The sequence below is a fragment of the Burkholderia sp. AU38729 genome (assembly GCF_020419725.1).
Lineage (GTDB): Bacteria > Pseudomonadota > Gammaproteobacteria > Burkholderiales > Burkholderiaceae > Burkholderia.
The window spans coordinates 341,741-399,411 of the sequence record NZ_JAIZQO010000006.1; the positions used below are offsets into that span (position 1 = coordinate 341,741).

Annotated in this window: 46 protein-coding genes (2 of these 46 running past the window's edge); 24 read left to right on the forward strand and 22 right to left on the reverse strand. The window is 65.2% G+C overall.

Features of this window, described 5'->3' with window-relative positions:
- Both LGM56_RS18385 and LGM56_RS18390 read left to right on the forward strand, forming a co-directional pair.
- A protein-coding gene (locus tag LGM56_RS18385; RefSeq protein ID WP_226206213.1) for a porin crosses the window boundary here: on the forward strand, positions 1-59 show its 3' end. It extends 1,069 nt beyond the left edge of the window; the window shows 59 of its 1,128 coding nt (coding positions 1,070-1,128); its start codon lies beyond the left edge, outside the window; its stop codon occupies positions 57-59.
- Positions 60-549: 490 nt separating this feature from the next.
- Positions 550-2,172 (forward strand): long-chain-fatty-acid--CoA ligase, encoded by a 1,623-nt coding sequence (locus tag LGM56_RS18390; protein WP_226206214.1) that lies wholly within the window; start codon positions 550-552, stop codon positions 2,170-2,172.
- A 229-nt stretch (positions 2,173-2,401) separates the two neighbouring features.
- Here the strand turns inward: LGM56_RS18390 and LGM56_RS18395 are convergent, their stop codons facing one another.
- The 3 genes from LGM56_RS18395 to LGM56_RS18405 all read right to left on the reverse strand — a co-directional run bounded on the left by LGM56_RS18395 (position 2,402) and on the right by LGM56_RS18405 (position 9,198).
- Complete coding sequence (locus LGM56_RS18395) at positions 2,402-3,586, reverse strand: acetyl-CoA C-acyltransferase (protein WP_226206215.1); 1,185 nt, start codon at positions 3,584-3,586, stop codon at positions 2,402-2,404.
- A 54-nt stretch (positions 3,587-3,640) separates the two neighbouring features.
- Positions 3,641-5,464 (reverse strand): acyl-CoA dehydrogenase, encoded by a 1,824-nt coding sequence (locus tag LGM56_RS18400; protein ID WP_226206216.1) that lies wholly within the window; start codon positions 5,462-5,464, stop codon positions 3,641-3,643.
- 542 nt (positions 5,465-6,006) lie between these two features.
- Complete coding sequence (locus LGM56_RS18405; RefSeq protein ID WP_226206218.1) at positions 6,007-9,198, reverse strand: cytochrome P450; 3,192 nt, start codon at positions 9,196-9,198, stop codon at positions 6,007-6,009.
- A gap of 163 nt (positions 9,199-9,361) precedes the next feature.
- On the opposite strand from LGM56_RS18405, the gene LGM56_RS18410 reads away from it, so the two are divergent.
- A complete protein-coding gene (locus LGM56_RS18410; protein WP_226206220.1) occupies positions 9,362-9,919 on the forward strand; it encodes a TetR family transcriptional regulator in 558 nt (185 codons plus the stop codon).
- Positions 9,920-9,983: 64 nt separating this feature from the next.
- Here LGM56_RS18410 and LGM56_RS18415 read toward each other — a convergent pair whose 3' ends face one another.
- On the reverse strand, positions 9,984-10,376 hold the full coding sequence (locus LGM56_RS18415; RefSeq protein ID WP_226206222.1) for a hypothetical protein: 393 nt from the start codon (positions 10,374-10,376) through the stop codon (positions 9,984-9,986).
- Between the two features lie 28 nt (positions 10,377-10,404).
- Positions 10,405-10,842: a hypothetical protein gene (locus LGM56_RS18420; RefSeq protein ID WP_226206225.1), complete on the reverse strand. Its 438-nt coding sequence runs from the start codon at positions 10,840-10,842 to the stop codon at positions 10,405-10,407.
- A gap of 334 nt (positions 10,843-11,176) precedes the next feature.
- Between LGM56_RS18420 and LGM56_RS18425 the strand changes: the two genes are divergently transcribed.
- Both LGM56_RS18425 and LGM56_RS18430 read left to right on the forward strand, forming a co-directional pair.
- Positions 11,177-11,566 (forward strand): BON domain-containing protein, encoded by a 390-nt coding sequence (locus tag LGM56_RS18425; protein WP_226206227.1) that lies wholly within the window; start codon positions 11,177-11,179, stop codon positions 11,564-11,566.
- Between the two features lie 96 nt (positions 11,567-11,662).
- Positions 11,663-12,115 (forward strand): DUF3331 domain-containing protein, encoded by a 453-nt coding sequence (locus LGM56_RS18430; protein WP_226206229.1) that lies wholly within the window; start codon positions 11,663-11,665, stop codon positions 12,113-12,115.
- Here LGM56_RS18430 and LGM56_RS18435 read toward each other — a convergent pair.
- The 3 genes from LGM56_RS18435 to LGM56_RS18445 all read right to left on the reverse strand — a co-directional run bounded on the left by LGM56_RS18435 (position 12,096) and on the right by LGM56_RS18445 (position 13,386).
- Complete coding sequence (locus tag LGM56_RS18435) at positions 12,096-12,545, reverse strand: universal stress protein (protein WP_413226786.1); 450 nt, start codon at positions 12,543-12,545, stop codon at positions 12,096-12,098. The genes LGM56_RS18430 and LGM56_RS18435 overlap by 20 nt on opposite strands.
- A gap of 123 nt (positions 12,546-12,668) precedes the next feature.
- Positions 12,669-13,109 (reverse strand): sigma factor-like helix-turn-helix DNA-binding protein, encoded by a 441-nt coding sequence (locus LGM56_RS18440; protein WP_226206231.1) that lies wholly within the window; start codon positions 13,107-13,109, stop codon positions 12,669-12,671.
- A 40-nt stretch (positions 13,110-13,149) separates the two neighbouring features.
- Positions 13,150-13,386, reverse strand: a complete 237-nt coding sequence (locus LGM56_RS18445; RefSeq protein WP_226206232.1) for a DUF4148 domain-containing protein — start codon at positions 13,384-13,386, stop codon at positions 13,150-13,152.
- Between the two features lie 538 nt (positions 13,387-13,924).
- On the opposite strand from LGM56_RS18445, the gene LGM56_RS18450 reads away from it, so the two are divergent.
- From LGM56_RS18450 to LGM56_RS18475, 6 genes are all read left to right on the forward strand, one after another.
- Positions 13,925-18,982: a trifunctional serine/threonine-protein kinase/ATP-binding protein/sensor histidine kinase gene (locus LGM56_RS18450; RefSeq protein ID WP_226206235.1), complete on the forward strand. Its 5,058-nt coding sequence runs from the start codon at positions 13,925-13,927 to the stop codon at positions 18,980-18,982.
- Positions 18,983-19,097: 115 nt separating this feature from the next.
- Positions 19,098-19,742 carry a response regulator transcription factor gene (locus LGM56_RS18455; RefSeq protein ID WP_226206237.1) on the forward strand — a complete coding sequence of 215 codons (645 nt, stop codon included), beginning with the start codon at positions 19,098-19,100 and terminating at the stop codon, positions 19,740-19,742.
- 158 nt (positions 19,743-19,900) lie between these two features.
- Positions 19,901-20,284, forward strand: a complete 384-nt coding sequence (locus tag LGM56_RS18460; protein WP_046546642.1) for a response regulator transcription factor — start codon at positions 19,901-19,903, stop codon at positions 20,282-20,284.
- A gap of 135 nt (positions 20,285-20,419) precedes the next feature.
- Positions 20,420-21,490, forward strand: a complete 1,071-nt coding sequence (locus LGM56_RS18465; RefSeq protein WP_226206239.1) for a sensor histidine kinase — start codon at positions 20,420-20,422, stop codon at positions 21,488-21,490.
- 271 nt (positions 21,491-21,761) lie between these two features.
- Entirely contained in the window at positions 21,762-22,610 is an 849-nt protein-coding gene (locus LGM56_RS18470; RefSeq protein ID WP_226206241.1) for an SDR family NAD(P)-dependent oxidoreductase, read from the forward strand.
- 22 nt (positions 22,611-22,632) lie between these two features.
- Complete coding sequence (locus tag LGM56_RS18475) at positions 22,633-23,817, forward strand: MFS transporter (protein ID WP_226206243.1); 1,185 nt, start codon at positions 22,633-22,635, stop codon at positions 23,815-23,817.
- A gap of 118 nt (positions 23,818-23,935) precedes the next feature.
- Here the strand turns inward: LGM56_RS18475 and LGM56_RS18480 are convergent, their stop codons facing one another.
- Positions 23,936-24,382, reverse strand: coding sequence for a cupin domain-containing protein (locus LGM56_RS18480; RefSeq protein WP_226206245.1), 447 nt, complete (start codon positions 24,380-24,382; stop codon positions 23,936-23,938).
- Between the two features lie 324 nt (positions 24,383-24,706).
- On the opposite strand from LGM56_RS18480, the gene LGM56_RS18485 reads away from it, so the two are divergent.
- From LGM56_RS18485 to LGM56_RS18500, 4 genes are all read left to right on the forward strand, one after another.
- Positions 24,707-24,952 carry a DUF4148 domain-containing protein gene (locus LGM56_RS18485; protein WP_226206247.1) on the forward strand — a complete coding sequence of 82 codons (246 nt, stop codon included), beginning with the start codon at positions 24,707-24,709 and terminating at the stop codon, positions 24,950-24,952.
- A 218-nt stretch (positions 24,953-25,170) separates the two neighbouring features.
- Positions 25,171-25,719, forward strand: coding sequence for an RNA polymerase sigma factor (locus tag LGM56_RS18490; RefSeq protein WP_226206249.1), 549 nt, complete (start codon positions 25,171-25,173; stop codon positions 25,717-25,719).
- A gap of 353 nt (positions 25,720-26,072) precedes the next feature.
- Positions 26,073-26,792, forward strand: coding sequence for a response regulator transcription factor (locus LGM56_RS18495; protein ID WP_039353478.1), 720 nt, complete (start codon positions 26,073-26,075; stop codon positions 26,790-26,792).
- Positions 26,792-28,297, forward strand: coding sequence for a sensor histidine kinase (locus tag LGM56_RS18500; protein ID WP_226206251.1), 1,506 nt, complete (start codon positions 26,792-26,794; stop codon positions 28,295-28,297). The genes LGM56_RS18495 and LGM56_RS18500 overlap by 1 nt, the downstream gene beginning before the upstream one ends.
- Positions 28,298-28,320: 23 nt before the next feature.
- On the opposite strand, the gene LGM56_RS18505 is transcribed toward LGM56_RS18500, so the two are convergent.
- The gene (locus LGM56_RS18505; RefSeq protein WP_226206253.1) at positions 28,321-29,421 is read right to left on the reverse strand and encodes an AraC family transcriptional regulator; all 1,101 of its coding nucleotides are present in this window, start codon (positions 29,419-29,421) and stop codon (positions 28,321-28,323) included.
- Positions 29,422-29,789: 368 nt separating this feature from the next.
- Here LGM56_RS18505 and LGM56_RS18510 point away from each other — a divergent pair, with 368 nt between their 5' ends.
- Both LGM56_RS18510 and LGM56_RS18515 read left to right on the forward strand, forming a co-directional pair.
- A complete protein-coding gene (locus tag LGM56_RS18510) occupies positions 29,790-31,424 on the forward strand; it encodes an AMP-binding protein (RefSeq protein WP_226206255.1) in 1,635 nt (544 codons plus the stop codon).
- Positions 31,424-32,584: an AraC family transcriptional regulator gene (locus tag LGM56_RS18515; RefSeq protein ID WP_124579343.1), complete on the forward strand. Its 1,161-nt coding sequence runs from the start codon at positions 31,424-31,426 to the stop codon at positions 32,582-32,584. The genes LGM56_RS18510 and LGM56_RS18515 overlap by 1 nt, the downstream gene beginning before the upstream one ends.
- A gap of 93 nt (positions 32,585-32,677) precedes the next feature.
- On the opposite strand, the gene LGM56_RS18520 is transcribed toward LGM56_RS18515, so the two are convergent.
- From LGM56_RS18520 to LGM56_RS18575, 12 genes are all read right to left on the reverse strand, one after another.
- A complete protein-coding gene (locus tag LGM56_RS18520) occupies positions 32,678-33,328 on the reverse strand; it encodes a membrane integrity-associated transporter subunit PqiC (protein WP_226206256.1) in 651 nt (216 codons plus the stop codon).
- Positions 33,325-34,995: an intermembrane transport protein PqiB gene (locus tag LGM56_RS18525; protein ID WP_226206257.1), complete on the reverse strand. Its 1,671-nt coding sequence runs from the start codon at positions 34,993-34,995 to the stop codon at positions 33,325-33,327. Before LGM56_RS18525 ends, LGM56_RS18520 begins: the two co-directional genes overlap by 4 nt.
- The gene (locus LGM56_RS18530) at positions 34,992-35,639 is read right to left on the reverse strand and encodes a paraquat-inducible protein A (RefSeq protein WP_226206258.1); all 648 of its coding nucleotides are present in this window, start codon (positions 35,637-35,639) and stop codon (positions 34,992-34,994) included. The genes LGM56_RS18525 and LGM56_RS18530 overlap by 4 nt, the downstream gene beginning before the upstream one ends.
- Positions 35,636-36,262, reverse strand: coding sequence for a paraquat-inducible protein A (locus LGM56_RS18535; protein ID WP_226206259.1), 627 nt, complete (start codon positions 36,260-36,262; stop codon positions 35,636-35,638). Before LGM56_RS18535 ends, LGM56_RS18530 begins: the two co-directional genes overlap by 4 nt.
- Positions 36,263-36,407: 145 nt before the next feature.
- Positions 36,408-37,982, reverse strand: a complete 1,575-nt coding sequence (locus LGM56_RS18540) for a Na+/H+ antiporter (protein WP_226206260.1) — start codon at positions 37,980-37,982, stop codon at positions 36,408-36,410.
- 146 nt (positions 37,983-38,128) lie between these two features.
- Positions 38,129-38,641 carry a DUF3331 domain-containing protein gene (locus LGM56_RS18545; RefSeq protein WP_226206261.1) on the reverse strand — a complete coding sequence of 171 codons (513 nt, stop codon included), beginning with the start codon at positions 38,639-38,641 and terminating at the stop codon, positions 38,129-38,131.
- A 123-nt stretch (positions 38,642-38,764) separates the two neighbouring features.
- The gene (locus LGM56_RS18550) at positions 38,765-38,971 is read right to left on the reverse strand and encodes a hypothetical protein (protein ID WP_089498499.1); all 207 of its coding nucleotides are present in this window, start codon (positions 38,969-38,971) and stop codon (positions 38,765-38,767) included.
- Between the two features lie 50 nt (positions 38,972-39,021).
- Complete coding sequence (locus tag LGM56_RS18555; protein ID WP_089463835.1) at positions 39,022-39,711, reverse strand: response regulator; 690 nt, start codon at positions 39,709-39,711, stop codon at positions 39,022-39,024.
- A 112-nt stretch (positions 39,712-39,823) separates the two neighbouring features.
- Positions 39,824-41,266: an efflux transporter outer membrane subunit gene (locus tag LGM56_RS18560; protein WP_089429472.1), complete on the reverse strand. Its 1,443-nt coding sequence runs from the start codon at positions 41,264-41,266 to the stop codon at positions 39,824-39,826.
- Positions 41,267-41,270: 4 nt separating this feature from the next.
- Positions 41,271-44,414, reverse strand: coding sequence for a multidrug efflux RND transporter permease subunit (locus tag LGM56_RS18565; RefSeq protein ID WP_226206263.1), 3,144 nt, complete (start codon positions 44,412-44,414; stop codon positions 41,271-41,273).
- 20 nt (positions 44,415-44,434) lie between these two features.
- A complete protein-coding gene (locus tag LGM56_RS18570; RefSeq protein WP_226206266.1) occupies positions 44,435-45,592 on the reverse strand; it encodes an efflux RND transporter periplasmic adaptor subunit in 1,158 nt (385 codons plus the stop codon).
- Positions 45,593-46,030: 438 nt separating this feature from the next.
- Positions 46,031-47,170 carry an ATP-binding protein gene (locus LGM56_RS18575; protein WP_226206268.1) on the reverse strand — a complete coding sequence of 380 codons (1,140 nt, stop codon included), beginning with the start codon at positions 47,168-47,170 and terminating at the stop codon, positions 46,031-46,033.
- A 560-nt stretch (positions 47,171-47,730) separates the two neighbouring features.
- On the opposite strand from LGM56_RS18575, the gene LGM56_RS18580 reads away from it, so the two are divergent.
- The 7 genes from LGM56_RS18580 to LGM56_RS18610 form a co-directional block, all read left to right on the forward strand.
- The gene (locus tag LGM56_RS18580; protein WP_226206270.1) at positions 47,731-48,645 is read left to right on the forward strand and encodes an alpha/beta hydrolase family protein; all 915 of its coding nucleotides are present in this window, start codon (positions 47,731-47,733) and stop codon (positions 48,643-48,645) included.
- Between the two features lie 472 nt (positions 48,646-49,117).
- Positions 49,118-50,941 (forward strand): DUF262 domain-containing protein, encoded by a 1,824-nt coding sequence (locus LGM56_RS18585; RefSeq protein WP_226206272.1) that lies wholly within the window; start codon positions 49,118-49,120, stop codon positions 50,939-50,941.
- 651 nt (positions 50,942-51,592) lie between these two features.
- A complete protein-coding gene (locus tag LGM56_RS18590) occupies positions 51,593-53,383 on the forward strand; it encodes an acyl-CoA dehydrogenase (RefSeq protein ID WP_226206275.1) in 1,791 nt (596 codons plus the stop codon).
- A gap of 81 nt (positions 53,384-53,464) precedes the next feature.
- Complete coding sequence (locus LGM56_RS18595; protein WP_413226787.1) at positions 53,465-55,093, forward strand: electron transfer flavoprotein-ubiquinone oxidoreductase; 1,629 nt, start codon at positions 53,465-53,467, stop codon at positions 55,091-55,093.
- Positions 55,094-55,141: 48 nt separating this feature from the next.
- Positions 55,142-56,335, forward strand: coding sequence for a beta-ketothiolase BktB (gene bktB / locus LGM56_RS18600; RefSeq protein WP_046546666.1), 1,194 nt, complete (start codon positions 55,142-55,144; stop codon positions 56,333-56,335).
- Positions 56,336-56,373: 38 nt separating this feature from the next.
- On the forward strand, positions 56,374-57,228 hold the full coding sequence (locus LGM56_RS18605; protein ID WP_175842525.1) for a 3-hydroxybutyryl-CoA dehydrogenase: 855 nt from the start codon (positions 56,374-56,376) through the stop codon (positions 57,226-57,228).
- 267 nt (positions 57,229-57,495) lie between these two features.
- A protein-coding gene (locus LGM56_RS18610) for a collagenase (protein ID WP_413226788.1) crosses the window boundary here: on the forward strand, positions 57,496-57,671 show its start. The gene runs 1,762 nt beyond the window's last position; only the first 176 of its 1,938 coding nucleotides appear in the window; its start codon is at positions 57,496-57,498; its stop codon lies off the right edge, out of view.

Sequence of the window (57,671 nt, forward strand, 5' to 3'; positions counted from 1 at the left end):
TCCCGACCTCGAAGGTCAGCCAGACTGCGGCAACGGTTGGCCTGCGTCACCGCTTCTAAGCGTCACGGCGGTCGTTCCGCATGGGCGGAACAAACGGGCACGATTCGCGTTTTAATGGACGCCTCGCGCAACCTCGACGAACTTCAACACCGACGATCCGTGTTTCGGTTCGAGTATGGCGTCGACAGATCCCGCGTCGCAGCCTCGTGCAACTACCAAGTTGCCGCAAGTTTCCCTGTATGGTCAAATGACCATATCATTTGACCAGTTTTGGTGTAGCCCCCTGATTCGGAAGTCGCGTCTCGGGGGGCAAGAATTTGCCTGCCAAGCAGGGTGCGATGAAGGCGAAACAAACGGATGGTGGCCGTCGCCCGTCAACTGTCTGCCGACAACGTGATCCACGGCGCCGCTGACTGTCGGCCGACCACGCAGCCCTATCGTTGCGACGAGGGATGTGTCTCGCGTGTTCGAGGCGTCCCGGCATATTCACGCGCGTGATGAGGAGATTGGCGTCGCGCAATTATTCAAACGGGACAGAGGAGATTGGGTATGGAAAAGATCTGGCTTGATGCCTATCCGCCGGGGGTTCCGGCAGAGCTTGATTCAAGCGCGTATCGAAACATCACTGCGTTGATCGAACAAAGCTTCAGCAGGTTTCACGCGAAGCCGGCGTTTGCGTGCGATGGCAAGCAGATCACCTATGGTGAGCTCGACGTGATGTCCCGAGCACTGGCCGCGTGGCTGCAGTCACGCGGCCTCGAGCGGGGTGCGCGGGTCGCCATCATGATGCCGAATGTGTTGCAGTACCCGATCTCGATTTGTGCGGTGTTGCGCGCCGGCTACGTTGTCGTCAACGTCAACCCGCTCTATACGCCCCGCGAGCTGCAACACCAACTGAATGACAGCGGCGCGGAGGCGATCGTCATTCTTGACGGCTGCACGGCAACGCTGGATGCCATCCTTGCGCACACGCAGGTGAAGCATGCGCTGGTTGTCGCGCAGGGCAACGCTTCCGGCGCGGAACGGAAGCCGAGCCCGTATACGACATTTGACGACGCGATCGAGGAGGGACGTCGGGGCACATTCGTACCGGCTTCCCAGTCGCCGGACGATATCGCTTTTCTCCAATATACGGGCGGGACAACCGGGGTGTCGAAAGGCGCGACGCTGTTGCATCGGAACATCGTCGCGAATGTAGTGCAGTCGGACGTCTGGCTCAAACCGGCTCGCGATTTGCGCCCTGACGTGACGCAGCTCATCACGGTGGCTGCACTTCCGCTCTATCACATCTTTGCGCTCAATGTTTGCTGCCTGTTGACGATTCACATGGGTGCGCTTTCCGTACTGGTGCCGAATCCGCGGGACATCGGCGGGATGATCGAGTCGCTCGCCGGATACAAGGTCACGAATTTTCCGGGCGTCAACACGCTCTTCAACGCGATGCTCCATCATCCTGAATTCCCGCGTCTCGATTTCTCCAATCTGCTGCTGGCCAGCGGTGGCGGGATGGCCACGCAGGAAGCCGTCGCCAGGCGCTGGAAGGAGATGACCGGCGCGCCGATCATCGACGGATACGGGCTGTCCGAGACATCACCTTGCGTCGCGGTCAATCCCGTGACCGGGAGTGAGTTCAACGGCACCATCGGCCTGCCGTTGCCTTCCACGGAAGTGTCGATCCGGGACGACGACGGCAACGAATTGCCGCCCGGCGCAGCCGGAGAGCTGTGCATTCGTGGCCCGCAGGTGATGGCGGGTTACTGGCAGCGGCCGGACGAGACCGCGAAGGTGATGACCGCGGACGGCTTCTTCAGATCGGGTGATATTGCGTCGATCTCGGAAGCGGGCTTCGTGCGAATCGTCGACCGCAAGAAGGACATGATTCTCGTGTCCGGTTTCAACGTCTACCCGAACGAGATCGAAGAGGTCGTCGCCAACCACCCCGGCGTATACGAGGTCGCGGCGATCGGCGTGCCCGACGAGCATTCCGGAGAGGCCGTCAAGCTGTTCGTGGTCAGGAAGGATCCGGCGTTGACGTTCGAAGACCTGATGGCGTTCTGTAAAGGCCAGCTGACGGGTTACAAGCGCCCGAAAAGCATCGAGTTTCGCGACAGCCTGCCAAAGAGCAACGTCGGGAAGATCCTCCGGCGCGAGTTGCGGGTGTTGAACAATTGACGTGGTGACCGAGGTGATGCCGGGAGATTGAGTGGCCGGCATCACCCGTCTCCTAACCGGCACGTGAATGGCAGCGCGGAAAAAATCCGGCGCGCGTCGGCGCCTGGTGCGATGGCGCATCAGGCGCGCTGGCGACACAAGGTCCGCTCAAGCATCCGCGGAAACGTAGGCAAGGCCCGCAAGAGCGGGGCTGCCGCCCCATTCGTGCTGCGGGTAAAGGCGCGTTTCGTCAGACGACTTCGAACAAGCCGGCTGCCCCCATGCCGCCCCCCACGCACATCGATACGACGACGTAGCGCGCGCCGCGTCGTTTGCCTTCGATCAGTGCGTGTCCAACCAGGCGGGCGCCCGTCATCCCGTACGGATGGCCGATCGAAATGCTGCCGCCGTTGACGTTGTATCGGGTCGGATCGATTCCCAGCTTGTCGCGGCAGTACAGCACCTGGCAGGCAAATGCCTCGTTGAGCTCCCACAGTCCGATGTCGTCGACTGTCAGGCCATGAAGCTTCAGGAGCTTGGGGATCGCGTAGAGGGGGCCGATGCCCATCTCCTCGGGCGCATTGCCGACGACGGTCATGCCGCGATAGATGCCGAGGGGCGTTGCGCCGATCTGTTCGGCGGTCTTGCCGTTCATCAGCACGCAGGCGCTTGCACCGTCCGACAGCTGGCTGGCGTTCCCGGCGGTCACCACGCCACCGTCAATCACCGGTGCGAGCGCGGCGAGCGATTCGAGCGTCGTGCCGGGACGATTCCCCTCATCCTGCGAGAGCGTGACCTCCCTCCGCCACGTTTCGCCGGTCGCCTTGTCGACGACCAGCATCTGTGTCGTGATCGGGACGATTTCGTCCGAGAAGCGGCCTTCCTTTTGTGCGGCGGCAGTGCGCAGCTGGGAATCGAGCGCGTACTGATCCTGCACGTCCCGCGCGATCCCGTATTTGCGGGAAACGAACTCGGCGGTCTCGAGCATCGGCATGTAGGCGGCGGGCTGCGCGGCCAGCACGTTGGGATCCTGGTCGGCGCGCGTCCACTCGAAGTAGCGCGTCTGTACCGCCGAGATGTTTTCCTGGCCGCCCGCGACCACCACCTGCATCCCGTCGCACATGATCTGTTTGGCGGCCGTGGCGATCGCCATCAGGCCCGACGCACATTGCCGGTCAAGCGTTTGCGCGCCGACCGAAGCAGGCAGCCCGGCCGCCAGCACACCTTGTCGGGCGACATTGTTGCCGGCGGTACCCGCGTTGAGCACCGAACCGATGACGGCGTCCTCGATGCGATCCGGTTCGATCCCGGCGCGCAGCACGGCATGCCGGATCGCGTGACCGAGCAGGGTGGGCGAGTGCGTGAGGTTGAATGCGCCACGATAGGCCTTGCCGATCGGCGTGCGCGCGGTAGAAACGATGACGGCATCAATCATATGACATCCTCATGAATTAAACGAAAGCAACGAAATGGAGGCTGCGCGCACGGGTCAGAACCAATGCTCCGGCATCGTCAGGGGCGTGGTTTCCACGGGATTGAGCACCGCCAGCCACGCGGCCACCTTGGGCATTTCCCACCCGAAGAAGTAGTCGCACGCGGCGAGCTTGCCGCGATGGAAGTCGCTGCCGGTGGGGCCGCTCTCGAGCGTGTTGGCCACGAGCGCCTGATCGAGCCAAAGCCAGCCGACGACGACATGGCCAAATGCTTCGAGGTAGGCCGCCGCATTCGCCAGCTGGAGCTCCGGGTCGTCGAGCCGGTGCAGCGCGTGGGTGACGAGTCGGACGCGCTCCCACGCGCATTCGAGCGTGTCGGCATGGCCATGGAGCGGACGGATCGACCGTGCCTTGAACACCGTCGCGGCGATTTTCCGGTCGAGCGCCTTCATCGCGGCGCCGCCGTTTGCACGCGTCTTTCGACCCAGCAGGTCGAGCGCCTGGATACCGAATGTGCCTTCATGTATCGGGTTGAGCCGATTGTCGCGATAGAACTGTTCGACGTTGTATTCGCGCGTGTAACCGTAGCCGCCATGAACCTGAATGGCGAGATCGTTGGCGACGAGACCCCATTGGGACGACCAGCTCTTGACGACGGGCGTGAGCAGGTCAAGCAGGCCATGCGCGTCCTCGCGGTCGCAGGCGTCTTCCTGCGAATGGATATCGTCGCTCAGTCGAGCCGCATACAGGCACAACGCGAGTGCCCCCGACACATAGGCCTTTTGCGCGAGCAGCATGCGCCGGACATCGGCATGACGAATGATGGGGACCTGTCCCGACGCGGGCGATCGGTCTCCGCGTGTCCGGCCCTGCAGGCGCGTCTTCGCGTAGTCCAGCGAGTGAAGGTAGCCGGTATAGCCGATCGCGGCGGCGCCGAGGCCGACCGAGATACGCGCCTCGTTCATCATGTGGAACATGTAGGCCAGGCCTTTGCCGGGCTCGCCGACGATCTCGCCGATGGCGCCCGCTTCGCTTTCCGGGCGGTAGCGACCCTCACCAAAGTTCAGCAGGCAATTGACGGTGCCGCGGTACCCCATCTTGTGATTGATGCCGGCGAGTACGACATCGTTTCGCTCGCCAGGCAGCCCGTCGGCGTCGATCAACTTGCGCGGGACGGTGAAGAGCGATATCCCTTGAATGCCAGGAGGAAGCTGGCCGTTTTCATCGGGAATCTTGGCCAGTACCAGGTGGACGATGTTCTCGGCAATCTCGTGATCGCCGCCGGAGATCCACATCTTGTTGCCGAACAGGCGGTAGCGGCCGTCCCGGCTCGGAACCGCGCGCGTGCGGATATCGGCAAGACTCGACCCGGCTTGCGGCTCCGACAGGCACATCGTGCCAAAACATCGCCCTTCCGCCATGGCCTTGACGTAGGGCTCGACCCGGTCGCGCTCGCCGTGGGCCATCAGCAAATTGGCGTTGGCGATCGTGAGAAAGGCGTAGCCCGCGGTTCCCGGATTGGCTGCCAGCAAATACGCCATGCCGGCCCGCTCCACGGTGCTCGGCAGGCTCATGCCGTTCCACTCGTTCGGGAACGACGCGCTGATCAGGCCGGCGGCCGCAAATGCGCGCAATGCGACCCCCACTTCCGGGTTGATGGTGACGCGTTCTCCGTCGAATGCGGGTTCGTTGCTGTCGTTCTTCTTGTTGTGCGGTTTGAAGAGATCCGTGGCAAGCGATTCGTACACATCCAGCACGGAGGTGTAGTCGAAGCGGTCCTGCCCGGCAAATCGTGGCCGATGGGTAAGCGATTCGACCTGCAGCCAGTCGAAAAGAATGAACTCCACGTCGCGGCGGGAAAGGGTGAGTTCGCTAGTCATGGCATCGAATGAGTGTGTATCTGGTGTCTTGGCGCGATTTCGAATCGCTTCAATAAATTCCGGAATGCGAAATTATGGGTTCGAAGCGATCGAGATGGGAGACGCTGGAGGACATCATGGGGTGATCGGCATCGTCCATTCCGCCACGACATCGGGGTGATCGATCACGCATATCCGGAGGCGGCATGCATGGAGCGATTCACGTGGTTTCCAGGGGGACGGCATATCCATACCAATGTTGATCAAATGACCAAGTCATGTGGCCGATGAAATTAGCATGGTGTTCATCGACGGTCGATCGTGGTTAACCCGTCGCTTTCCGAACCGTCCGTCGTTGAAAGAGGTGCGGTCGATTCGACGCAGTCATGCGGTGTGTGATCCATCCCTGGTTCCGGTCGGAACTCGACCGGAACCAGGGTGAAGGACGCAAGGAAAACAGGGCACGGGCCGGGATCGAAGCACGTGTCGCATCCGTTCCGGAAAGCGGTGGCGGGGCAGCTCAGATGTCTGAAGCAACCGGACGTGGCAGGATCACGTCACCGTCATGCAAACACGTCGGCAACATATCTGCCATGCTCCCGCTCCATCGTGTCGATCCACGCGCTGGCGATTTCATCGTTCGCTCCCGTTGCCTCCTGATAAATGCGGGCAAGCGTGGCGCGTACGGCAGGCGCCATATTCTTTCCATCCCCGCAGACGAAGACGGTGGCGCCTTGCGCAAACAGTGCGGCGATCTTCTCGCGCTCCAGCCAGACTTTGTCCTGAACGAACCGGGCACCTTCCTCCGGTCGGTTCGAGTAAGCCGGCATCACTTCGACCACACCGCATCGAGCCCATTCGTCGAGTTCGTCGCGATAAAGAAAGTCGACGTCGGGGTCATCGATGCCGAAGAAGAGCAACGACTTGCCGACGTTTTCCCCCTGCTGCTTCTGTAGTGCACGCTCTTGCAGGAAGCCGCGGAATGGGGCGATACCGGAACCGGCACAGATCAGGATCATCGGAAGGCCGGTCTCGGCGGGTGGCCGAAAGTGTGCATTCGATGGCCTGACTGCAACGGACAGGCTGTCCCCGGTGTCGAGTCGCGCGAGAAACGACGACGCCACCCCTTCATGGCGACCATGGCCGGAGAGCGCCGGTGCATCGACCACGGCTACCGTCAGCGTGACATGGTCTGCTTTCCAAAGCGGGGAAGACGAGATCGAATACTGGCGTGCTTTCAGCGCGGGCAGCATATCGAGGAACTTTTCGAGCGACAGATCGACGGATCCGAAGCGTTCGAGCAGATCCATGACGGTGGTCCGTTTCCCCAGGATCTCGCCTTCGAAATCGTCGGCGCTCAGGCGCTCGAGCTCGACCTTCTCGGGAGGACAACGCGTGGCGGCGGCCAGGGTGGATACTTGTGATCGCGTAGCAGGAACGGCGAGTTCGACGTAGCTCGAGAACAGGTCACCGCAGCTGATTGGCTGGCCGAGCGGAAGGCGCGGATTACTTGACGTTCCTTCGATCACCACCTGCGTGTCCCAGCTCACGCGAAACCGGCGCAAGACGCGATCGACGTTGTTTTTCGAGTTGCGCGGCAGAACGGCCAGGTAATCTCCCGATTGATAAGTCATCGCTTCCGGCAGTTTCAGTTCGATATGCTTTTTGGAGCGGCTGCCGGCCACGCTGATATCGACCAGTTCCCTGTTGTCGACGATGGACGCATGCGCCATGTCACCGAAATTCAACAATTTTTCGCGGGTATTCTCGGCGAAACTGACCTTCAACGCGGTATCGCCATGTTGCACGGTCGAGATTTCCTTCCCAGCGCTGATGGCAAAGCGACTCCACATTTCGGTGTACCAACGGTCGAATTCACCAAAGAAGTCGCCGCCGGAATCGAGTTCGCCCCTGAAGTGCACTCTCGTGGCGCCGGCCTTCTCGAGCGCTTCATCGACTCGCTTGGGAATCGCCTGGTAGGTCCGAGCCCATTGCTTGTTGCCGCACCCGAGCACCGAAAAATGGACACCGTCCAGCGCACCTTCGCCGAGTGCTTCGACATACGGGACGAATGATCTGGCGTTGTCCGGAGGTTGTCCTTCGTAGGAAGCGGTGACGATCACGATGGCTGGATGTCCGTCGAGTTTTCCCGTGAAATCGTCGAGGGGCGCGCACGTCGCGTGAAATCCGTGACGACTCGCGTCCCCTGCAATGCGTCTTGCAAAGGATTCGGCGGAGCCCGTATTTCCCCCGAAGAGGACGAGCATGGTCGACACGTCTTCGCCGGAAGGGGCCGACTGAACCGGAGCGACACTCGGGCTTTGAGCGCTCGAGCGGGCGCGAACGGCCGTATCGGGCACTTTGAGCGCACCCCGGGCCCGCGGTTTCACGTTGATCCGTAAGCCGGTCGGCTTCAGCGTAAGCGTTTCGGCGACCTCCAGCTCGTAGTCCGGATCGGCGAACGAGAAATCGAATCGCTGAAGCAGCATGATCAGGACGAGATGCGCTTCCTGCATTGCAAAAGGGCGGCCGATACAGGCACGGGCACCATTGCCGAAGGGCTTCCATGAATTGGGCGGGAGTTGCTCCGCATTCTCCGGGGCAAATCGCTCCGGGCGAAACGCCTCGACGTCCTCGCCCCAGACGCTCACATCCCGATGCAACATGGGCGTCAGGATCATGATGATGTCGTCGGGAGAAACAGCATATTTCCCGCCGAACGTGGTGTCGGCGAGCGGCGACACGGCGAATGCCGGCGCGGTCGGCCAGATTCGCAACGTCTCCATGAGGATGTGTTCGATGTAACGCAGTCGTGCGAGATGCTCGATCCGCGGCGTCTCGCTGCCCACCACCTCGTCGACCATGTCCCGTGCCTTTTGCAGGATGTCCGGGTTCTTGAGGAGGAAATAGGTGGCAAAGGACAGGAGCCCGCTGGTCGTTTCATGTCCGGCGATGAGAAAGGTAATCATCTGGAAGACGATGTTCTCGTCATCGAGTTTTTCTCCCGTCACCGGATCGACGCCGTTCAGCATTCGGTCGAGCAGGTCCATCGACTCTTCGTTGACGTGCGGGTTTTTCCGCCGGTCTTCGATCATTTTGGTCGCGAGCGATCGCATGACTTCGATGTCCGCGTCGAACTTTCGACTGCGATTGACCATCAGCTTCGACACCAGTTTGGGTCGCAACTCGCGCTTTCCGGCCTCGCTGAGGGTGTTGACCATGGCATCGACAAACGGATGCTGATCTTCACGGTAGAAGCTGTTGAAACGACAATCGAACGCACACAGGGCAATCGTATCGAGCGTCAGTCGCGTCATGTGATCGGACACATCGACCGGCGTCTCCGGGCCGAATCGCTCCCAATGGAGAAACATTTGATCGGCGATGTCGACCATCTTGTCGAACATCGACCAGATACTGAGCGGGCCGAACGCCTGCATCAGCACACGATGCGCCTTGGCCCAGTTCGGTTCGTCACCGAATGCCGTAAACAACCCGTCGCCGATCGCCGGTCTGAGTTCGAGTAGCGACTGGTGCACGCACTTCTGAAATCGGCTTTCATCGCACACTTCATTCACGAGTGTTTGGCCGCTGACAACGTAGTAACCTTGGCCGAACACCTCGAACCAATAGACCGGCCCGTAAGTGCGCGCGAGATCCATCATCTTGGCAAGTGGAGACGGCCCGAGGACCTCCATCAGATGACCGATGACGGGTTTCAGGGGCGGCTGGGGGACGAGGGATGAGGATTTCATTTCAATAGCCTTTCAGAGGTATATCGACGCATCACATCTCAATCTATTGAACGAATGTAAAATAGACAAAACCACGTGTCCAGAGCTTTTTATGCCACCTGATGTAAGCCCTAATACCGCCGATCCTCGCTTTCAACGGAGTTACGACGCGCTCGTTCGCGCGATGACCGAACTGCTCGACGACGCGCCGCTGAACACGCTCAGCATTGCTCAGCTCGTGCAGCGCGCGGGCGTCGCGCGTCCCACGTTCTATCAGCACTTTCCCGACCTTCAATCGGCCGCCCAGCGGGCAGCGCTGGTGAGGCTCGACAACGCGTTTGCGTTCGTCGAGGAGCAAGGCAAGCTGATCAACCCGCCGAATGCCACGTTCAGCCGGTCAATGGAGGTGGAAACCGCGCTGATTCTCGAGCATCTGAATGCGCATCAGTCGTTCTATCTGACCGTATTCAACGACGCGGCGACATCGGCGTTTTTCGATGAACTGGTGACATTCGTTTCCGGCCGGATTCTTCCGCCTTATGAAGGCGTCCGTACGGAGGCAGAGCAGGATTGCCTGACGGTGCTAGGCGGGGGATTGGTCTGGACGGCGGTGCACTGGCTTCGCCAGGGCGCCATGCGCGAAACGCCGGAGGCCATGGCGAAGCGCATGGCCAGCACCGCGGCGACGATCCTCGATGCGTTCGGTTTGACGCTCGGGTTTGCGCAGGCGGATTCGGAGTAACGAGAGGGGAAGCGCGACGCCGAGGTGGACCATGCGGCGTGTCATCGTCATGGTCGTCGAGCGATCAAGTTGAGGTCGCGGGTTTCATGAAATAGACATGGAACGCCTGCAGCGCGCACGCAATCCACTCGCGCTCATCCTCCGACACATCGTCGAACGGCACACCGATCTTGTCCTTCGTGTAGTGATCGCCCAGTGCGCCGCGAATGTGGCGGTTCGCGCCCTCGGCGTCGAGCAGGGTACGTTCTATCCGGACTGCCCCTTCTCGTGCGTACAGCGTGAAGCGAAAGCGCAGGCTCGCGACACCGGTCAGGATTCGTTTCAGGTCAAACTGCAGCCGATCTGGAAAGACCGTGAAATAGATGAAGTCCTCGCGGTCTTCCGGCGTACCGAAAGCGTTGATCGCGCGCCCTTCGGGCTGACCATGGCGCGTCCGGCATGACGCACCGAACGGCACCGTGCAGACGCACGATCCGCGAACGCCGCTACTTCGGGAGCCAGCCTTTCAGGCTTTCCGTCAACATGTTCACGCAATCGGCGCGGGTTTCGCCGGTCTCGATGAAGCTGTAGTCGCTCAACGCTATCCAGATCACGCGTGCGTCCATGCCTTCGCCGTCGAACGCCAACAGTTGATTGTTCTTGACGATCGGCGTCCAGATCCAGGGCTTCATGTCGCACTCCAGCGCCGCCAGCAGCGTGCCGTCGGGACTGTAGAAATGGGGCCGCCCGTCCGCGGTAATCGCCAGCAACTGGCGCCCGTGCAGGAGCTTCGGCGGCTGCTTGTAAGCGTGATGGACGTGTGCGTATTCGCAGGGGATGACCAGCCGTCCGCTTTCGTGCACGACACCCTGCAGGATGCCCGGATTGTCCGGCGAAGGCTCGCCCTTCCTTGACTGACGCCGCACGTGGGCGGCGGCACGCACTCAATGGTGACGCTCACGCGTTTTCCGGTTGGCGGGGGCGCGCATCGGGCGGCGTGATGCGCCGCGACGCGTGCAGCCATTTCCACAGCCTATACGAACGTATGCGGCCATCTATCCCGACGGGTTGTGCCGCTAGCTGCAGATGCTATGGATGCCGTTGACGCCGCCCCTTATTCTGGTTCCACCGGTACACGAATCGCATCGGTGACGACGCCGGCGACAGGTGATCGAGTCGGCGTCGCGATGTGGCAATGAGGCGATTCGCGTGCGTCGCGACGATGCACACGGCCGGAACATGCGTGCCATTCGATACCCGAAACCCAAGGAACCCATCATGAAAATTCGACAAGTCATCCTGAATGGCGGCCTGGCGGCCGTCCTGCTCGCTTGCCTGCAACTTCAGGCAAGCGCCGACGAAAGTGCCAATGGTGCAGGCACGGAGGCAGCGGTGACGTCCGCCCAGACATCCGCCCAGACGAAAAAGGCCACGCGTGCGGCCAATCGCAGGTTCTCGCGGTCGATTCAGAACACGCTGTCGCGAACGAAGGGGCTGCAAGGGCGAGTGATCACGGTTTTCGCCAATGCCGCGACCGGACAGGTGACGCTGGCCGGCCAGGTGCAGACCGAAGACGAAGACCATCTCGCGGTCGAGTCGGCCAGGAAGATCCGCGGCGTCAAATCGGTGAAAAGCGAGCTGATGCTGCGTGAGAAAGGTGGCGCCTGAGCGAGGGCGCGCGCATCGCGGGGCCGAATGACGGTGTGTCGGTGATTCGGGCGCCCGCTTTCACATGATCGATCCGATTGACTGGGAGAAGAGGTGATGGTGATGCTGCATGAAGCGGATATCGTGGCTCGCACGTTGATCAATGTCCTGGATCCTTCGCAGGAACAGCGCAGCGTGTGTTTGCGAGCGCAGCGCACGCGATACAAGTCGCGACGCGTCGGGCTGCGTCAATGGGAGGAGGACGATGCGCGTGCGCGCACCGAGCCGCCTGCCAGGATAGCCGTGATGGAACGCCTGTCGTCGTACATGATCAGTGTCTCGTGGAGCGACTCGTGTTCCGGGCGGTATGCCGAGCAAATCTGGTGCAGGAGCCGCGCGCGTGTCCCGTCGACATGCGCGCTGACGGGGCGTGCGATACAACGCGGGGACCCGGTGTTTCGTCCGCGGGGGAGCGAGGCCTGCCTGCCCGCCAACCGGCAGCGGATGATTCTTGCCGCGACCGTTCAGTCGAGCATCGATGCGTCCGGCGCTAGGTCGACGGGGTCGTGACGACGACAAGCGCGGCACCCGGAACGCGCTCGACCAGGTCGAAGTGAACGAGAGACTCGCGCCACCAGCGAGCGAACCTGGTGGGGGCGCGATATCCGACGACGATCAGGTCCACGCGGGTCGTCGATGCATGGGCGGCGACAGCATCGGCCGCGCGTCCGAAGCGGAGATAACCGCGCGCGGCGATGCCGTCGTCCGCCAGTGTGTCGACCGCCCGTTGAAGATCGCGATGGGCGGATTCCGCCAGACGCTGATGGGCGAGCTCGCTGAGCAGCCCGGCCGACCGTGCGTTGGCGGTGACATTGTCGACGATGGCGACGACGTCGACCGTGGCCGACAATGCGCGGGAAAGCGACGCACATCGTGCGAGCGCGGCGTTTGCTTCGTTGGTTCCGTCATGGACGAGCAGCATTCTGGACAGCGATGACATCTTCGAGATTGGCGGCGAGGGAACAAGATCGCCCGTGGCGGGCACCGGTACAGGCGGTCGGCGTTCGGTCACATGCACGGAAGCGGGCGCGACTGCCAACACTGAACACGCGAAGGCGATCGTTTATTCCCATGCGATTCCCCACGCGGGCGATCGTGTCGCGGCCGGGTCGCATCGGCAGGCGCGCGACGTCGCACGTCGACGTCGGCACTGCACGTCGATGCGATGTCCCGTCTCCATTCGTGATTCGCCGGTGCCGTCGAACACCATCCGAATCGCTTTGCGCTCACGGGAGATCCGGATCACGACGGTACCGGTGGGTATGTCGAGCGTATCGGCTGCTTGCCGATAGCGGAGCCCGTCGACGCTGACGAGCAGCAATGCAGCGCGTCGGGATTCCTGCAGCCGCCCGGCAGCGTCGACGTTTGGGCGGATGGCCAGTCCGGTTTCGGGGGAGCTGGAATCGGAGACCGTTTCCAGCAATGCGTCGCTCAGCCCGAGCACGAGGCCGTTGCGATGATTGCGTTGCCGCAAGTCAATGAGCCATATCGAGCCGGCGAGCATTGCGTCTGCCCGTGCCGGCCCTCCACAACACGTCGGTGCTTCAACGACCGGAGTAGCGTTTCCTGAGTGCGTCGAGCTCGCCGCTCTGGCGCGCGCGATCGAGCTCCTGACGCACTTCGGCCCGGGTCTTTCCCATCGGCATCGCGATGGCCGGTGCCCATTCGGTCGTGGCCACGACATCTTGATTCCCTGTCGTCGAATCGACAGGGGCCGCTGCATGGGCGAAGGCTGCGGTAGCAAAGGCGACGAGTGCGAAGGTGATCCTTGAGGTCTTCATGTCGAAATCCGGAAAGTGGGTCGGTCGAACGGTACACGCGGTATCTGGCGAACGCGGGAGCCGGATACGCCGGTCGCGTCGCGAATGTCGTCAGAATCCGTCGCACGTGTATTGAGCGCCACCAAGGTATCCCGCACATGTCCGCGGCGCGGCGTTTTGCAACGTCATGTATCGATGCCGACACGCGATACATCCGGATACGAAATCCCCGATCATGACGCGACGCGCGTGCGCTTCGGCAGCTCGCATGCAATGGCCGCGCGCATTGTTGCATTGACGACATCGTGCTGGAATAATCGGCGGGTTCGCGTGTTATCACGGGTACCTGGAAGAAGGGCGCGGCGGCCGGTGAGGTGCAACACCGCACGAGCGAAATCGAGGGCGCCCCGCGGCCCGCGTCGCGACCGCGTGTTCGAACGAACGGATACAACCTGGCATCCCGCCGCGGCACGTGGCGCGGGTGCCGCATGCCACGCTCCACGCCGCCGTGCCGGCGGCGTTCGAGTTGACGACGCCACCGTTTCCTTACTGCATTCGCATGATCGAACTTTCGACACGCCGCTTCATCGAGTTGAGCCCCGGCCCGCCCCGGCTGCACCGTGCGATCGATGACCATGCGCCGCCGGTCCTGGTGGCGGGGCGCGGCGTCGCGGCGCCGTCCGCGGTCGCCGCGCTGCAACGCGAATATGTGTTGCGCTCGGCACTGCACGAACGCTGGTCCGCCGTGCCGCAAGCGATCGTGTCGCATGGCGGCGGAGCCGTGCTCGTCCTGGCGGATCCGGGCGGGATGCCGCTATCCGTCGCAGATGTCCCGCAGCCGCGGTTATCCGCGTTTCTGCGGCGTGCGATTTCGCTCGCGACTGCGCTGGGCGAGATGCATGCGGCCGGCATCGTGCATCGCGCGCTTGCACCGCATCGCTTCCTCGTGGATGACGACGATCGTGCGTTTCTGACGGGCTTCGGCTATGCGATCGGCCCCGATGTGGCCGACCCGTTGTGCGACACCGGTCTCGAGTGGGACGACGCGGATTTCGTCTATACGGCGCCCGAACTCGGCACGCGCATGAATCTGCGTGTCGACGCGCGCGCCGATCTTTACTCGCTCGGATGCATTCTCTATGAGCAGTTGACCGGTGTGCCGCCATTCGATGCCACCGATGCCGCCGGGCTCGTGCACGCGCACGCCACGCATTCGGCGCGCCCCCCTCACGAACTCGGTCCGCACGTACCCGAGCAGATTTCCCGGATCGTCGTGAAGTTGCTGGAAAAGGCGCCGGAGCAGCGTTACGGCACGGCCGCGGGGCTCGTCGCCGACCTGCAGCGATGTGAGCAGTGCCTTCGTCGCGACGGGCGCATTCCGATGTTCGTGCTCGATGCTCATGCGGCGCTGCAGCGTCTGCAGCAAGCTGATCACGTGGTGGGCCGCGACCAGGAGATCGATGCGTTGCGCGCACAGTACCGTGCCGTGGCCGCCGGTGGAGAGATGCGCGTCGCATGGGTTTCCGGCCACTCGGGCATCGGCAAGTCGACGCTGCTGCTGGAGGCCGTCGCGCGAATCCGCTACGACGGGGCGCTGCTCGTGGCCACCAGCAAGGGCGAGGAAGGGCGCCGCGGCACACCGTATGCGATGCTTGCCCAGGCGCTGGAGCCGCTGCTGCAGTTCGTGCTCGGTTGCGCGGACGACGAGTTCGACCTGTGGCGTGCGCGAATCGGAACGGCCGTGGCGCCCGTCGGGCGCACGCTCGCGAGATTCCTGCCGGCGCTCTCGGCGGTGCTTGGCCCGCAGGCGGGCCCGCCGGAGCAATCCGAACTGGCGCCCGGGCTGGAGCGAGAGCGCGTGCTGCACGCGATCGCCCGGCTGATCGCGTGTTTCGCGGCACCGGAGCGCCCGCTCGCGCTGCTGCTCGACGATCTGCAATGGGCCGATGCGGGCACGATACAGGTGCTGGAGCGGCTGGTGCAGCAACACCACGACGCGGCGTTGCTGCTCGTCGGCGCATATCGCGGCAACGAAATCGATGCGCGTCACCCGTTGCGGGCGGGGCCGCTGGCCGACGTTCCCAATGCATTGACGGTGGAACTCGGGCCGCTGAACGAACGGGCGACGACCGAGCTGATCGCCCACGCGCTGCATCAGGATACCGATGCGCTTCGGCCGCTGTCCGACCTGATCGGTCGGCGGACCGGCCGCAATCCGTTCTTCGTGCATCATCTGCTGCGCCTGCTGGCCGACGAAGGCATGCTCGATTACGATGCGGGCGCCGGCCGGTGGCGCTGGAACATGGCGCGCATCGCCGCGCATCGCGGCGGCGATGACGTCGCGATGATGCTGGCACGGCAGTTCGAACTGCTGCCGGATGCCGCGCGATTCATGTTGCGCCTGCTGGCCTGCATCGGGCAGCGTGCGTCGACGCGCCTGCTGGCCACGGCGGCCGGCCTGAGCGAGCCCGATGCGATCGCGGGGCTGCAGGCGGCGCTCGAGGCCGGCAGTCTCCAGCGCGACGGCGACGACTGGACGTTCTGGCACGATCGCATTCGCGAGGCCGCGTATGCGTCGATCCCGGAGGCCGAGCGGGCGCCGCTGCATCATGCAATCGCCTGCCGATTGCTGGCGGCCGGCGATGCCTGCGCCGACGCGTTCGTGCTGGCCGCGCAGGCGAACCTCGGCAGGATGGTGGTCGAGACGCCCGCGCAGCGCCGCGCATTCGCGCGCGTGAATCTGGAAGCAGGGCAGCAGGCCCGGGCTGCCACCGCGCATCATTCCGCGCTCGGCTTTTTTCGGGCAGCCGTCGATTTCCTCGGCGAACGGGACACCAGCGACGACGGGCTCGAGGCGCGCATGCTGTGCGGCGAGGCCGAGTTCATGACCGGAGCGCTCGACGCCGCCGAAGCACGCCTGGCCGAGCTGGAGCGGGTAGCCGGCGACGGCACGTTCGGCGCGGATCTCACGCGCCTGCGCGCGGCGTTGTACACGGCGCTGGGCCGCTTCGATCTGGCGCTCGGTGTCGGCCTTGCGTTCCTGAAGCGCGCCGGCATCGATATCCCGCCCCATCCGGACAGCGCGGACGTGCATCGCGAATACCTTCGCCTGCGCGGCTGGCTGGACCGCAACGGGATCGACGCGCTGCGTGAGCTGCCGATCATCGCCGATCCGCTGCAGCGCGCGATTGTCGACATCTTTGCAGACCTGATCCCGCCGGCACTCTATTCCGATCAGGACCTGGTCGACATGATCCTGCTGCGCGCGGTGAATCTGGCGATCGAGCATGGCCATTCCGATGCTTCGGCCGACGTCTACGTCTGCATGAACCAGATCTTCGGCGCACGTTACGGCGACTACGCCGCGTCGCTGGCATTTGGCGAGCTCGCGCTGCATCTGGTCGACGAGCGCGGGCTCGATCGGTATCGCGGCCGCGTATATATGGCGCACGGCACGATCGTGGTGCCGTGGGTGTTGCCGGCGCGCTCGGCCCGCGGGTATATCTCGCGGGCATTCGAGATCACGGTCGAGTGCTGCGATCATACGTTCGCGCTCTATTGCAAGCGCAACGAGGCGACCGGCATGCTGTTCGCCGGCGAATTTCTCGGCGACGTACGCGATACGGTGGCGCACGGGCTCGTGATCGCGCGTGATGCGAATTTCCAGCTCGTGATCGATGGGCTGCTCGTGCAGCAGATGCTGCTGAGGCGGTTACAGGAGGGCGAGCGCGACGATCACGACGTGTTGCCGCCGCAGGAGGGGCGGCCGGCGAACCTGGTCGATCTCGCCTACTGGGTCTACAGGCTGCAGGCCGCACTGTTGTTCGGAGACCTTCCGGGCGCGCTCGACGCGCGTCGGCACGCCGAAGCTTGCGAGCATACGGCGCGTTCGTTTGCCGAGCGGGCCGATTTGCCGTTCTACGGTGCGCTCGCACTGCTTGCGCGGCCCGGCCGCGATGCGTCCGAGGAGGCTGCGCTGCAGCGCCATCTCGCGCAGCTCGACGTCTGGGCGCAGGCCTGCCCGGCGAACTTCGCCGCGCGGCGCGAGCTGGTGCGCGCGGAGCACGCACGCGTGAACGGCCGGCCGCTGGACGCGGCGGAAGCCTATGCGCGCGCCGTGACGCACGCGGGCCGGCATGGCTTTACGCAGGTCGAGGCGCTGGCAGCCGAGTATGCGGCGCGCTTCCATGCGGATCGCGACAATATCGCCGCGCACGCCTATTTGCGCCATGCGCTGAGCGCATGGCAGCGCTTGGGGGCGCTGGCAAAGGTGCGCCAGTTGCAGGCCGCGCATCCCGATGTATTCGATGCCGGCGCCGGCAATTCCGTCGGGAGCCGGATGCACGCACTGGACGTGAACGCGGTGCTTCGCGTGTCGAACGCGTTGGCGAGCGACATCGTGCCGGCGCGTCTCGTGGAAACGCTGTTGCGCACCACGCTCGAAAGCGCCGGGGCGGAGCATGGCGCGCTCGCGGTGCTGCGCGACGGCGTCTGGCATGTACCGGCTCGTGCGGACGTGATCGACGGTACGATCGTCGTGACGCAGGAGGCCGTGTCGTTGACGGCGAGCGTGCTGCCTGTCTCCGTCGTGCAGGCGGTCGCCCGGATGCAGGAAGGGGTCGTGATCGACGATGCGTCGGAATCGCCGGTTCACGGTCAGGATGCTTACGTTCGCCGCCGGCGCCCGCGTTCGGTGATGTGCGTACCGCTGATGCGTTATGCGACGCTCGTCGGCGTGCTGTATATGGAAAACAATCTGGCGGCGCGGATGTTTACCGCGGCCAAGGCGGCGCTGGTCGAGGTGATCGCGTCGCAGGCCGCTTTCGCGCTCGAGAATGCGCGGCTCTATGAGGAGCTGGTCGAGCAGAACCGTCAGCGCGCGCATGCCGAGGAACAGTTGCGTGCCGCTCTGGCCGGCCTCGAGCGCGCCAGCCGGTTGACCGCGATGGGCGAGCTCGTCGCGTCCATCGTCCATGAGATCGGACAGCCGCTTGCCGCCGTCGACACGTCGGCAAGCGCCGCATTGCGCTGGCTGAACCGCGAACCGCCGGACGTCGGCGAAGTGCGGACGATGCTCGAGCACATCAACCGGAGCGCCGCGCGGGCCAAGAGCATCATCCAGACGCTGCGCGCGAAGGCACGCAAGGCCGCGCCGCAGTTTGCGACGGTCGACCTCGTGGAGGCCGTTCGCGAGGCCGCGGCGCTCGTCGCGCGGCAGCTCGACACGCTGGACGTGGTGCTGGAGCTGCGCAGTCAGGATGGCCCCGTCTACGTACACGGCGACCGGATCCAGCTCCAGCAGGTCGTGATCAACCTGTTGACGAACGGTGCCGAATCGATGGCCGAACTCGAGACGGCGCGTTGTCTTTCGCTAGCGTGCGAAGTGCACGGCGTTGACAGTGTGCGCGTGAGCGTCGAGGATTCGGGCAGCGGCATTGCACCCGACATCGCGGACCGGCTGCTCGAACCACTATTCACGACCAAGGAGAACGGGATGGGCATGGGCCTCGCCATCTCGCATTCGATCGTGGATGCTCACGGCGGAACGTTGACGCTGTCGCCGCGCGAGGGTGCCGGTACGCGAGCAACCGTGATGCTGCCGCGTGTCGATCCATGACGAGTCGTCCGTCGGCGCGACGCGCAGCGGGCGGACAGGTTCTTCGAGTTGTGCATGAGCCGCTGCGCGGCCACTCCTGAAAATTCATCAGCGAATATCGATGCCGGAAACCAGAATGCCCCACGCGACACCTGATCGGAACAGCCGCGTCGTCTACGTCGTCGATGACGACGAATTCGTCCGTGTCGCGCTGATCAGCCTGCTGCGATCGATCGACCTGGAGGTTCGCGCCTTTGCGTCGACGGAAGAGTTTCTCGCGGCAACGAAGGGCGCGGGACCGTCGTGCCTCATACTGGACGTAAGGCTGCGCGGGCAAAGCGGAATCGCGTTTCAGACGTCGCTCGCGGAGAGCGGCGGTCCGCAGATGCCGATCATCTTCATCACGGCGCACGGCGATATCGCGATGACGGTGAAGGCGATGAAAGCCGGTGCGATGGATTTCCTGACGAAACCGTTCCGCGACCAGGACGTGATCGATGCGGTGATCGCGGCGCTCGAGCGCGATGCGAAACGGCTGCAGGACGATCACTCGCTGCTCGATCTGCGCGCGTGTTGGGAATCGCTCACCCCGCGCGAATCCGAGGTGCTGCAACACGTCGCGATGGGCCTGATGAACAAGCAGGTCGCGGGCAACATGGGCATCGCGGAGATCACGGCCAAGATTCATCGCAGCCAGGCGATGCGAAAAATGAAGTGCCGCTCGGTGGCCGAACTGGTGCGCAAGATGACTGCGCTCGGCATCAACGTGCCGTCGCGCTAGCACCACGCGTTTCCCGGATCTTCGTCGAACGGCCCATGCACCGCGCCGGGCATACCCATACGTAGGTATGATGGCGGCGCTGCGGCGTGACGGTATGCTGGCAACTTGGGTAACAGTGCTCGGGACGGGCCGTTCCGTCCCCTTCGCCATAAGCAGGGATGCCTTTTTCACTCTCAGCCTCCGATCTCGTATCCATTGTCGACGATGATCCCTTCGTACGCGCCGCCGCCGGAAGTTTCGTGCGTTCGCTGGGCGGGGAGGCGCGCGAGTTCGCGTCGGGCCCGGCATTCCTGGCGTCGGACGTGGTGTCGCGCACGGGTTGCCTGATCTGCGACCTGCAGATGCCCGAGATGGATGGCCTCGAAGTGCTGGCCGAGATGGAAGCACGCAGCCTGCACATTCCGACCGTGCTGGTCACGGCGTTCGTCAGCGCCCGCGCGTCCGAGCGAGCGCGGGCCAGCACCGCGCTTTGTCTCCTCGAGAAACCGATCGACGCACAGGAGCTCGAAGGCTGGCTCGCCCGTGCGCTCGGATACGGCTGATTGCCGATCCGCGCCGCAACGGTGACCTAAACCTTCGTAGGGGGTAGATGGCCGCTTGTTTGATGGTGCGCCTCCCCGCACGCATGTTTTCATCTTCCCTGTACCGTCCGCCGCGACGGCGACAGGAGAACGAAGATGGCCAACATTCCTACCTTATCGTCCGAAGCCTGGTTCGAGGCTCGGCTCGCGCGCTCCCTACGCAACCTCAGCCGTGCATGCCGCGGGCATGCACGCGGTCTCGTCGCATGTCCGGCCCGGCTGTTCGTCGTGGCTGGCGTGCTGTTCGTCGCGGCGGCGCTGTACGACGCTCGTGACCTGCTCGCGAATGCATTGCTTCCCGCCGTCGACGACGGTCTTCTGATTGCGAGCGTGGCGGGCGCGATGCTGGCGCTGGCGGCGGCAGTGCTGTGGCTACGTGCACGGCGACTGGACGCGGCAATCCGGCAACTCGCCGCGGCGATCGAGGACCATGGGCTGGAAGCGCTGCCCTGTTCACTGGTCGAGCGCGGTACGCCGCCGATCGCGAGACTGGCGGCCGCGATCAACGACGCGCATCGCCAGCACGCGGATCGCATGACGGAATTGCTGCATGTGCTCGCGGCCTATGCGCATGATCTGCGTACGCCGCTGACGCGCGTGATGCTGCGTAGCGGAATGCTGGAAGATCGCGCGTTGCGCGATGCGATGGAGCGCGACCTTGCCGAGATGGCGGAACTGATTGACGCGAGCCTTGCCTGCGCACGGCTCCAGTGTAGCGTGGCGGAGCCGCCGCGCAGCGTCGACGTGGACGAGTTGCTCGGCTCGCTGGTCGACAACTATCGCGACGCGGGGCTTGCCGTCGTGCTGGACGGGCGATTGGACTGTCCGCTCGTGACGTTTCCGCATGCACTGCGGCGCGTGCTCGTCAATCTGATCGACAACGCACTGCGCTACGGGCGTGATGTCCGTGTGTGCGTTCGCGTCGATGCCCGGCGCGTGATGCTTGCGGTGGTTGATTCGGGGCCGGGCATCGTGCCGGCGGAGATGGAAGCGGTATTCACGCCGTGGTATCGGGCGCCGCAGACATCGGCACGTGCGCCGGGATCCGGATTGGGGCTTGCGATCGCACGGCGGTTGACGCAAGCGATGCGGGGCGAACTGCAGCTGAACAATCGCAGTACCGGAGGGCTCGAAGCGCGCGTGACGTTGCCGCTCGCTGTCGCATGACGGCAGCCAGGCGATGTGCGCAGCGCGGCGTTCCGGCATTGCGTCGACTTCCGTGTTACGAACCGCGCGATTGCGCGATCGCCGCGTCGTACCCACGGAATCGCCAGATACATTCCGATACGCCGGCGACATACGCGGGATACATGGCGGGCTCCCAATGATGCATGACGTCGAGTCTGGCGGGTCCGCGATGCCGCAGAAGCATGGCGGCCCCCGTTTTCACGGCGGTTGGGGGACCTGACGTCGATCGTAAATGACCTGGAGTACGACAATGAATGACAGCAAAGTTTGGTTCATCACGGGCTGCTCCGGCGGCCTGGGTCTTCAGCTTGCCGACGCGGTGCTTTCCGCGGGCCACAAACTGGCGGCAACGGCGAGGGACGTGACGCGTCTGGCCAGCCTGACGGACGCATATGGCGACCGGATCCTGGCGATCCAGCTGAACGTCACCGACCCGGACGCGGTGCGCGGCGCCGTCAGCCTGGCGGTGGAGCAATTCGGTCGTCTCGACGTGCTGGTGAACAACGCGGGCTACGCCGATCTGGCGTCGATCGAAGACATCACCGATGACGCGCTGCACGAGCAAATCGAAGTCAACTTCTTCGGCGTGTGCAATGTCACCCGTGCGGCACTGCCATTCATGCGCCGGCAACGGGCCGGCCACATCATTCAGATCTCGTCGGTGGGCGGAAGAGTCGGCGGCCCCGGGCTCGCAGCCTATCAGGCAGCCAAATGGGCGGTGGGCGGATTCTCCGAAGTGCTTGCGAAGGAGGTCCGCGATTTCGGCATCCAGGTCACGATCGTCGAGCCGGGATCGATGCGGACCCGTTGGGCCGGTTCGTCGATGACCATTCTGCCGGTCAGCGACGCGTACAAGCCGATCATCGAACCGGTAGCGGCACGCTTGCGTCGCATCGACGGCATGCAACCCGGCGATCCCGCGCGGATTGCCCGGGCGCTGCTCGGCATTGCCGGATCGCCGACAGCGCCTTTGCGATTGCTGATGGGCAGCGACGCGGTCGCGGTAGCCGGCGCGGCGGCAAGGTTCCGTGCGGAAGAGGACGCACAATGGCGCGAATTGAGCGAATCGGTTTCGTTTCCGCCGGCGCAGCCCGAATGAAGCCGGCCGCCGGAGACCGCCGATGACACGCACGATGTCGCCGCGCGTCGCCTCATTCGTGCTGTGCGGCGCGCTGCTGACCGCATGCGGCTACGGCGCGACATTTCTGTTGTCGATGCATTTCCATCTGGCGGGCGGAAGCGACATCGACACGGGGGCTGCGCTCGCCGAAGCGATGATCGGTGCATTGATCGGCCTGCCGCTGGTCGCGTGGTGCTCGCACCGGATCGGCGCCGCGCGCACGACCGCGCTCGCGGCGTTGGTCGTCGGCGCAGGCGTCGTCGGCTTCGCGCTGACCGGGCGCACCGGCTTGCTGCGCGTCGTGCCCGGATTGCTGGTCGGCATCGGTTGGGGCGGGTTCTGCCTCGCGGCGCCGATCATGCTCGTGGAGCGCACGGCCGAGATCGAACGTGAACGCTGGTTCATGCGGTTCGGGTCGTTTCAGATGGCCGGCGTCGGCGGCGGTCCCGCGGTTGCGGCACTCGCGATTCGCAATTGGCACTGGACGACGGGCGCGGTGTTCTTCACGGTCGGCGGGCTGTGCGTGACGGCCGCGGCGATGCTGGAATGTTTCGGACACCTGTCGCCTGCTTCGCATGCCGTTGCGCGGCCGGTACGCGATAGCTGGGTACGCGAGATGGGCGCGATCGCCCGTACGCATGCGATTTATCCGATCGCGATCATCGCGCTTGGCTCGAGCGTCTTCTCGGGGTTGATGACGTTCCAGATGTCGATGGCGCAGGGCCCCGGCGTGACGGCCGGAACGTTTTTCGGTCTGTATTCCGCCACGGTGGTCGTCATCCGCTGGCTGCTCGGTGCGGTCGTGATTCAGATCCGCGTCGGCGCGACGACGCAGATCCTGCTCGGCTTCATGATCCTGAGCGTGGCCGTGACGTTCGCCGTCCCGCACAGCGCGCTGCTTCATTCGGCCAGCGCCGTGCTGCTCGGAACCGGATATGGCCTCGTCTATCCGATCGTTCAGGCGCAGGCCGTCAACAGTGCCGATGCGCGGCATCGGCACGCCGTGCTGACGTGGTTCGTGGCGTCGTATTTCGTCGGCGTATTCGGATTCCCCGCGCTCGGCAGCATGGTGCTGGTCAGCATGGGCAAGACGATGCTGTTGATACTGATCGCGGCATGCGGGCTGGCGGCGCTGCTTCTCTCGATCGTCGAGCACCGCAAGCGGGTATTGCCGGTGGCGTGCTGAATGCACGCGCCGGCGTTCCCGAATCCGCCTGCCGATGCGACGCGCGGGATGGTCGGCATCGAGCGCGGACGAGGCGGGTGCGCTTTTCCGCCATGGCCGGACCGCTCGACATGCCGGACTATTTCTTTCTGTCGTCGGGGCTGTAGGTCACATAGAGCTTGGTATAGCCCGGTGTGTCGAAATGTCCCGTCCATCCCTTGGGAAGCGTGACGGCGTCGCCGGTCTTCACGAGCATCACCGAACCGTCCGACGACGTCAGCTTTACGCTGCCTGAAAGAAAGTACAGGAACTCGTTGTACGGCAGCCCGTGCGGCCCCTTGATTTCCTCGTGTGAAGGCCCGGAGCGATACACGCCGGTCTGGTAAGCGTTGTCGGTCGACGTGAACGTCGCAACGTCCGCGCTCGTGTCGCCGCCTTGGTCGTTTTTCACGGCGTCGGCGCGATTGAATATCGCACCGGCAAGGTCGGACCGCGACGCCTTGATCGGCTTGATCGTTTCAGCGTGCGCGTCGACCGAGGTCACGACGCTGAAAAACAGCAGTGCTGCGAGGGCGTCTCTAGACATCAGCTATCTCTCCTTCGATTTTTTCATGTCAGCGACGTATGGGGTGAACGCGCTGTCGTGGCGCCATTTTGTCGGAAAAACGCGGCTTCGTTTGGCGATTGATCGAAAACGAGACGGCAGATTTGTTTCTCAATGTGTATGAAACCGGTCGGGATACATGGCCTTGCAAAAGCCATTTCGCGGGACACACGTCAGATACGTGATCTGGATTAAATGCATCTACCGATCGAATCCGATCAGGGCGCTCGAACCGGCTTCGCGAGATCAGCGACCGCCGAGCGACCGGACAGATTCGCGGCAGCCGAATTTATCCAGGAGAACGACATGAAAGTAAAGACGATTGCTTTGGTTTTCGCGGCGTGCGCCGCTGTTGCAGCCACCACGTCCGCTTTTGCAGGCAGCCCCGTCGACACGAGCGCCAACGACCAGGCCGTCGGGCAAGCGAGCCAATGGGCGACGGTCGCCCAATCGCCGAAGGGAAAAACGCGCGCCCAGGTTCGTGCGGAATTGGTGCAGGCAGAGCGTGACGGTCAGCTTGCGGCACTCGACAAGCTCTATCGAGGCGGTTGATTTTGGCCGAGGCGGTGACATGGAGGCCGAAGTGGCCACATTTTGCGTGGCTGGGGGGCTCGACAACCTTCTGCCGGTCGCGTTCGAGGAAGAAGCGTTTTCCACGGCGATATCCAGGCGGGCGCGACCCGCTTGATTTCGCCTGAACCCATATAGACATGCCAGATACTGCAGTTCATCAACGTCGGCTTGGTCGCACCGCGGGAGGATCGACGTAGATGACCGCAGCCGAACTGTCCGCCATGCTCCCCGCGATGCTGCCGCGTCTCTGGACCTTCGCGCTGCGAATCTCAGGCGACCGGCACGACGCCGAGGATCTGGTGCAGAGCGCGTGTGTCCGTGCACTCGAACGAGCGCATCAGCTACGACCAGGAACCGCGCCGCTCAGCTGGATGTTCTCGATCGTGCAATCCATCTGGCTCAATGAGCTTCGCGCACGCAGCGTGCGTCGGCGCTCGGGCATGGACTGGGACGACGACCTGCTCGAAACCGTCGCCGATCCCGCCGCGCCGACACTGGAACAGCAGGCGCTGGACGCGCAGATCGTCAGGGCGGTGCAGCAACTGCCCGAAGCGCAGCGCGGGGTCATGTTGCTGGTCGCCGTGAAGGGGCTTAGCTATGACGAAGCGGCCGAGGCGCTCGGCGTACCCGTCGGGACGATCATGAGCCGGCTTTCGCGTGCCCGCCAGACGATCGGCGCCCTGTTCGGCGATGGAAAGGATCGATCCATGAAGGGCGCGGCGAAGCGTGAGGATCAGGACGCATGAAAAGGGACGACGTCCTGCTCATGGCATACGTGGGCGGGGCACTCACGTCGTCGCGCCGGAGTGGGGGTGAGGCGGCACGCAGCAACGTGAGTTCGCCTTTCAGTGTTTATTGAGTGTTCGTGTCGACCCGCGACGGATCGAATTTCAGGGGCCGGACCAGGAAGTCTTGCCCGCATTGGCTCGCGGAAGAGGCGTGATCCAAAGATAAACGAATTGTGATCACTCGCCGCCGAAAAATTTTGCACAATGGCGGCAGCGCGGCCATTGCCGCCATTCGCCCCCGCGCATCCGGCCAGCCGGACCGGGGCCGGCCCGAACCGATACCCGGCACCGACGTGCCGCCGCCCGCCGCCATGGACCAACCGAAACGCATCCTGATCGTCGAGGACGACGCCGATATCGCCGACGTTTTGAGCCTGCACCTGCGCGACGAGCGCTACGAGGTCGTGCACAGCGCGGACGGCGCCGAGGGGCTGCGCCTGCTCGAACAGGGCGGCTGGGATGCGCTGATCCTCGACCTGATGCTGCCGGGCGTCGACGGCCTCGAAATCTGCCGGCGCGCGCGTGCGATGACGCGCTACACGCCGATCATCATCACCAGTGCGCGTTCGAGCGAGGTGCACCGGATCCTCGGCCTCGAGCTCGGCGCCGACGACTATCTGGCCAAGCCGTTCTCGGTGCTCGAACTCGTCGCGCGCGTGAAGGCGCTGCTGCGGCGCGTCGATGCGCTCGCGCGCGATTCGCGGATCGACGCGGGCACGCTCGACGTCGCGGGGCTGGCGATCGACCCGATCGCGCGCGAGGCGAGCGTGGACGGCGCGCGCATCGACCTCACGCCGCGCGAATTCGACCTGCTGTATTTCTTCGCGCGGCACCCGGGCAAGGTGTTCTCGCGGATGGACCTGCTCAATGCCGTGTGGGGTTACCAGCACGAAGGCTACGAGCACACGGTCAACACCCACATCAACCGGCTGCGCGCGAAGATCGAGGCCGATCCGGCCGAACCCGTGCGGATCCTCACCGTGTGGGGCCGCGGCTACAAGCTCGCCGCGCCGGGCCAGCGGGACGCATGATGAAGCTCACCCTTACCCAGCGGCTGTCGCTCGTGTTCTCGGTGCTGCTGCTTGCGTGCTCGGGCGCGTCAGCGTGGTTGCAGATTCGCGCGAACGACATGCGCGAGCAGGAAGTCGTGCAGGGGCTGTCGCGCGACCTGGCCGCCAACATCGTCAACAGCGTGACCCACAGCGCGCCGCTGATGGACGCGAACGGGCTGCGCCCGGATGCGGTGCGCACGCTGTTCGGCCAGTTGATGGGCGTGAACCCGAGCGTCGAGGTGTACCTGCTCGACAACGCGGGGCGGATCAAGGGCGACGATGCGCCGCCCGGCCACGTGAAGCGCGACCGCGTCGATCTCGCGCCCGTGCAGCGCTTCATCGCGGGCGAGCCGCTGCCGATCCTCGGCGACGACCCGCGCAGCCCCGATGCGCGCAAGGTGTTCAGCGCCGCGCCGCTGCAGCTGGCGGGGCAGCCGCCGTCCGGCTACATCTATGTGGTGCTGCTCGGCGAGGCGCACGACCAGCTGGCCGCGCGCGTCGACGCCGGCAACGTGCTGCGCACGACGCTGTGGTCGATGGCGCTGGTCGCGCTGCTCGGCCTGCTCGCGGGCCTCACCGCGTTCAGCTTCATCACGCGCCCGCTGCGCCGGCTGACGGACGCGATGCGCCGCTTCGACGCGAACGGTACGCCCGACACGCAGCCGCCGGTGCCGCGCTCGCGGCCGGGCCGGCGCGGCGACGACATCGTCGTGCTCGAATCCGCGTTCGCGCAGATGGCCGACCGGATCGGCGACCAGTGGCGCGCGCTGACGCACCAGGACCAGCAGCGGCGCGAACTGATCACGAACATCTCGCACGACCTGCGCACGCCGCTCACGTCGCTGCACGGCTACCTGGAGACGCTGTCGCTGAAGTCGGACGCGCTCGCCGAGAACGAACGGCGGCGCTACCTGTCGATCGCGCTCGCGCAGAGCGCGAAGGTCGGCCGGCTCGCGCAGGCGCTGTTCGAGCTCGCGCGGCTGGAATCGGGCGGCGTGCAGGCCGAGCGCGAGCCGTTCTCGCTCGTCGACCTCGTGCAGGACGTGTTCCAGAAATTCGAGCTGACTGCGCAGGCGCGCGGCGTCGCGCTGCATGCGCGGATTCCGCCGCGGGTGCCGGTCGTGTCGGCCGATCTCGGGATGATCGAGCGCGTGCTGACCAACCTGCTTGACAACGCGCTGCGGCACACGCCCGCGCACGGCGAGGTCGAGGTCGCGCTCGAGCCGCGCGGCGACCGCGTGCTCGTGACCGTGGCCGATACCGGCGAAGGGATTCCGGCGGCGCGGCGCGAAGGGTTGTTCCAGCGGCCGCAGCGGCCGATGAGCGGCGGCGCGGTGACGAGCGGCGGGCTCGGGCTGCTGATCGTGCACCGGATGCTGGCGCTCAACGGCAGCCGTATCCGGCTGGTCGACCGGGCCGGGCGCGGGGCGGTGTTCGAGTTCGAGCTGGCGGTGGCCACCCCTGCGGCCGGCGACGGGCGCTGACCGTCCCCCGGCAATGCCCGCGTTCAACCGCCGCGCTTGCGCCGCACGTCGCTCGGCGTCATCCCTGTCCAGCGCTTGAACGCGTGGCGGAACCCCACCGCGTCGCTGAAGCCGAGCGTCGATGCGATGTCCTCGGTGCTGAGCGTGGTCGTGCTGAGATAGTCGATCGCGAGCGCCTTGCGCACGCTCGCCAGCAGTTCGCTGTACGACGTGCCTTCGGCTTCGAGCTTGCGGCGCAGCGTGCGCGACGTGATGCACAGGATCGCCGCGATCGCGTCGATGTCCGGAAACTGCCCGGGCGTGCGCGTGAGTTCCTGGTACACGCGCCGCGTGACGCCGGCCTGGCTGCGCAATTCGTCGAGCAGGCTCGCGCAATGCGACGACACCTGCGCGGCGGTAATCGGATTCGCGAGCTGCGGCGCGCGCGTGAGCCAGGCGGCCGGGTAGCTGAGCACATGATGCGGCTGCTCGAAGGCGATCGGGCATTCGAGCGCGTCGGCCAGCCGTGCCGCGTGCGCCGGCTGCGGCTGCGCGAACTGCGCGCGCGCCGGCACGCACCACGCCCCCATCACGTCCTTGATGATCGTCACGTGCAGCGCGAACTGCATGTCGATCAGGAAACGGTACAGCGGCTCGTCGAGGTCGGGGAGCGCGACTTCGTGCCGGTCGGGAAACTGCCACGATACGATGTCGCCCTGTTCGACCCAGCGGATCGCGAGCATGCCGTTCGCGAGCCGGTGATACTTGACGGCGGATTCGAACGCGTGCGCGAGCGATTCCGAACACAGCATCGCGTAGCCGTACATCCCGTAGCTCGACGCGTGCAGCCGGTGGCCGACGCGCACGCCGAGATCGGTGCCGTCGTAGCAGCCGATCGCATTGCGCGCGGCCGTGAGGAACTGCAGCGGCGACGTGAGCGTGAACGGGTCCGCGACGGCGGCCGGCATGAGACCGGTGCCGTCGAGCACCGCGGCCGGGTCGAGGCCGGCTTGCGTGGCCACGTCGAGCAGCACGGCCAGCTTGGCCGGCGTGAAGCGCTGCTGGCGCAACGCGTGGGTCGGCTCGACGTCCGGCAGGCGGGCTGCGCGGGCGGTCGTCGGGGTCAAGAGCGCACTGCGCGGCATGGGAGCATCCTGCGTCCGAATCGATATCGTTGACGGCACGCAATTCTGCTCGGGATCGGTCCCATGCGCCACAGGGTTCACCCTGATGCGCGCGCCGGTGCGACCCGGTGCAGCGGGCGTCGGTGGCACCCCTGCCGCCGCAGCCGGCCTGGCGCGTGCCGGCCGGCCAGGTCGGCGGTATCCGCCGACGTTACCTGGACAGGTGCGGCCCGTATGTCCGTTTCGATCATCTTTTCGGCCGCCCGGATCATTTTCAAAGTGCGCCGCGCGGGCGATAGTCGCCGATCAGGCGATGGTCCGCGCTTCTCCGGCGTGCAGGCCGTCGTGCGAACGGCGCGGCCGGCGCGCCGTCCCCCGTGGAGTGAGACATGACGAAGAGACACTGGACCGGGTCGTATGGCTCGATCCCCGCCGAGATCGATCCCGATCGCTTTCCTTCCGTAAGCGCGTTGCTGGACGACGCAATGCGCCGATTCACCGGTCGCCCGGCGTTCCACTCGTATGGCCGCACGCTGACCTATGGCGACGTCGATCGCCTGTCGACCGCGCTGGCCGCCTATCTGCAGCAGGTCGTGGGCGTGCGCAAGGGCGATCGCGTGGCCGTGATGCTGCCGAACGTGCTCGCGTTTGCGGTCGCGTTCGTCGCGGTCGCGAAGATCGGTGCGATCCAGGTCAACGTGAACCCGCTCTACACGGCGCGCGAGCTCGAGCATCAGCTCAACGACGCGGGTGTCGAGGTCGCGCTGGTGTGCGGCGGGTCGATGGGCACGTTCGCCGAGGTGGTCGGCGGCACGCGCGTGCGCACCGTGCTGAGCGTCGGGCGCGGCGATCTCGGCGTCGTCGATGCGCCGGCCGGGACATGCGACGCGCTGCCGCCCGGTTCGATCCCGCTCGCGGATGCGATTGCCGCCGGCGAATCGCTCGCGCTCGAGCCGGTTGCGCTCGGCGGCGCGGACCTGCTGCTGCTGCAGTACACGGGCGGCACGACCGGCCTGTCGAAGGGCGCGGCGCTGTCGCACCGCAACCTCGTCGCGAACATCGAGCAGTTCGGGGCGATCGTGCCGGCCGCGCGCGTGCCGGGCGAGGAGGTCGTCGTCACGGCGATCCCGATGTATCACATCTTCGCGCTGACGGTGAACTTCCTGTCCTACTTCGCGATCGGTGCGCAGAACTGGCTGATCGCGAACCCGCGCGACATGGACGGCTTCATCGACGTGCTGAAGGCCGCGCGGCCGACGGTGTTCGTCGGCGTGAACACGCTGTACGCGGGGCTCGCCGGCCATCCGCGCCTGACGGAAGTCGACTGGTCGCGGCTGAAGCTGTCGGCCGGCGGCGGCGCGGCTGTGATCGACGTGATCTCGTCGCGCTGGAAGGCGGTGACGGGCAACTTCATCCGCGAGGGCTACGGGCTGTCGGAAACGTCGCCGGTCGTGTCGTTCAACCCGCAGTCGATCGACTCGTTCACGGGCACCACCGGCCTGCCGCTGCCGTCGACCGACGTGAAGCTGCTCGACGACCAGGACAACGAGGTGGCAATCGGCGGCGCGGGCGAGATCTGCGTGAAGGGGCCGCAGGTGATGGGCGGCTACTGGCAGAAACCGGACGCGAATGCGGCCGCGTTCACGACCGACGGCTATTTCCGCACCGGCGACGTCGGCGTGTTCGACGAAGCCGGGTTCCTGCGGATCGTCGACCGCAAGAAGGACATGATCATCGTGTCGGGCTTCAACGTGTATCCGAACGAGGTGGAAGCGGTCGCGACCGCCGTGCCGGGCGTGGCCGAATGCGCGTGCATCGGCGTGCCGGACGCGCGCACGGGCGAGGCGGTGAAACTGTTCGTGGTGCTGGCGCAGGACGCCGACGTGACGGAGGAGCAACTCGTCGCGCATTGCCGCGAGAGCCTCGCGGCCTACAAGGTGCCGAAGCTGATTCGCTTCGTCGACCGCCTGCCGAAGTCGACCGTCGGCAAGATCCTGCGCCGGGAACTCAGCCGCACCGACTAATGGCGTCGGCGCGCCGCGCAGCGCCCGGCGCGCCGACGGCCCGGAAGGCTCCGCGCGGGCCGCTCAAGTACAATGCGAGCGGTTCGATCGACGGGGACGCGATGACCGGTTCAGATTCACTTTCCGCCCAGCCCGGGCCCGCACCCGGGCGTGCGCTGCCGTCGCCGAGCGCGACGGTGCCGATCTCGCTCGTCAACGGCTTCCTCGCGAGCGCGGCCGTGCAGCGCGACGTGGTCGAGCGCTACCTGGGCGGCGCAGGCATCCCGATCGAGCTGCTCGGCGAACCGCATGCGCGCGTGACGGAGGAACAGTTCTCGACGCTGTACCGCACGCTCGCGATCGAACTCGACGACGAGATGCCCGGCATCTTCTCGCGCCCGCTGCGCGGCGGCACGCTGAAGTACCTGTGCCTGAGCCTGCTCGACGCGCGCAACCTCGAAACGGCGCTGCATCGTTTCGGGCAATTCTTCCATATCCTGCTCGACGATTTCTTCGTCGAATCGAAGCGCGACGGCCTCGTCGCGCAGACGGTGCTGCGCCCGAACGACGCCATCGGCCCGATCGGCGCGCTCGGCCAGGAGCTGATGCTCAAGCTCGTGCACGGCGTGTGCTCCTGGCTGATCGGGCAGAAGATCCCGCTGCTGCAGATCGAGTTCGCGTGCCCGCGGCCGCGCCATGCGGTCGAGCACCTGTACTTCTTCACCGGCGCCGTGCAGTTCGACTGCGAGCGCACGCTGATGCGCTTCAGCGCGGATTACCTCGACGCGCCGATCCGGCAGAGCAAGCGCAACCTGCGCAAGTTCCTCGCGCGCGCACCGGGAGACTGGATCTTCGAATCGTTCAGCGAACAACTCGTGTGCCATCGCGTGCGGCAGTACCTGTCGGAAGCGTTGCCCGACCTGCCGGTGATCGACCAGGCGGCCGAGCACCTGCATTGCTCGGTGCGCACGCTGAGCCGCCACCTGGCCGCCGAAGGGACGACGTTCCAGGCGCTCAAGGACGAACTGCGGCGCGACATCGCGATCCAGCGGCTGACCGATACGCCCGACACGATCGCGGCGATCGGCGCCGACATCGGCTTCGACGATCCGAGCGCGTTCCATCGCGCGTTCCGGCACTGGACAGGGAGCACGCCGGGCACTTACCGGCGGCGCGCGTAGCACGTCACGCGTCATGCATCGCTTCAAGGTAGCCGGTTCCCATAACCGGATACCTTCGCGCGCTCCCATGGACGGCTCCCCTGGGCGGGCGGTTTACGAATCGGCGGGACAGGCAGGGCGGCCGTTGCCGAAGCTGCGCACCGTGCTCGCGATCCGCGTGGCGAACTGCTCGATCATGCGCTGTTGCACCCGCACCATGTCCGCGTAGCCGCCGGGTGCCGCCTCGTTGAGCCGCGTGCTGCACGAAATGCGCGTGCCCGGCGTGCCCGGCGTGTCCTGCTGCACGCCGACGACCCAATCCGCTTCGAACTGGGCCATGCTGCCGGGCCACGCATCGAAGCGGCGCACCTGCGTGCGGATGCTCATGACGGTCTGGTTCGACGGACGCGGCAGGCCGGTGACATTGCGCGCGCCCAGCTGCTCGACGAGCGCCGACGAAAGCGCCGCGCGCAGCTCGTCGCCGAGCGGCGCGACCCAGCGTTCGTTGTCGAGTATCCGCGCGGCGCCGGTTCCGCTGCGCACGACCATCTGCTGCTGATCGAGCTGGGCGGGGATGCCGACCGGCAACACGTTGATCGCCAGCGGCGCGGCGGCGCGCGCGGTGGTCGACGTTGCCGTTGTCGTCGCGGACGTGGCCGGCGAGACCAGCGTGTAGTAGTGCACCGGGTTCGACGCGCAGGCGGTCAGCGCGATGACGGCGCCGGCGCCCAGGGCGATCGTCCTGGCGCGAATCGGGAAGCTCATGGTTGTCGTGGCTCCTGCTGGACAGGCGAGGTGGAAGGGGCGACCGGCGCGATCGGCGCATGATCGGCGCCGGTGCCCCGCAGCAGCGCGTCGGGACGGCGGCCCAGCATGTCGGTGAGCGTGCGCAACGAGCGCGCGGTACGCTGGACTTCGGTCAGCGTGTTCGCGAGGTTTTCCTGAAGCGGGCCGTCCTCGGCGATGCCCTGGCGCAACGCGCCGAACGTCTGGTTCGCCTGGTCGAGCGCGCGCGTCGTCGACGGCAGCACCTGGCCGTTGACCTGCCTGAGCGTCGCGTCCAGGTTCGTCAGGCTCGAATCGACATGCTTGCCGATCGACGCCAGCGGCAGCTTGTTGATCTTGTCGACGATGTCGGCGAGCTGCTCCGGCAGCTTGTCGAACGTACTCGGCACGGTGGGCAAGGTCAGCGGCGTGGCATTCGCATCGAACGGCACCTTCGGCGCGTTCTTCACGAAATCGAACGAAATGTAGAGCTGCTCCGTCAGCAGGTTGCCGGTACGCGCCTGCGCACGGAGCCCATGCTCGACCAGGCCCGCGAGAAACTGGGCCGCGCGCGGATTGCCGTTGCCTTCGGTCTTCTGCAGCTTCTCGATGACGGGGCCGAGCCGATACGGATAGACCTTGACCATGACGACGGACTGGAAGCGCCGGGTGCTACGGTCGAAGTCGAGCTGGGTCGACACCACCTTGCCCATGTTGACGCCGGAGAATTCCACCGGCGCCCCGACCGCGAGCCCGCGCAACGGCTGCGCGAAACGGAGTCGAATGAGTTGGGATGGGCCGTCCGGGGCCGCCATCGCGGACGTTTCGTTGTCGGCGAGCGTAAACAGGTGGTTTGCACGGGCCGCCGCCGCATCGCTGTCTTCCGGCGTCGCGAACGCGATGCCGCCGCCCACGATCGTCGCGACCGACTGGGTCTTCAGCTTCAGGCCGTTCGCGTCGAGCGACAGATCCATCCCGCTCGCGTTCCAGAAGCGCGTATCGGTCGTCACCAGCCGGTCGTACGGCGCATCGATGAACACCTGCAGGTTCATGTCGTGGCGCTGCATGTCGAGCTTGTACGACGCGACGTGCCCGACCATCAGGTGGCGGTAATAGACCGGCGAGCCGATATCGAGCGAGCCGAGATCGGTGGCGCGCAGCGCGAAGCTCGTCCCAGGCATGCCGTTGATGACGGTGGGCGGCGTCTCGAGCCCGGTGTAGGCCTTGCGCGGTTGCGTCGAGCCGCCCGTGTCCATGCCGATATAGGCGCCGGAGAACAGCGTATCGATGCCCGATACGCCGCTCATGCCGACGCGCGGCCGCACGACCCAGAAGCGCGTGTCGTCGCGAATGAGGTTGCGCGCATTCTTCACGAACGAGACCGTCGCGACGACGTGCGAACTGTCGTCGCTCAGCGAGATGGCGGTCACGGTGCCGATCACGACGTCCTTGTACTTGACGGGCGTCTTGCCGGCTTCGAGGCCTTGCGCGGTGTTGAACGTGATCGTGATTTCCGGTCCGACGGACAACCACGCGTGGATCACCATCGACAGGCCGATCAATGCCGCGACGAGCGGCACGAGCCAGACGAGCGACAGCCGCAGGCGGTTGCGCGTCACGGGCGGGTCGTGGGGTTCGAGGCCTTGCGGGCCGGATGGAGGATTCATGCTTCTTCGGCGTCCCAAATGAGGCGTGGGTCAAAACTCATCGCTGACAGCATCGTGAGAATGACGACCATGCCGAAAAACAAAATGCCGGCGCGCGGCTCGATCTCGGACAGCGGACCGAACTTCACCAGCGCACAGATGATCGCGACGACCAGCACGTCGAGCATCGACCAGTAGCCGACCAGCTCGACCGCGCGATACAGCACGGCCCGCTCGCGCATGGCCGACACGCTGCGCCGGCCCGTCGTGACGAGCAACATGCCGAGCGCGAGAAACTTCGTGCACGGCACGACGACGCTCGCGATGAAGATCACCGACGCGATGCCGTACGAGCCGGCTTTCCAGAACACCACGACGCCGCTGAGAATCGTCGATTCGCTATGGCTGCCGAGCAGCGTGGTGCGCATCACCGGCAACAGGTTGGCCGGGAGATAGAAGATCAGGCTGGCGATCAGCAGCGCCCACGCGCGCACGAGGCTGTCCGGGCGACGCGCGTGCAGCGCCGACCCGCAGCGCGGGCAGCGTGCCGCTTCGGCGCCACGCGCGTGCACATCCTGCGCGGCGCAGGCATGGGTCCGGCAGACGAGGCCGCACGCATGGCACCCGACCATGCCCATCTGACTGGCGCGCACGGGCAGGCTCACGAGCGGCCTCCGGCGGGTTCCACCGGCACGACCCAGTCCCACAGCTGGCGCGCATCGTGGCCCGCGATCAGCGGGATCAGCACCATCAGCACGGCCGTGGCCCACAAGCCCGCGCCGGGAATGATCTGCATGATGCTGGAGAGCTTGATGATGGCGATCAGGATGCCGAGCAATCCGACCTCGATCATGCTCCACGGCCGCAGCGCGACGAGCAGCCGCATCAGCGGGCCGAACGCGGGCGCGCGATGCCCGGCGCGGGCAAACGCCAGCAACCAGATCAGCGTGGCGATCTGCAGGAACGGCACCACCACGATGGCGAGCGCCGTCGGAATCGCGATCGGCGCGGCGTAGCCTTTGGCCAGCGCGAGCGCGGATTGCCACAGCGTGGCTTCGCTGTGCAGCCCCTGCACGCTGATCCGCATGATCGGGCAGAGGTTGGCGATGGCAAACACCACGCCTGCCGCCATCGCCAGCGCGAGCCACCGGTCGATATCGAGCCAGCTCGAGCGAAACAGCACGGCCGAACAGCGCTCGCACCGCGCGACCTCGTGCGGCGCCAGCGCGCGGCGTCGGTAGACGCTGTCGCAATGCTCGCAGGCGATCAGGGCTGGAAACGTGTCCATGGGTTCGTGTTGCTCGCGCATGCGGTCTCGGTGATGGGCTTCGCAGTGTGCTTCGCGTCGATGGACGCTTTGGTGCGGTTTGATGGAGAAATGATGGAGGCGGAGCGGGCGTGAAGGCGTTACGTCTCCATCGATGGCGATCGCCTCATGCCTTGGCGGAAATGGCGCGGAGTTCCTCGAGATCGAGGTCGCGCGTCAGTTCGTGCAGCGTGTGCTCGTCGATGTCGCCGGCGCGGTAGAGGCGCATGAGCTCGGCCCGTCCCGCCGCGATCAGTTCCAGCACGGTGTCCGAACGCGCCACGAGGTGGGGCTTGTATTCGTTGGCGTGCCGCGCGTAGCGGGCCATGTCCTCGGCCTTGTGCCGGTGAATGTCCAGGAGCATCGGGTGAACGAGTTCGCCTGCCGCGTTGTAGGCCCGCTTTGCCATCAACTCGTACTGCACCTTGGCGATCACGGCCTGCGCCTCGCTCATGCTCAGGCGAGGCTGGTCGCTTTCCGGCGCCGCGAGCCCGGTCCAGCGGATCACGGCGCCGAGCGATTGCCCCTGCACCAGCACGGTGGCGAGGATGACGGCGATGGCGGTGACGAGGATGAAATCGCGCCCCGGAAAACCCTCCGGCAGGCTGGCGGCGAGCGCCAGGGTGATCACCCCTCGCATCCCGGCCCAGCTCAATACCGTGGCATCGGCCAGCCCGAGCGGATGGAAGCGGGTCACGCCCAGCTTCCGCAGCACGATGAGCGCGCCGTCCGACACATACACCCACGCAAACCGCGCGAGGATGACGGCCAGCACGACGATCAGCACCGGGACGCCCATCTCCGCCAGCATCGAGTCGAGCCCGTCGCCCCGCTGGATCAACTCATGCAGCGAGGATCCGATGATCAGGAACACGAACGCCTCGAGAATGAAGATCGTGACGGACCAGAAGCCGGTGCCGTACAGGCGCGCCGACGCGCCGAGCACGCGGTGCTGGAACCAGGCGCAGATGAGCCCCGTCGTCACCGTGGCGATCACCCCCGACACGTGGAAGCGCTCGGCCAGCAGATAGGAGCCCCACGCACACAGCGGGCCGGCGGCGATGATCAGGCTGTCTTCGTCGAGATGGCGCATCAGGATCACCCAGGCGCCCCCCACGAGCGCGCCGACCAGTACGCCGCCCAGCGCCAGCAGGGCGAAGCTGCCGAGGGCTTCGGCCGGACTGAACAGGCCCGTCACGCCCGCGGCCACCGCGAAGCGGAACAGCACGAGGCCCGTTGCGTCGTTGAACAGGCTCTCGCCCTCCAGGAGGATCAGGAGGCGGCGCGGCAGTTTCACCTGCTGCAGCGCGGCGCGGGCCGACACCGCATCCGGCGGCGCGACCAGCGCGCCCAGGGCCGCGCAGGCCGCCCAGGGCAGGGCGGGCACGAGCCAGTGCGCGACGAGGGCCACCACGGTCGTGGTGAAGAGCACCGCCCCGATCGCCAACGCGCCGACGCCCAGCATGTGCCGGCGCAGATGGTCGAGTGAGATGCCCAGCGCGCTGTCCATCAGCAACGGGGGCAGAAAAATCACCAGCACCAGTTCCGGATCGATATGCACCTCGGGCAGGCCGGGCAGAAAGGCGATGAAACCGCCGCCGATGATCAGCGCGACGGCAGGGGGCAGCCCGAGCTTGTGCCCGACGTAGTGCAAGACAAGGATCGCCAGGAGCAGCGCGATCATCAATTCGAAAATAGTCATGGTGAGGGTTCTGTAGTCGGCGCTTCAGCGCTTCGGTGGTGAGTGGCCCATGAGCGCTTCGGCCGGATGGAAGGCGCACTGAGCGGCCCGGTTTCCAGGAGCCGGACAGCGTCGGCGCCCGGCCGGGAGCGGGAAGGGCGTCACGTCTATGTCGTGATCCGCGCAAAGTCGATGCAGGCGATGTGAATCGCGAGAATCATCGCGGACGCGTTCGTCGGCCGGCCATTTCGCGCGCTTGGACGAAATATCTCGTCGCCCGGGGTGATGGGCACCCCGCTCATCGCGCATATCCCTGCCCGTCTGGCGAATCCTTTGTGCCAGTTTTGATAACCGTAATGTCCGCCCGTCGAATCCCGCCACGAAAGCACCACCGTGCTGGACGTCGGTCGATCCAGGATGTCGATCGTCGCGCTGCACCTCGATCGATCGCCCGAAGTCACCTTTCTGCGTGAATCGACCACGCCATCCTTGCGCTGCCGGTTGATGCGCGCGCCGTCGCTGCATGCGTTGAGCGAGTGCATCATGTGGCGCCAACGTTCCTCCGGTTCGATTGCGTCGATCGGAATCGACGTTACGCGGCCGATCCGTGCATCGTCGCTGCTTTCCCGTTCGCGAGCATCGCCATCGATCGACGAAGAGACATTGCCCTGATTGCTCATTTCGACCCTCGCTGCGCGCATGCGGTTGATCAGATCTCTGGAAAAGGCGTTTTTCCGATAACGATTCGAAAACAACGGAACCGCAGCGTGGCACGCCGGCATGCAATGCGCGTCGGCCTGTTGCTACGAGCCCGTTCTGCGCGCCAGTCTGACGAGATCGACGATCGTCGCGACCAGCGCGGCCAGCAATACGGCTGCCAGCATCGGATAGCTCGGCGTCTCCCGGATCATCACCGCGATCGGGTTGCCGGTCGCCGGAGACGACACGGCCAGGATCAGGCCGTAGGCGACGAACCATCCGGTCGCGATCGTCAGCACGACAGCAACCATCAGGAGTCCGACGATCCTCGCCCCGCGCCGCCGCGATCCGTGACGCGCATTCACTGCGTGCTGCGCAGCCGGTAGCCGACCCCGCGCATCACCTCCGGCATCCCGGACGCGCCCGCGCATTCGAGCTTCTTGCGCAGCCGGCTGATGTGGCTGTCGACGGTGCGCTCCAGCGCATCGACGTCGGCGAGGCAGGCGTCGATCAGTTCGCTGCGCGTGAACACGCGGTTCGGCGAGCCGGCCAGGTGCGCGAGCAGCCGGAATTCGGTCAACGTCAGCGAGACGCCGGTTGCTCCGGTGTCGGTGCGAACCGTGGTCAGATAGCTTTGCGTGTCGATTTCAAGGTTGCCGACCTTGATGAAGCGCCCGGACGTGGCCGTTTCGAAACGACGCAGGATCGCGCGGATGCGCGCGACCACCTCGGCCGGATTGAACGGCTTCGTGATGTAGTCGTCCGCGCCGAAACGCAGCCCCTGCAAGCGATCGATCTCGCGGTCGAGCGCCGTGATGATGACGATCGGCGTGTCGCTGCGGCGGCGCAGTTCGACCAGGACTTCCCAGCCGTCCTTCTTCGGCATCCTGACGTCGAGCAGGATCAGGTCGGGCTTCAGGACGGGCTCCACGTCGAGCACGGCCTGGCCGTGATCGACGCGGTAGGTGCGAAAGCCGTCGTGGGCGAGGTACGCGTCGAGTATGTCGGCGATCTCCGGATCGTCTTCGGCAATGAGTATCAGAGGGTTCATCGGGTTCACTGGAAGTGAGCGTGTCCTTGGGCGGGCCGGCGGCGCGGCACGTGCGCCGCCGGACTTCACCGTGCTTTCGGTCGTCGCGGACGGCTGGGCGACGGCCCATTGCTCAGTTTTTTGCCACGCTGTTGGCGGGGGGCACGTCGGTGTCGGTCAGCCCGCCACCGAGCGCCTTGTAGAGCGCGACCGCGTTGCCCAGTTCGGCGTTGCGCAGATCCAGCAACGTCTGGCGCGCGGCATACAGCTGGCGCTGCGAGTCGAGCAGTTCCAGCCGATCCTCGATGCCGGCGCGATAGCGCAGGTTCACGAGATCGGTACGGCGCTCGGCGCTCTTGACGACCTTGGTCTGCGCGTCGATCTGGCGGCTGAAGGTCTCGCGCCCGGCGAGGCCGTCGGCCACTTCGCGGAACGCGGTCTGGATCGAGCGTTCGTACTCGACGACCGCGCTGGACTTGCGCACTTCCGCGAGATTCAGCTCGGAACGCAGCCGGCCGCCCTGGAAGATCGGCAGCGTGACCTGCGGCGCGAAACTCCACACGCGCTGGCCGCCGTCGAACAGGCTGCCCAGCCCCGGGCTGAGGAAGCCGATCGACGACGTCAGCGACAGGCGCGGGAAGAATGCCGCGCGCGCCGCGCCGATGTCGGCGTTGGCGGCGACGAGATTCTGCTCGGCCTGCTGGATGTCCGGCCGGCGGTACAGCAGTTCCGACGGCAGTCCGGCCGGCAGCTTGGTCATCACCGGCTGGCGTTCCAGCGACAGCGGATCGGGCAGGTTCTTCGGCAGGTCGGTGCCGACCAGCAGCCGCAGCGCGTTGCCCGCCTGCTCGACGGCGCGCGAACGCGCCTCGAGATCGGCGCTGGCGCTCGCGACCTGGCCTTCGGCCTGTGCGATGTCGACGCCGCTCGCCTGGTCGGCGAGCTTGAGGCGGCGCGCGAGGTCGAGCGACTGGCGCCAGTCGTTCAGCGTGCGTTCCGACAGCGCGCGCTGCTCTTGCGCGAGACGCTCGGCGAAATACGCGTTGGCCACGGAGCCGACGAGCGCGATCTGCACCGCCCGGCGGCCGTGATCGGTCGCGAGGTAGCGCGCGAACGCGGCATCCGACAGCGACTTCACGCGGCCGAACAGGTCGATCTCGAACGCGCTGAGACCGATGTTCACGCCGTACTGGTTCTGCGTGTTCTCGAGCAGCGGCGGGTTCGATTGCGAGTCGGCGGCCGTGCGCTGGCGCGTGAAGCTCGCGCCGGCGCCGATCGACGGCAGGCGCGCGGAACGCTGGATGCCGTACTGCGCTTCGGCGGCCTGGACGTTCAGCGCGGCCAGGCGCAGGTCGCGGTTGTTCTCGAGCGCGAGCTCGATCAGGCGCTGCAGGCGACGGTCGCCGAACATCGAGCGCCAGCCGAGATCGGCCGCGTTCGCGTGCTGGTCGGCCGCGACGGCGGTCGTGTAGGCGGTCGGCACCGGCAGCTCGGGCTTGACCAGCTTCGGCGCCATCGAGCACGCCGACAGCGCGAGCGCGGCGGAAACCGCGGCGGAAAGAATGAGTAATCGCATGGCATCAACCTTCATGTTCGTGGGTCACGGCGGCGGGCTTCTTGCCGGATGCGCGCCATGCCGAGAGGCGTTCCTGGATGCTCATCACGAACACGTAGAAAACCGGAACGAAGAAAATGGCCAGCACCGTGGCGGTCACCATGCCGCCGAACACGCCGGTGCCGATCGCGTGCTGCGTTTCGGCGCTGGCGCCGGTCGCGATCATCAGCGGGACGACGCCGAGGCCGAACGCGAGCGAGGTCATCAGGATCGGGCGCAGACGCAGCTTGGATGCCTGCACGGCCGACTCGATCAGCCCCATGCCTTCCTCGCGCAACTGCTTCGCGACTTCCACGATCAGGATCGCGTTCTTCGCCGACAGGCCGATCACGGTGATCATCCCGACCTTGAAGAACACGTCGTTCGGCATCCCGCGCAACATCACCGCGGCGAGCGCGCCGATCAGGCCGAGCGGCACCACCAGCATCACCGACAGCGGAATCGCCCAGCTCTCGTAGAGCGCCGCGAGCACCAGGAACACGACGACCATCGACAGCGCCATCAGCATCGGCGCCTGCGAAGCCGACTCACGCTCCTGCAGCGACTGGCCGGTCCACGCGACCGTGAAGCCCGGCGGCAACTGCGCGGCCAGATGCTCCATCTCGGCCATCGCCGCGCCGCTGGAGTAGCCGGGGGCCGAGCCGCCCGAGATCCGTGCGGACGGGTAACCCTGGAAGCGCACCAGTTGCAGCGGGGTTTCCGACCAGACCGGACGCACCACTTCGGACAGCGGCACCATGCCGCCGGTCGCGTTGCGCACGTAGAGCTTCATCACGTTCTCGATCTGCATGCGGGCCGGCGCATCCGCCTGGATGATCACCTGCTGCATGCGGCCCGCGTTCGGGAAGTCGTTCACGTAGGTCGAACCCATCGCGGCCGACAGCGTGTCGCTGATGGTCGTGAACGACACGCCGAGCGCTTCGGCCTTGTCGCGGTCGATGTCCAGCTTCACGCTCGTGCCGGCCGGCAGGCTGTCCGGATAGACGCCGGTCACCACCTTGCTTTGCGCGGCCAGTTCGAGCAGCTTGGCTTCAGCCGCCTTGAGTGCCGCGTAGCCCTGGTTCGCGCGATCCTGCAGGCGCATCGTGAAGCCCGAGCTGGTGCCCAGCCCGTCGATCGCCGGCGGCAACAGGCTCATGACCGTGCCTTCCGTCACGCCGCCCATCGCGGCCTGCGCGCGCATCGCTTCGTCCATCGCGTTTGCCCCGTCGCGCTTGTCCCAGTCCTTGAGCACCGCGTAGTTCAGCGCCGCGTTGGAGCCGAGGCCCGAGAAGCCGTAGCCGATGATGGAGATGCTCGACTCGATGCCCGGACGCGACGCGAGATGCTTCTCGAGGGTCTTGACCACGTCGCCCGTGCGCTCGACGGTCGAATCCGACGGGAGCAGGAAGCCGGTCATGAAGTAGCCCTGGTCTTCCTCGGGCAGGAACGACGACGGCAGCATGCGGAAGCCGAACACCAGCGCGGTGGAGATCGCGACGAACAGCAGCATCACGCGGCCCGTGCGGCCGACCAGCTTGCCGACGCGCGTTTCGTACCAGCTCGTCATGCGGTCGAAGCGGCGGTTGAACCAGCCGAAGAAGCCGCGCTTCTCGTGGTGGCCATGCTCGACCGGCTTGAGCATCGTCGCGCACAGGGCCGGCGTCAGCGTCAGCGCGAGCAGGGCCGAGAACATGATCGACACGGCCATCGACATCGTGAACTGCTGGTAAATCACGCCGACCGAACCGCTCGACATCGCCATCGGCAGGAACACGGCCGTCAGCACCAGCGTGATGCCGATGATCGCGCCGGTGATTTCCTTCATGGCCTTGATCGTCGCGTCCTTCGGCGACAGGCCTTCTTCCACCATCAGGCGTTCGACGTTCTCCACGACGACGATCGCATCGTCGACGATGATGCCGATCGCGAGCACCATGCCGAACATCGTCAGCACGTTGATCGAGAAGCCCGTCATCAGCATGACCGTGAAGGTGCCGAGCATCGCCACCGGCGCGACGATCGCCGGGATCAGCGTGTAGCGCACGTTCTGCAGGAACAGGTACATCACCAGGAACACGAGCACCATCGCTTCGATCAGCGTGTGAATCACCTTCTCGATCGAGATCTTCACGAACGGCGCGGTATCGAACGGGATCGAGTAGGTCATGCCGGACGGCATCGTCTTGGCGATCATGTCCAGTTGCTCGCGCACGGCCTCGGCGGTCTTCACCGCGTTGGCGCCCGGCGCCAGCTGCACGCCGGCGAAGGTCGCGGGTTTGCCGTTCTCGCTGTTGACGAAGGTGAACGACTGCGGGCCGAGCTCGACCCGCGCGACGTCGCCGAGCACGACCTTCGAGCCGTTCGCGTTCGCGCGCAGCACGATCTTCGCGAACTGCTCGGGCGACGTGAGCTGGCCTTGCGCGGTGAGCGGTACCGTGACGCGCTGGCCCGACAGCGCGGGCGCCGCACCGAGGCTGCCCGGGGCGATCTGCACGTTCTGCTGGGCGACGGCCGTCGTCAGGTCGTTCATCGACAGGCCGTAGGTGATCAGCTTCTGCGGATCGACCCAGATGCGCATCGCCTGTTCGGAGCCGAACAGCTGCACCTTGCCGACGCCTTCGACACGGCGCAGGTCCTCGACGACGTTGCGCGCCATGTAGTCGGCCAGCGCGTTTTCGTCATAGCGGCCGCTGTCCGACTTCAGGCCGACGAACAACAGGAAGCCGGTGGAGGCGGACTCGACGATCACGCCGTTTTGCCGCACGACGGGCGGCAGGCGCGGCTCGACCGACTTGAGCTTGTTCTGCACCTCGACCTGCGCCATCGCCGAATCGGTGCCGGGCTTGAAGGTCGCGGTGATCTTCGCCTGGCCGGAGGTATCCGACGCCGATTCGAAGTACAGCAGGTTGCGGACGCCGGACAGCTCGCGCTCGATGAGGCTCAGCACGCTGTCGGTCATCGTCTGCGGTGTGGCGCCCGGGTAGGTGGCGGTAATGGTGACGGTCGGCGGCGCGACCGACGGATAGCGCGCAACCGGCAGTTCGGGGATGGCGATCAGGCCCAGCAGGATGATGAAGAGGGCGATCACCCACGCGAAGACCGGGCGCCGGATGAAGAATTGGGACATGACTGGATGCTCCCCGTGACTCAGTGCGACGAAGCGGTCTTGACCGCTTCAGGCGCCTTCCAGGCGGTCGCCGTCACGGGCGCACCGTCGCTCAGGCGCTCCATGCCTTCGACGACGACCTTCTGGCCCGCCTGCAGACCCGACTTGATCCGATAGCTGCGGTTCGTCAGCTCGCCCACTTCGATGGCCTTCAGGTGTGCCTGGCTCTTTGCGTCGAGCACCCAGACCTGCGGCTTGCCGCCCGCGCGGACGATCGCCTGTTGCGGCACGGTCAGTGCACTCTCGAAGTGCCCACGCGGGATGCGGGCACGCACGTACATGCCCGGCAGCAGCTCGCGCTTCGGGTTGTCGACCAGCACGCGCAGCAGCACGTCGCCGGTGCCCGGGTCGACGTTGACGCCAGAGAACAGCATGCGGCCCTTCACGTCGTAGCGCGAGTCGTCGTCGCGCAGCACGTCGACCGGCAGCCCGTTGCCCGCGGTGTCCGGCTGGGCCGCGAGCGCGCCGCGCAGCGCTTCGAGCGACGCGGCCGGCTGGCGCACGTCCACATAGACCTGGTCGATCTGCTGGATGCGTGCCATCGGCTGGCTGTCGCTGCTCGCGACGAGCGCACCCTCGGTCACGAGGGCCTGGTCGATGCGGCCCGTGATCGGCGCTTCGACGGTCGCGAACTTCAGGTCGAGCTGGCGGCGGGCGAGCGTCGCGCGCGCCTGCGCGACGTCGGCGGCAGCCTGGTCGCGTTGCGACACCGAGTCGTCGTACACCTGACGGCTGATCGCGTCGGCCTCGACCAGCGGCTTGAGACGGGTGGTCTGCACCTTGGCCCGCGCGAGCGCGGCTTCCGCGCGTTGCAGGGCCGCCGCGGCCGTGTCCATGTCGGCCTTGAACGGCGCCGGGTTGATCTGGAACAGCGGCTGGCCCGCACGGACTTCCGTGCCCTGCTCGAACAGCCGCCGCTGCACGATGCCGCTGACCTGCGGCCGGATCTCGGCGATCCGGACGGCCGCGACGCGGCCCGGCAGGTCTTCGGTCAGGTCGAGGGGGGCGCCTGCCAGCGTCATCGCCGCAACCGGGGTGGCCGGCGCGGCGGCCTGCTGTTCGGTGGGCCCGCAGCCCGCCAGCATCGCCGCCACCAGTGCGCACACGGCGCCGTAGCAGGCTCGTTTCTGATTTTTCATGTGGACTCCATGGGACGCAGGCACCCAGTGGCCCGCATTTTCGGATCGAAGTGTGCGTGCGCCCGATGGAGTTTTTTGTGCGGAAAGATGGAGGTTCGATGGAGGGCGTGAAGGATTCGCGGAAGGGCGATTCGCAGGCGGGGCGGGCCGGAAGATGATGGGCGCCGGGGCGGCTTGGCGCTATCCGGATGCGGGGTGGGCGGCGCGCGAGTCCCGGAATGACGCAATCGTCTGATGAAATGCCGGTGGCTGTGTGTGCCATCGGCATGCCCCGGCCGGCGCCCGGGGGGATGCCATTGCGAGGTTCGCGTCGGTGGAGGCGGCGCGGGATGGATCAGGGCCGGCGCGCCTCCCGTTCCGCTGCTGCGGCGGCCGGGGGCGCGAGGCGGCGAGGCGGCGGCCCGGCGCACAAGGCGCGTCGACCGCTCGCCGGGAGGTTTACCGCGGGTCGGTGTCGACGGTGCGCTGCGTGGTGGACGGCAGGTCCTTCCGGCTCGATGCCGCCGCGCGTACCGATGCAGGGCGGTCGGGCCAGCGCAACGCGAACGACGTGCCGCCGCGCGCGGTTGGGCGACACGATGCTTCGCCGTCGTGCGCCTGCGCAATGGCCGCCACCACGGCGAGCCCCAGGCCGCTGCCGCCCTTCTGGTCGGAATGCGTATCGTCCACGCGCCGGAAGGCATCGAAGATCCGGGCTGCGCAATCGGCGGGGATGCCCGGACCTTCGTCTTCGACCACCAGCTGGCACGTACCGTTTTCGACCCGCGTGTGAATGCGGATCGCACCGGGCACCGCGTAGCGCCGTGCATTCTCCAGCAGCGCGAGCAGCGCCTGGCGCATCCGGAACGCGTCGCAGCGCACGGGCCGCGTATCGAGATCGAGCACCATGTATTGACCGGCCGCGGCCAGCGAATCCTCGAGCATCTCGACGACCGCCTTGACGTGCGTCGCCAGGTCGGTCTCCTGGATACTGACGCTCAGATGCCCGCTTTCGGCGAGGCTGATCACGCGCAGATCCTCGATCAGGCGCGTCAATCCTTCCGCCTGGGTCAACAGGCTTCGGAACAGCGCCTCGCCCGGCTGGAAGACGCCTTCGGCCAGCCCCTGCAACCGCCCGCGCAGGACCGTGACCGGCGTCCGCAGTTCGTGCGCGATCGCGGCATTCCAGAATGCCTGCTCGTCCGTCATGCGCTGCAGCTGGGCGGCGAGCGCATTGAAGTCGTCCGCGATCAGCGCGGCTTCGTGAATCGATCGATCGCCGGCGACGGCGCGCGCGGTCAGGTCGCCCCTGGCGACGCGACGAATGCTGTCCGCGACCGAGTTGAGCGGCACCAGGATCCGATGCGCGAGCCGGGCCGACACGACAATGGCGAGTATCAGGCCGATCAGCAGCGTGATACCCAGGCATATCCACTCGGGGTTGGACGGAATCCAGCTTGCCTGGTGGCAAAACTCGCTCCAGTGCCGGAGCATCACGTAGTAAAAAACATAGGTCATCAGCACGACGATCAGCATGATGCCGAGCGCCAGCTCCGCCATCGACACCGCAATCTTGCGGCCCAGCCCACCGAGTTTCATTTCGTGCTCCCAAGCGTGGTGTTGCGTCGATTCACGACGGGACAGTCGTGCGGTTGGATGGCCGTGGCGTCAAGGGAGGGGTGTGATCGAGGCGGGTGAGCGGTATGCCTCGGTGCGTCGAGGTTTCCCGCGGCAGGTGTGTCGGAGGTGCGATGTGGCTCGAGACCGGAAAAGGCCGGGCTTGCATCGACGGGATCGTTCCCGGCCGACAGGGACAGCGGCCGGACAGCGCGATGTGTGCGGGACGGTATGCGTTCTTCAATCATGGTGTCCGCTTGGGATTCTGCTATTCACTTCATCGAATCGCAATATTACCGCACGTAATTGGCCATCGGATGACACGATGATTCGGTGTACGTTGGAACGCGCGCGGCGAGATCGTCGTTTTTCCGCTGCCGTTGGGGGTGGGTAAGTTCGGCTTGAAGTTGCAGCGCCGGTCTATCCGCCCGTAAATGGAGTCGCGGCAGCGTGCACCTTCGCCACCCGGATACACTGACGCCTTCGCCGTATCCGTCGCGGCAGCGTGGGCCGTCGGCTGCGGATTCGTGGAGAGATCACCCATGAGCATCGTCGTTCGTCGAAACCGGATCGCCAGCCGATTAGGCCGGGTGCTCATCTCGGGCGCGTTGATCGCTTCCGTCGTCGGCTGTGCCGCGACGGCGGTCGACGACACGTCCATCGCGCCGGATCTGCATGAAACCGTCGTCAAGCTGCCGGTCGACGAGGGGGCGAGCACGCGGGACATCGTCGCCACCACCTACATGCCGGAGGGCCCCGGACCCTTTCCGCTGATCGTGCTGAGCCACGGCAGCCCGCCCGATCCGCGCGACCGGCCGAAGGTGCGCCGCTATCGCGCATTGCCGCAGATCCGGACGTTCGTGAAGCTCGGCTTCGCGGTCATCGTGCCGATCCGCCGCGGGTACGGGGCGACGGGCGGGGTCGATGAAGAGGATGCCGGTTCGTGCCGGCATCCGGATTACCTTGCTGCGGGGCAGCAGGCCGCGCGCGATGTGCTCGCGGCCGTGCGGTATGCGCAGACGTTGCCGCAGGTGGATCGAAACCGTGTCGTGCTGGTCGGGCAATCGGCGGGTGGTTTTGCTTCGCTGGCGGCGGCGAGCTACGCGCCGCAGGGGGTGGTCGCGGTGGTGAACTTCTCGGGTGGGCGTGGCGGGAACCCGACGACTCATCCCGGCATGCCGTGCGATCCGAAGCAGATGGCCGACACGATCGGGCATTTCGCGAGCACGACACGGGTGCCGGTGCTGTGGCATTACGTGCAGAACGACAAGTATTTCGCGCCTGAAGTCGTGGCGACCTGGTTTGCCGCGTTTCAGGGGGCGGGTGGGCGCGGGCAGATGGTTGTTGAACCGCCGTTTGGCAAGAACGGGCACGGGATGTTTGCGGTCACGGAGGCGATACCCATTTGGTTGCCGCACTTCGAGGCGTTTGTGGGGCCGTTGGTGGTGGTGAAGTAGGGGGATTCGGGTAAGTGGCCGATTTGATTCAAAGGTGACCGAATCGTACTGCAGTGGACCGGCATCACCCAGTTGTGGTCTCGACCGTTGGTCGAACAGAAGACGTCACGTTGGATGTCGGGACCGCTGGGAAACTCGTGCAGCCAAAGTGGGAGGGTTTCCTACGCAAGCCTCGCAATCTGCGTGTCGCTGGACCATATAATGACCTCGCGGCTTCGCAGCTTCTGGGGCTCGACTTTCTGAATTGTCACGGCAATAATGCAAGACGACGAAATTGAAGAAGATGGCTTTCGCCGTGACCGCCCTTAGGGCTTGGGTATGTTGCACGTAAAATGAATTGTCGAAATCGATGATCTACGAAAATCAACGATTTGTTCGCGAATCAGGTTGTTCGGCAGGAGACGCTGGACCGAACTAATGGTTTGATCTCACGCTGTTCCTTAAAAGTAAACGAATTGACAAGAGGAAGTGCATGCAACCACAGTACATTCCAATTGGAGTTCTCTTCGCGCATGGTATTCGCCACACAGTTCCGCTTTTTCAACGTCCTTATGTCTGGGATGAGGAGAACCAGTGGCAACCGCTGTGGGAAGATATTTCTGGATTGCTTGACAGAATCGAGCGCGGAAGCGGCAAATCCGCAATTCCTGGGCACTTTCTCGGCACAGTCGTTCTCGAGCAAACGCCGAATGTGACAGGCAGTCTTCCAAGGCGAGAGGTCATCGATGGACAGCAGAGGCTGACGACACTGCAGATTGTGTTGAAGGCCGCAGAGCATGCCTTCGAAACTATCCTTGCAAGCGTCGAAGACGCATCGAAACGGGCCGTGGAAGCTGCTCATCGGCAAATCTCCGCCCTGACAATCAATCCCGGTTGGGTTGAGGAAGAAGAGCAGTACAAGGTTTGGCCCACCAACGAAGACCGTGCTCCTTTCGTCGCCGTGATGAGTTCGTCCGCGTCAGATGACTACTCTGCTCCCGTAACGCAGATGGCAAGAGCATATGCTTTTTTCAGGCAGACGTTCCAAAGTTATCTCACTGAATCCGAACGCGTTCCGCGCGTGCAACGACTGGCTGCTGCGCTCAAGGATCATCTTCGCCTCATCGTTCTCGATCTTGACAATAGCGACGAGCCCCAAGCGATATTTGAGACGCTGAATGCGCATGGCACGCCGCTTTTGCCCGCTGATCTGATCAAGAACTGGGTACTGTGGGAAGCTAACCGTCAAAATCTGGACGCCTCAGCGCTATATGAGAAACACTGGAGAATATTCGATCGGGACCATGAATATTGGCGCAAGGTAGTTGGTACCGGACACGCTGCGAGACCTCGGGTCGATACTTTCCTGCAGAACTGGTTGACGAAAGAGACGCTGACGCCGATATCGACTAAGCACTTGTACGACAAGTTTCTGCAGTACGTCGATAGTTTGAGGGTGGCTTCGCCAGATCAGAAGGTCGACATTCCAAAGCTTATGTCAGGCATCCACGCGGACGCACTTCGTTATCTGCGCATCTCCGATCCACAAGGAAGCTCGCGTTTCGACGAATTTTTGCGGCGCCTTCATACCCTAGACGTTGTGGTATTCCATCCCCTCCTGCTAGCTCTTCTGGGCAGACCCGGCATTACAGCCTCGAATCTCGACGAAGCTGCAATCGTGCTTGAAAGTTATCTCGTTAGACGCATGATATGTGGATATCAGACGCGAGGTTATGGTGGTCTGGTCACTTCTTTGATGCTATCCCTTCAAGTTGCAAATGATGGAGACGTTGTTACCGTACTGCGTCGCCATCTTGCAGTTGGTGACGGATGGCCCAGCGATTCAGAATTCAGGCGGGAGTGGTTGAACAGAAAGTTCTACGGCATGCTCCGTCGCGATCGCGTTGTTATGATTCTCCGGGCCATTGAGGAAGCGTATCAGCATCGCAATTCCAAGGCTGAGCCGGTCTTGTCCTTCAATTTTGCGAAACTCGAGATTGAGCACGTCATGCCCCAGAACTGGGTGGAACATTGGCCTCTTAAAGCCGGGGAGAGTCTGGATGAACGAGCGCGCGTAATACAAGGAATCGGTAATCTCACCCTCGTAAGTCAGAAACTTAATGGAAGCTTGTCGAATGCACCATGGAATAATTTGCCCGGAAACGATATCAAGACGAAGCGTGAGGCTCTGGAGGAGCACAGCAAGCTGGAGCTGAACCGATTGCTGCTGAAGACATACGTTGACTGGGACGAAAAAGCGATTGCAAAGCGTGCCGAAGTACTGTTCGAAGAAGCGCGCGCTATCTGGCCACTGTAGGATCTTCCTTCTATTCGTTCAGCGATGCCTTCGACGCTTGCGATCGTGATCCGTCGCGGGTCGCCTACGTCGGAGATCGGCTCGACGACGATGTCGAACCGGCGCGGCAGGCATTGTTTCGGTGTTTTTGCGGCGCGGCCCGTGGGCACGGATCCAGTCGCGCTCAGGACGGTCCGTGACCCCGACTCACGTCATAGAGGATCTTTCTTCACTTCGAGGTTTGTTGCGCGGAATTCAAGCGCTCTCCGACCTCCGCGTGATCGTTTCGACATCAGGTACTTCCCGGCGTCGCGCCGGAATCGCCTACCGGTGCGCAGCCCACATCGCGGCTCAAGGTAAACCCGCAGCCCCACAAGCCACCGCACAAATCTGGCCGCCTCGACCGCTCCATCCCGCCAACGCGGCACACCGTTTGCTCGCCAATCCCCAAACCGCCAAACGAGATCCCGCCCAAACCCCCACCCAGCCAGCCTTCCCCCGCCCAACCCCCCAATCCCGTGGCCGATTTTGTCACCACATGGGCCGGATATGACAATGAGAATCGCCTGCCCTAGGATTACGATGCCTCACGTCGTCGCCCGGGCCTGAGCCGTTTTTCCCGCCTCTCGCCCGAGAGCGCCCCTCATAAAACGTCTGATTGGAACATCGACCATGAGCTATCACGCCCCCGTCAAGGACATGCTGTTCGTGCTGAAGGAACTGGCCGGCATCGACGCCGTTGCGCAGTTGCCGGGCTTCGAGGATGCCGGTTACGACACGGCGCAGGCCGTGCTCGACGAGTCCGCGAAGTTCTGCGGCGAGGTACTGGCCCCGCTGAACGTCGAAGGCGACCGCAACCCGAGCAGCTGGAAGGACGGCGTCGTAACTGCAACGCCGGGCTTCGGCGAAGCATTCCGCCAGTTCGTCGAAGGCGGCTGGCAGGGGCTGCAGCACCCGTCCGAATACGACGGCCAGGGGCTGCCGAAGCTGATCGCGACGCCGTGCATCGAGATGCTGAACGCATCGAACCTGTCGTTCGCGCTCTGTCCGCTCCTGACCGACGGCGCGATCGAGGCGCTGCTGACGGCCGGCACCGACGAGCAGAAGCAGCGCTACGTGCCGAAGCTGATCTCCGGCGAATGGACCGGCACGATGAACCTGACCGAGCCGCAAGCCGGCTCCGACCTCGCGCTGGTGCGCTCGCGCGCCGAGCCGCAGGGCGACGGCACGTACAAGGTGTTCGGCACGAAGATCTTCATCACGTGGGGCGAGCACGACATGGCGGACAACATCGTCCACCTGGTGCTGGCGCGCACGCCGAACGCGCCGGAAGGCGTGAAGGGCATCTCGCTGTTCATCGTGCCGAAGTTCCTGGTCAACGACGACGGCTCGCTCGGCGCACGCAACGACGTGCACTGCGTGTCGATCGAGCACAAGCTCGGGATCAAGGCGAGCCCGACGGCGGTGCTGCAGTACGGCGACCACGGCGGCGCGATCGGCTACCTGGTCGGCGAGGAAAACCGCGGCCTCGAATACATGTTCATCATGATGAACGCGGCGCGCTTCGGCGTCGGGATGCAGGGGATCGGCGTGGCCGATCGTGCGTACCAGAAGGCCGCGGAATTCGCGAAGGAACGCGTGCAGAGCCGCCCGGTGGACGGTTCGGCCAAGCAGTCGGTGACGATCATCCATCACCCGGACGTGCGCCGCATGCTCGGCACGATGCGCGCGCTGACCGAAGGCGCACGGGCGCTGGCCTACGTGGCCGCCGCGCACAGCGACATTGCCCACCGCCATTCGGACGAGGCGACGCGGTCGCGTCATCAGGCAATCTACGAGTATCTGGTGCCGGTGGTGAAGGGCTGGAGCACGGAGATGGTGAACGACGTGGCGAGCCTGGGCGTGCAGGTGCACGGCGGGATGGGCTTCATCGAGGAGACGGGTGCAGCGCAGTATTACCGCGATGCCCGTATCCTGGCGATCTACGAAGGCACGACGGCGATCCAGGCGAACGACCTGGTGGGCCGCAAGACGATGCGCGACGGCGGCGCGGTGGCGAAGGCGCTGATCGCGGAGATCGGCGACACGGTGGCGGCGCTGGGCAAGCTGGACGGCGCGGCGGCTGCGTCGGTGAAGGCGCAGCTGGAGAAGGGCGCGAAGGCGCTGTCGTCGGTGGTCGATTACGTGGTGGCGAACGCGAAGCAGGACCCGAACGCGGTGTTCGCGGGCAGCGTGCCGTACCTGAAGCTGGCGGGCGTGGTGCTGTGCGGGTGGCAGATGGGCCGCGCGCTGGTGGCGGCGCACGCGAACCGCGCGAGCGACCCGGCGTTCTTCGATGCGAAGATCGCGATCGCGCAATGCTATGCGGAGCACGTGCTGGTGCAGGCAGGCGCATTCGAGGCGTCGATCGTCGGCACGAAGGGCAACGAGGGCGTGCTCGCGTTGACGGAAGACCAGTTCTGACCGGCTGACGGTCGGGACGCAGGAGGAGACAGGATTTTGACCACACAGGACTTGCTCGCGCAGTACGGCCCGCGCGAATCGATGGAATACGACGTCGTGATCGTCGGCGGCGGCCCCGCCGGGCTGTCGGCGGCGATCCGGCTCAAGCAGCTGGCCGCCGAGAAAGGCACCGAGATCGGCGTGTGCGTGCTCGAGAAGGGTTCCGAGATCGGCGCGCACATCCTGTCGGGCGCGGTGATGGACCCGCGCGCGATCACCGAGCTGTTCCCCGACTGGAAGGAGCGCGGCGCGCCGCTCGACGTCGAGGTGACGGAAGACCGCTTCCTGTTCCTGTCCGAGAAGAGCGCGGTCACGACGCCGAACTGGGCGCTGCCCGCCAACTTCCAGAACCACGGCAACTACGTGATTTCGCTGGGCAACGTCACGCGCTGGCTTGGCGCACAGGCCGAAGCGCTCGGCGTCGAGATCTTCCCCGGCTTTCCGGCCGCGGAGATCCTCTACAACGACGATGGCTCGGTCAAAGGCGTCGCGACCGGCAACATGGGCGTGGGCAAGGACGGCGAGCCGACCGAGAACTTCCAGCTCGGCATGGAGCTGCACGCGAAGTACACGCTGTTCGCCGAAGGCTGCCGTGGCCACCTCGGCCGCCAGCTGATCTCGAAGTTCAAGCTCGACGCGAACGCGGATCCGCAGGCCTACGGGATCGGCATCAAGGAACTGTGGGAGATCGATCCGGCCAAGCACAAGCCGGGCCTCGTGATCCACACGGCCGGCTGGCCGCTGAAGTCGGACACCTATGGCGGCTCGTTCCTGTATCACATGGACAACAACCAGGTCGTGGTCGGCTTCGTGGTCGGCCTCGGCTACACGAACCCGTACCTGTCGCCGTTCGAGGAATTCCAGCGCTACAAGACGCACCCGTCGATCCGTGCGTTCCTGGAAGGCGGCAAGCGCGTGTCGTACGGCGCGCGCGCGATCACGGCCGGCGGACTGCTGTCGCTGCCGAAGACGGTGTTCCCGGGCGGCGCGCTGATCGGCGACGACGCGGGCTTCCTGAACGCATCGCGGATCAAGGGCAGTCACGCGGCGATCAAGACCGGCATGCTGGCCGCCGACGCCGCATTCGACGCGGTGCAGGCCGGCCGCCAGAGCGACGAGCTCAACGCGTACCCGGATGCCTTCAAGCAGTCGTGGCTGTACACGGAGCTGTATCGCGCGCGCAACTTCAAGCAGTGGATGGCCAAGGGGCTGTACCTCGGCACGCTGATGGTCGGGCTCGAGCAGAAGGTGATGGGCGGCAACGTGCCGTGGACGCTGCATCACAAGCATGCGGACCACGAGATGCTGAAGCCGGCGTCGCAATGCACGCCGATCGAGTATCCGAAGCCGGACGGCAAGCTGACGTTCGATCGCCTCTCGTCGGTGTTCATCTCGAACACGAACCACGAGGAGAACCAGCCGGCGCACTTGACGCTGAAGGATGCGAACGTGCCGGTGAACGTGAACCTGCGCACGTACGCGGGGCCGGAGGGGCGCTTCTGCCCGGCGGCCGTGTACGAATTCGTGAAGAACGACGACGGCAGCGATCGCCTGGTGATCAACGCGCAGAACTGCGTGCACTGCAAGACCTGCGACATCAAGGACCCGACGCAGAACATCGTGTGGGTCACGCCGGAAGGCGGTGGCGGGCCGAATTACCCGAACATGTAACGCAACGCATCCCCGCGCCTGCGGGCGCGAACGAACCGGAGTGAGACGATGAGCAATGCAGCGAAAGAAGTCGTGGTGGTGAGCGGTGTCCGTACCGCGATCGGTGATTTCGGCGGCAGCCTGAAGGATTTCTCGCCGACCGACCTCGGTGCGAAGGTGGTCGCCGAAGTGCTGTCGCGTGCGAACGTGCCGGGCGACGCAGTCGGGCATGTCGTGTTCGGCCACGTCGTGAACACCGAGCCGAAGGACATGTATCTCGCGCGTGTCGCGGCGATCAACGGCGGCGTGGCGCAGCATACGCCCGCGCTGACCGTGAACCGCCTGTGCGGGTCGGGCCTGCAGGCGATCGTGTCGGCCGCGCAGACGATCATGCTCGGCGACGCCGACATCGCGATCGGCGGTGGCTCGGAAAGCATGAGCCGCGCCCCGTACACCGTGCCGGCCGCGCGCTTCGGCCAGCGCATGGGCGACGGCAAGCTCGTCGACATGATGCTCGGCGCGCTGCACGACCCGTTCCAGACGATCCACATGGGCGTGACGGCCGAGAACGTCGCGGCGAAGTACGGCATCTCGCGCGACGCGCAGGATGCGCTGGCGCTCGAATCGCATCGTCGCGCGGCGCGCGCGATCGCGGAAGGGCGCTTCAAGGATCAGATCCTGCCGATCTCGATCCGCACGAAGAAGGGCGAGGTTGCGTTCGACACCGACGAGCACGTGCGCCTCGAAGCCAGCGCGGATGATTTCACGAAGCTGAAACCGGTGTTCCAGAAGGAGAACGGCACCGTCACGGCCGGCAACGCGTCGGGCATCAACGATGCGGCCGCGGCCGTGCTGATGATGAGCGCGGACGCCGCGCGCGCGCAAGGCGTGAAGCCGCTCGCCCGCCTCGTCGCGTATGCGCACGCGGGTGTCGATCCGGCATACATGGGCATCGGCCCGGTGCCGGCCACGCAGAAGGCGCTCGAACGCGCGGGCCTGAAGATCGGCGATCTCGACGTGATCGAGGCGAACGAGGCATTCGCGGCCCAGGCCTGCGCGGTCACGCAGGAGCTCGGCCTCGATCCGGCGAAGGTCAACCCGAACGGCTCGGGCATCTCGCTCGGCCACCCGATCGGTGCGACCGGCGCGCTGATCACGGTCAAGGCGCTGTACGAACTGAAGCGCATCGGCGGGCGTTACGCGCTCGTGACGATGTGTATCGGCGGCGGCCAGGGGATTGCTGCGATCTTCGAGAACATCTGATAATCGAACGCTCAGCACCCGAACACACAGGAAATTTCATGGCCATCGAAATCGTCGGCGTCGTGGGCGCCGGAACCATGGGCAACGGCATTGCGCAGACCGCCGCCGTTGCGGGTCTCAACGTCGTGATGATCGACGTCAGCGACGCGGCGCTCGAGAAGGGCATCGCGACGCTGAAGGGCAGCCTCGAGCGGCTCGTGTCGAAGGACAAGCTCGACGCCGCCACGCGCGACGCGGCACTGGCGCGCATCACGACGTCGACCGACTACGCGAAGCTCGCAGCGGCCGATATCGTGATCGAAGCCGCGACCGAGAACGTCGAGCTGAAGGGCCGCATCCTGAAGCAGATCGAGTCCGTCGCGCGGCCGGAAGCGATCATCGCGACCAACACGTCGTCGATCTCGATCACCGCGCTCGCGGCGCCGCTCGCCGATCCGGCGCGCTTCGTCGGCATGCACTTCTTCAACCCGGTGCCGCTGATGCCGCTCGTCGAGATCATCCGCGGGCTGCAGACGAGCGACGCGACCGCGTCGGCGGTGCGCGAGCTGACCGAGCGTTTCGACAAGTCGCCGATCGGCGTGCGCAATTCGCCGGGCTTCGTCGTGAACCGGATCCTCGTGCCGATGATCAACGAGGCGTTCTTCGTGCTGGCGGAAGGCATCGCGTCGGCCGAGGAAATCGACGCGGGGATGAAGCTCGGCGCGAACCACCCGATCGGGCCGCTCGCGCTGGCCGACCTCGTCGGCCTCGACGTGTGCCTCGCGGTGATGGACGTGTTCGTGAAGGACTTCGGCGATCCGAAGTATCGTGCATGCCCGCTGCTGCGCGAGATGGTGACGGCCGGCAGGCTCGGGCGGAAGACGGGGCGTGGGGTGTACGACTACAGCAAGTAAGCAGAGGGCTGGAAAGACCTCAACGCGGGTGGCGAGTCGTGCCGGATGGTGTCGTTTATCCGGTGCGGTTCGCCATCCGCGTTTTTCATTGATGGAAGTGGCTCACCGAATCCTGTCCGCCGGTTGAATCATTTCGAAAATCGATTTTAATCGTTAAATAGTTAAACCAATTAACGTTGATATCTTTCATATCGATTAAATTGACGTTTCAATGTGTAATGTTATATCTTGGTTGCCCAAAAGCAACCGAGAGAAAATAAAGTGGCAATAAACGAGGGGTTTCAAAAAAAATGCCGCTGGTCGGCCATCGTCGCATGGTCGGTATTCGCCGGACTGGCCGGCACCGCATCGGCCAATACCGAGCCGGCGCAGCAGACGCAACCCAGGCAGGCGCGCATGCCTCGCGTGCCGCAGAATCTGCCGGTGTCGCCCGAGCAGGCGCA

What these genes read in the sequence shown, in the direction of transcription:
- LGM56_RS18495 (WP_039353478.1), top strand. Translation starts at nt 26,073, where the DNA reads ATGGACCAACCGAAACGCATCCTGATCGTCGAGGACGACGCCGATATC.
- LGM56_RS18555 (WP_089463835.1), bottom strand. Translation starts at nt 39,711, where the DNA reads ATGAACCCTCTGATACTCATTGCCGAAGACGATCCGGAGATCGCCGAC.
- LGM56_RS18480 (WP_226206245.1), bottom strand. Translation starts at nt 24,382, where the DNA reads ATGTCTAGAGACGCCCTCGCAGCACTGCTGTTTTTCAGCGTCGTGACC.
- LGM56_RS18465 (WP_226206239.1), top strand. Translation starts at nt 20,420, where the DNA reads ATGGCCAACATTCCTACCTTATCGTCCGAAGCCTGGTTCGAGGCTCGG.
- LGM56_RS18400 (WP_226206216.1), bottom strand. Translation starts at nt 5,464, where the DNA reads ATGACTAGCGAACTCACCCTTTCCCGCCGCGACGTGGAGTTCATTCTT.
- LGM56_RS18540 (WP_226206260.1), bottom strand. Translation starts at nt 37,982, where the DNA reads ATGACTATTTTCGAATTGATGATCGCGCTGCTCCTGGCGATCCTTGTC.
- LGM56_RS18390 (WP_226206214.1), top strand. Translation starts at nt 550, where the DNA reads ATGGAAAAGATCTGGCTTGATGCCTATCCGCCGGGGGTTCCGGCAGAG.
- LGM56_RS18525 (WP_226206257.1), bottom strand. Translation starts at nt 34,995, where the DNA reads ATGAATCCTCCATCCGGCCCGCAAGGCCTCGAACCCCACGACCCGCCC.
- LGM56_RS18445 (WP_226206232.1), bottom strand. Translation starts at nt 13,386, where the DNA reads ATGAAGACCTCAAGGATCACCTTCGCACTCGTCGCCTTTGCTACCGCA.
- LGM56_RS18425 (WP_226206227.1), top strand. Translation starts at nt 11,177, where the DNA reads ATGAAAATTCGACAAGTCATCCTGAATGGCGGCCTGGCGGCCGTCCTG.
- LGM56_RS18580 (WP_226206270.1), top strand. Translation starts at nt 47,731, where the DNA reads ATGAGCATCGTCGTTCGTCGAAACCGGATCGCCAGCCGATTAGGCCGG.
- LGM56_RS18395 (WP_226206215.1), bottom strand. Translation starts at nt 3,586, where the DNA reads ATGATTGATGCCGTCATCGTTTCTACCGCGCGCACGCCGATCGGCAAG.
- LGM56_RS18520 (WP_226206256.1), bottom strand. Translation starts at nt 33,328, where the DNA reads ATGAGCTTCCCGATTCGCGCCAGGACGATCGCCCTGGGCGCCGGCGCC.
- LGM56_RS18510 (WP_226206255.1), top strand. Translation starts at nt 29,790, where the DNA reads ATGACGAAGAGACACTGGACCGGGTCGTATGGCTCGATCCCCGCCGAG.
- LGM56_RS18405 (WP_226206218.1), bottom strand. Translation starts at nt 9,198, where the DNA reads ATGAAATCCTCATCCCTCGTCCCCCAGCCGCCCCTGAAACCCGTCATC.
- LGM56_RS18500 (WP_226206251.1), top strand. Translation starts at nt 26,792, where the DNA reads ATGAAGCTCACCCTTACCCAGCGGCTGTCGCTCGTGTTCTCGGTGCTG.
- LGM56_RS18505 (WP_226206253.1), bottom strand. Translation starts at nt 29,421, where the DNA reads ATGCCGCGCAGTGCGCTCTTGACCCCGACGACCGCCCGCGCAGCCCGC.
- LGM56_RS18485 (WP_226206247.1), top strand. Translation starts at nt 24,707, where the DNA reads ATGAAAGTAAAGACGATTGCTTTGGTTTTCGCGGCGTGCGCCGCTGTT.
- LGM56_RS18470 (WP_226206241.1), top strand. Translation starts at nt 21,762, where the DNA reads ATGAATGACAGCAAAGTTTGGTTCATCACGGGCTGCTCCGGCGGCCTG.
- LGM56_RS18550 (WP_089498499.1), bottom strand. Translation starts at nt 38,971, where the DNA reads ATGGTTGCTGTCGTGCTGACGATCGCGACCGGATGGTTCGTCGCCTAC.
- LGM56_RS18450 (WP_226206235.1), top strand. Translation starts at nt 13,925, where the DNA reads ATGATCGAACTTTCGACACGCCGCTTCATCGAGTTGAGCCCCGGCCCG.
- LGM56_RS18515 (WP_124579343.1), top strand. Translation starts at nt 31,424, where the DNA reads ATGGCGTCGGCGCGCCGCGCAGCGCCCGGCGCGCCGACGGCCCGGAAG.
- LGM56_RS18605 (WP_175842525.1), top strand. Translation starts at nt 56,374, where the DNA reads ATGGCCATCGAAATCGTCGGCGTCGTGGGCGCCGGAACCATGGGCAAC.
- bktB (WP_046546666.1), top strand. Translation starts at nt 55,142, where the DNA reads ATGAGCAATGCAGCGAAAGAAGTCGTGGTGGTGAGCGGTGTCCGTACC.
- LGM56_RS18535 (WP_226206259.1), bottom strand. Translation starts at nt 36,262, where the DNA reads ATGGACACGTTTCCAGCCCTGATCGCCTGCGAGCATTGCGACAGCGTC.
- LGM56_RS18460 (WP_046546642.1), top strand. Translation starts at nt 19,901, where the DNA reads ATGCCTTTTTCACTCTCAGCCTCCGATCTCGTATCCATTGTCGACGAT.
- LGM56_RS18595 (WP_413226787.1), top strand. Translation starts at nt 53,465, where the DNA reads ATGGAATACGACGTCGTGATCGTCGGCGGCGGCCCCGCCGGGCTGTCG.
- LGM56_RS18565 (WP_226206263.1), bottom strand. Translation starts at nt 44,414, where the DNA reads ATGTCCCAATTCTTCATCCGGCGCCCGGTCTTCGCGTGGGTGATCGCC.
- LGM56_RS18455 (WP_226206237.1), top strand. Translation starts at nt 19,098, where the DNA reads ATGCCCCACGCGACACCTGATCGGAACAGCCGCGTCGTCTACGTCGTC.
- LGM56_RS18430 (WP_226206229.1), top strand. Translation starts at nt 11,663, where the DNA reads ATGGTGATGCTGCATGAAGCGGATATCGTGGCTCGCACGTTGATCAAT.
- LGM56_RS18490 (WP_226206249.1), top strand. Translation starts at nt 25,171, where the DNA reads ATGACCGCAGCCGAACTGTCCGCCATGCTCCCCGCGATGCTGCCGCGT.
- LGM56_RS18475 (WP_226206243.1), top strand. Translation starts at nt 22,633, where the DNA reads ATGACACGCACGATGTCGCCGCGCGTCGCCTCATTCGTGCTGTGCGGC.
- LGM56_RS18570 (WP_226206266.1), bottom strand. Translation starts at nt 45,592, where the DNA reads ATGAAAAATCAGAAACGAGCCTGCTACGGCGCCGTGTGCGCACTGGTG.
- LGM56_RS18410 (WP_226206220.1), top strand. Translation starts at nt 9,362, where the DNA reads ATGACCGAACTGCTCGACGACGCGCCGCTGAACACGCTCAGCATTGCT.
- LGM56_RS18440 (WP_226206231.1), bottom strand. Translation starts at nt 13,109, where the DNA reads ATGCTCGCCGGCTCGATATGGCTCATTGACTTGCGGCAACGCAATCAT.
- LGM56_RS18545 (WP_226206261.1), bottom strand. Translation starts at nt 38,641, where the DNA reads ATGAGCAATCAGGGCAATGTCTCTTCGTCGATCGATGGCGATGCTCGC.
- LGM56_RS18560 (WP_089429472.1), bottom strand. Translation starts at nt 41,266, where the DNA reads ATGCGATTACTCATTCTTTCCGCCGCGGTTTCCGCCGCGCTCGCGCTG.
- LGM56_RS18585 (WP_226206272.1), top strand. Translation starts at nt 49,118, where the DNA reads ATGCAACCACAGTACATTCCAATTGGAGTTCTCTTCGCGCATGGTATT.
- LGM56_RS18575 (WP_226206268.1), bottom strand. Translation starts at nt 47,170, where the DNA reads ATGAAACTCGGTGGGCTGGGCCGCAAGATTGCGGTGTCGATGGCGGAG.
- LGM56_RS18435 (WP_413226786.1), bottom strand. Translation starts at nt 12,545, where the DNA reads ATGTCATCGCTGTCCAGAATGCTGCTCGTCCATGACGGAACCAACGAA.
- LGM56_RS18590 (WP_226206275.1), top strand. Translation starts at nt 51,593, where the DNA reads ATGAGCTATCACGCCCCCGTCAAGGACATGCTGTTCGTGCTGAAGGAA.